Annotated in this window: 53 protein-coding genes and 1 pseudogene (2 of these 54 only partly in view); 36 read left to right on the plus strand and 18 right to left on the minus strand. The window is 43.2% G+C overall.

What is annotated here, in order from left to right:
* Positions 1 to 204 carry the final stretch of a LolA-like putative outer membrane lipoprotein chaperone gene (locus tag ACYRYG_RS00965; protein WP_293418430.1) on the plus strand. The gene continues 435 nt to the left of window position 1, outside the view, so only the last 204 of its 639 coding nucleotides appear in the window; its start codon lies beyond the left edge, outside the window; it ends in the stop codon at positions 202 to 204.
* An 87-nt stretch (positions 205 to 291) separates the two neighbouring features.
* Here the strand turns inward: ACYRYG_RS00965 and ACYRYG_RS00970 are convergent, their stop codons facing one another.
* From ACYRYG_RS00970 to uxuA, 5 genes are all read right to left on the minus strand, one after another.
* Entirely contained in the window at positions 292 to 435 is a 144-nt protein-coding gene (locus ACYRYG_RS00970) for a hypothetical protein (protein WP_293418428.1), read from the minus strand.
* A gap of 152 nt (positions 436 to 587) precedes the next feature.
* Positions 588 to 1,229 (minus strand): NanQ anomerase/TabA/YiaL family protein, encoded by a 642-nt coding sequence (locus tag ACYRYG_RS00975; protein ID WP_460197338.1) that lies wholly within the window; start codon positions 1,227 to 1,229, stop codon positions 588 to 590.
* A gap of 75 nt (positions 1,230 to 1,304) precedes the next feature.
* Entirely contained in the window at positions 1,305 to 2,783 is a 1,479-nt protein-coding gene (locus ACYRYG_RS00980) for a tagaturonate reductase (RefSeq protein WP_460197339.1), read from the minus strand.
* 144 nt (positions 2,784 to 2,927) lie between these two features.
* Positions 2,928 to 3,740 carry an SDR family oxidoreductase gene (locus ACYRYG_RS00985; protein WP_293418422.1) on the minus strand — a complete coding sequence of 271 codons (813 nt, stop codon included), beginning with the start codon at positions 3,738 to 3,740 and terminating at the stop codon, positions 2,928 to 2,930.
* Between the two features lie 87 nt (positions 3,741 to 3,827).
* Complete coding sequence (gene uxuA, locus ACYRYG_RS00990) at positions 3,828 to 5,027, minus strand: mannonate dehydratase (RefSeq protein ID WP_293418420.1); 1,200 nt, start codon at positions 5,025 to 5,027, stop codon at positions 3,828 to 3,830.
* A gap of 199 nt (positions 5,028 to 5,226) precedes the next feature.
* Here uxuA and ACYRYG_RS00995 point away from each other — a divergent pair, with 199 nt between their 5' ends.
* From ACYRYG_RS00995 to ACYRYG_RS01010, 4 genes are all read left to right on the plus strand, one after another.
* A complete protein-coding gene (locus ACYRYG_RS00995; protein WP_293418418.1) occupies positions 5,227 to 5,973 on the plus strand; it encodes a hypothetical protein in 747 nt (248 codons plus the stop codon).
* A gap of 213 nt (positions 5,974 to 6,186) precedes the next feature.
* Positions 6,187 to 6,663, plus strand: coding sequence for a helix-turn-helix domain-containing protein (locus ACYRYG_RS01000; RefSeq protein ID WP_460197340.1), 477 nt, complete (start codon positions 6,187 to 6,189; stop codon positions 6,661 to 6,663).
* A gap of 4 nt (positions 6,664 to 6,667) precedes the next feature.
* On the plus strand, positions 6,668 to 8,620 hold the full coding sequence (locus ACYRYG_RS01005) for a dipeptidyl-peptidase 3 family protein (RefSeq protein WP_460197342.1): 1,953 nt from the start codon (positions 6,668 to 6,670) through the stop codon (positions 8,618 to 8,620).
* A gap of 13 nt (positions 8,621 to 8,633) precedes the next feature.
* Positions 8,634 to 9,251 carry a DNA alkylation repair protein gene (locus tag ACYRYG_RS01010; RefSeq protein WP_293422782.1) on the plus strand — a complete coding sequence of 206 codons (618 nt, stop codon included), beginning with the start codon at positions 8,634 to 8,636 and terminating at the stop codon, positions 9,249 to 9,251.
* 144 nt (positions 9,252 to 9,395) lie between these two features.
* Here ACYRYG_RS01010 and ACYRYG_RS01015 read toward each other — a convergent pair whose 3' ends face one another.
* Positions 9,396 to 10,178 carry an SDR family oxidoreductase gene (locus tag ACYRYG_RS01015; RefSeq protein ID WP_460197343.1) on the minus strand — a complete coding sequence of 261 codons (783 nt, stop codon included), beginning with the start codon at positions 10,176 to 10,178 and terminating at the stop codon, positions 9,396 to 9,398.
* A 234-nt stretch (positions 10,179 to 10,412) separates the two neighbouring features.
* Here ACYRYG_RS01015 and ACYRYG_RS01020 point away from each other — a divergent pair, with 234 nt between their 5' ends.
* The 5 genes from ACYRYG_RS01020 (at position 10,413) to ACYRYG_RS01040 (ending at position 17,339) form a co-directional block, all read left to right on the plus strand.
* Complete coding sequence (locus ACYRYG_RS01020) at positions 10,413 to 11,351, plus strand: patatin-like phospholipase family protein (RefSeq protein ID WP_293419667.1); 939 nt, start codon at positions 10,413 to 10,415, stop codon at positions 11,349 to 11,351.
* Positions 11,352 to 11,546: 195 nt separating this feature from the next.
* On the plus strand, positions 11,547 to 12,041 hold the full coding sequence (gene trxA, locus ACYRYG_RS01025) for a thioredoxin (RefSeq protein WP_293419670.1): 495 nt from the start codon (positions 11,547 to 11,549) through the stop codon (positions 12,039 to 12,041).
* Positions 12,042 to 12,113: 72 nt separating this feature from the next.
* The gene (locus tag ACYRYG_RS01030) at positions 12,114 to 12,473 is read left to right on the plus strand and encodes a MarR family winged helix-turn-helix transcriptional regulator (protein WP_293419673.1); all 360 of its coding nucleotides are present in this window, start codon (positions 12,114 to 12,116) and stop codon (positions 12,471 to 12,473) included.
* A gap of 572 nt (positions 12,474 to 13,045) precedes the next feature.
* On the plus strand, positions 13,046 to 15,721 hold the full coding sequence (locus ACYRYG_RS01035; protein WP_460197345.1) for a SusC/RagA family TonB-linked outer membrane protein: 2,676 nt from the start codon (positions 13,046 to 13,048) through the stop codon (positions 15,719 to 15,721).
* A 10-nt stretch (positions 15,722 to 15,731) separates the two neighbouring features.
* The gene (locus tag ACYRYG_RS01040; RefSeq protein WP_460197347.1) at positions 15,732 to 17,339 is read left to right on the plus strand and encodes a RagB/SusD family nutrient uptake outer membrane protein; all 1,608 of its coding nucleotides are present in this window, start codon (positions 15,732 to 15,734) and stop codon (positions 17,337 to 17,339) included.
* An 85-nt stretch (positions 17,340 to 17,424) separates the two neighbouring features.
* On the opposite strand, the gene ACYRYG_RS01045 is transcribed toward ACYRYG_RS01040, so the two are convergent.
* Complete coding sequence (locus ACYRYG_RS01045) at positions 17,425 to 17,877, minus strand: DUF4890 domain-containing protein (protein WP_293430833.1); 453 nt, start codon at positions 17,875 to 17,877, stop codon at positions 17,425 to 17,427.
* Positions 17,878 to 18,234: 357 nt separating this feature from the next.
* Here ACYRYG_RS01045 and ACYRYG_RS01050 point away from each other — a divergent pair, with 357 nt between their 5' ends.
* The 5 genes from ACYRYG_RS01050 to ACYRYG_RS01070 all read left to right on the plus strand — a co-directional run bounded on the left by ACYRYG_RS01050 (position 18,235) and on the right by ACYRYG_RS01070 (position 22,465).
* A complete protein-coding gene (locus tag ACYRYG_RS01050) occupies positions 18,235 to 18,888 on the plus strand; it encodes a DUF4840 domain-containing protein (RefSeq protein ID WP_293419685.1) in 654 nt (217 codons plus the stop codon).
* 142 nt (positions 18,889 to 19,030) lie between these two features.
* Positions 19,031 to 19,699 carry a DUF4476 domain-containing protein gene (locus ACYRYG_RS01055; protein WP_293422794.1) on the plus strand — a complete coding sequence of 223 codons (669 nt, stop codon included), beginning with the start codon at positions 19,031 to 19,033 and terminating at the stop codon, positions 19,697 to 19,699.
* 129 nt (positions 19,700 to 19,828) lie between these two features.
* Positions 19,829 to 21,304 (plus strand): amino acid adenylation domain-containing protein, encoded by a 1,476-nt coding sequence (locus tag ACYRYG_RS01060; RefSeq protein ID WP_293422797.1) that lies wholly within the window; start codon positions 19,829 to 19,831, stop codon positions 21,302 to 21,304.
* Positions 21,305 to 21,308: 4 nt separating this feature from the next.
* On the plus strand, positions 21,309 to 21,779 hold the full coding sequence (locus tag ACYRYG_RS01065; RefSeq protein ID WP_460197348.1) for a GNAT family N-acetyltransferase: 471 nt from the start codon (positions 21,309 to 21,311) through the stop codon (positions 21,777 to 21,779).
* Positions 21,776 to 22,465, plus strand: a complete 690-nt coding sequence (locus ACYRYG_RS01070) for an alpha/beta hydrolase-fold protein (protein WP_293425631.1) — start codon at positions 21,776 to 21,778, stop codon at positions 22,463 to 22,465. The genes ACYRYG_RS01065 and ACYRYG_RS01070 overlap by 4 nt, the downstream gene beginning before the upstream one ends.
* Positions 22,466 to 22,740: 275 nt before the next feature.
* On the opposite strand, the gene ACYRYG_RS01075 is transcribed toward ACYRYG_RS01070, so the two are convergent.
* The 5 genes from ACYRYG_RS01075 to ACYRYG_RS01095 form a co-directional block, all read right to left on the minus strand.
* Positions 22,741 to 23,088: a VOC family protein gene (locus ACYRYG_RS01075; protein WP_293422806.1), complete on the minus strand. Its 348-nt coding sequence runs from the start codon at positions 23,086 to 23,088 to the stop codon at positions 22,741 to 22,743.
* Positions 23,089 to 23,094: 6 nt separating this feature from the next.
* The gene (locus ACYRYG_RS01080; RefSeq protein ID WP_293422809.1) at positions 23,095 to 23,352 is read right to left on the minus strand and encodes a GNAT family N-acetyltransferase; all 258 of its coding nucleotides are present in this window, start codon (positions 23,350 to 23,352) and stop codon (positions 23,095 to 23,097) included.
* A gap of 13 nt (positions 23,353 to 23,365) precedes the next feature.
* Positions 23,366 to 24,127, minus strand: coding sequence for a YaaA family protein (locus ACYRYG_RS01085; protein ID WP_293425639.1), 762 nt, complete (start codon positions 24,125 to 24,127; stop codon positions 23,366 to 23,368).
* Positions 24,128 to 24,240: 113 nt separating this feature from the next.
* Positions 24,241 to 25,095 (minus strand): cation diffusion facilitator family transporter, encoded by an 855-nt coding sequence (locus tag ACYRYG_RS01090; protein ID WP_293425629.1) that lies wholly within the window; start codon positions 25,093 to 25,095, stop codon positions 24,241 to 24,243.
* A 118-nt stretch (positions 25,096 to 25,213) separates the two neighbouring features.
* Positions 25,214 to 26,434, minus strand: a complete 1,221-nt coding sequence (locus ACYRYG_RS01095; RefSeq protein ID WP_460197349.1) for an MFS transporter — start codon at positions 26,432 to 26,434, stop codon at positions 25,214 to 25,216.
* 525 nt (positions 26,435 to 26,959) lie between these two features.
* Here ACYRYG_RS01095 and ACYRYG_RS01100 point away from each other — a divergent pair.
* Both ACYRYG_RS01100 and ACYRYG_RS01105 read left to right on the plus strand, forming a co-directional pair.
* Positions 26,960 to 28,462 carry an ABC transporter substrate-binding protein/permease gene (locus ACYRYG_RS01100; RefSeq protein WP_293422817.1) on the plus strand — a complete coding sequence of 501 codons (1,503 nt, stop codon included), beginning with the start codon at positions 26,960 to 26,962 and terminating at the stop codon, positions 28,460 to 28,462.
* Positions 28,452 to 29,189 carry an amino acid ABC transporter ATP-binding protein gene (locus tag ACYRYG_RS01105; RefSeq protein ID WP_287759028.1) on the plus strand — a complete coding sequence of 246 codons (738 nt, stop codon included), beginning with the start codon at positions 28,452 to 28,454 and terminating at the stop codon, positions 29,187 to 29,189. Before ACYRYG_RS01100 ends, ACYRYG_RS01105 begins: the two co-directional genes overlap by 11 nt.
* Positions 29,190 to 29,197: 8 nt before the next feature.
* On the opposite strand, the gene ACYRYG_RS01110 is transcribed toward ACYRYG_RS01105, so the two are convergent.
* The 4 genes from ACYRYG_RS01110 to ACYRYG_RS01125 are packed head-to-tail and all read right to left on the minus strand — an operon-like array spanning position 29,198 to position 32,445.
* Complete coding sequence (locus ACYRYG_RS01110) at positions 29,198 to 29,908, minus strand: sulfite exporter TauE/SafE family protein (protein WP_460197351.1); 711 nt, start codon at positions 29,906 to 29,908, stop codon at positions 29,198 to 29,200.
* Positions 29,908 to 30,954: a sensor histidine kinase gene (locus tag ACYRYG_RS01115; RefSeq protein WP_460197352.1), complete on the minus strand. Its 1,047-nt coding sequence runs from the start codon at positions 30,952 to 30,954 to the stop codon at positions 29,908 to 29,910. Before ACYRYG_RS01115 ends, ACYRYG_RS01110 begins: the two co-directional genes overlap by 1 nt.
* Positions 30,939 to 31,616: a response regulator transcription factor gene (locus ACYRYG_RS01120; protein ID WP_252760265.1), complete on the minus strand. Its 678-nt coding sequence runs from the start codon at positions 31,614 to 31,616 to the stop codon at positions 30,939 to 30,941. Before ACYRYG_RS01120 ends, ACYRYG_RS01115 begins: the two co-directional genes overlap by 16 nt.
* A 37-nt stretch (positions 31,617 to 31,653) precedes the next feature.
* Positions 31,654 to 32,445, minus strand: a complete 792-nt coding sequence (locus ACYRYG_RS01125; protein ID WP_252760264.1) for a phosphatase PAP2 family protein — start codon at positions 32,443 to 32,445, stop codon at positions 31,654 to 31,656.
* A gap of 191 nt (positions 32,446 to 32,636) precedes the next feature.
* Between ACYRYG_RS01125 and ACYRYG_RS01130 the strand changes: the two genes are divergently transcribed.
* Complete coding sequence (locus tag ACYRYG_RS01130) at positions 32,637 to 34,727, plus strand: LTA synthase family protein (RefSeq protein ID WP_460197354.1); 2,091 nt, start codon at positions 32,637 to 32,639, stop codon at positions 34,725 to 34,727.
* A 6-nt stretch (positions 34,728 to 34,733) separates the two neighbouring features.
* Here ACYRYG_RS01130 and ACYRYG_RS01135 read toward each other — a convergent pair whose 3' ends face one another.
* Positions 34,734 to 35,225 carry a 3'-5' exonuclease gene (locus ACYRYG_RS01135; RefSeq protein ID WP_293418848.1) on the minus strand — a complete coding sequence of 164 codons (492 nt, stop codon included), beginning with the start codon at positions 35,223 to 35,225 and terminating at the stop codon, positions 34,734 to 34,736.
* Positions 35,226 to 35,583: 358 nt separating this feature from the next.
* On the opposite strand from ACYRYG_RS01135, the gene ACYRYG_RS01140 reads away from it, so the two are divergent.
* From ACYRYG_RS01140 to ACYRYG_RS01155, 4 genes are all read left to right on the plus strand, one after another.
* On the plus strand, positions 35,584 to 36,876 hold the full coding sequence (locus ACYRYG_RS01140) for a TolC family protein (protein WP_293418851.1): 1,293 nt from the start codon (positions 35,584 to 35,586) through the stop codon (positions 36,874 to 36,876).
* Positions 36,877 to 36,888: 12 nt separating this feature from the next.
* Positions 36,889 to 37,794 carry an efflux RND transporter periplasmic adaptor subunit gene (locus tag ACYRYG_RS01145; RefSeq protein ID WP_294077365.1) on the plus strand — a complete coding sequence of 302 codons (906 nt, stop codon included), beginning with the start codon at positions 36,889 to 36,891 and terminating at the stop codon, positions 37,792 to 37,794.
* A gap of 68 nt (positions 37,795 to 37,862) precedes the next feature.
* Entirely contained in the window at positions 37,863 to 40,982 is a 3,120-nt protein-coding gene (locus tag ACYRYG_RS01150; protein WP_293442573.1) for an efflux RND transporter permease subunit, read from the plus strand.
* Positions 40,983 to 41,632: 650 nt separating this feature from the next.
* Positions 41,633 to 42,988 (plus strand): carbohydrate porin, encoded by a 1,356-nt coding sequence (locus ACYRYG_RS01155; protein ID WP_294077367.1) that lies wholly within the window; start codon positions 41,633 to 41,635, stop codon positions 42,986 to 42,988.
* Between the two features lie 298 nt (positions 42,989 to 43,286).
* Here ACYRYG_RS01155 and ACYRYG_RS01160 read toward each other — a convergent pair whose 3' ends face one another.
* Positions 43,287 to 43,592: a DNA glycosylase AlkZ-like family protein gene (locus tag ACYRYG_RS01160; RefSeq protein WP_294075836.1), complete on the minus strand. Its 306-nt coding sequence runs from the start codon at positions 43,590 to 43,592 to the stop codon at positions 43,287 to 43,289.
* A 551-nt stretch (positions 43,593 to 44,143) separates the two neighbouring features.
* Here ACYRYG_RS01160 and ACYRYG_RS01165 point away from each other — a divergent pair.
* From ACYRYG_RS01165 to ACYRYG_RS01230, 14 genes and pseudogenes are all read left to right on the plus strand, one after another.
* Positions 44,144 to 44,857: a hypothetical protein gene (locus ACYRYG_RS01165; protein ID WP_460197357.1), complete on the plus strand. Its 714-nt coding sequence runs from the start codon at positions 44,144 to 44,146 to the stop codon at positions 44,855 to 44,857.
* 46 nt (positions 44,858 to 44,903) lie between these two features.
* The gene (locus ACYRYG_RS01170; RefSeq protein ID WP_293422841.1) at positions 44,904 to 45,188 is read left to right on the plus strand and encodes a hypothetical protein; all 285 of its coding nucleotides are present in this window, start codon (positions 44,904 to 44,906) and stop codon (positions 45,186 to 45,188) included.
* Between the two features lie 434 nt (positions 45,189 to 45,622).
* Positions 45,623 to 45,919, plus strand: a pseudogene (locus ACYRYG_RS01175) (type II toxin-antitoxin system RelE/ParE family toxin).
* Complete coding sequence (locus tag ACYRYG_RS01180; protein ID WP_294075834.1) at positions 45,891 to 46,196, plus strand: helix-turn-helix domain-containing protein; 306 nt, start codon at positions 45,891 to 45,893, stop codon at positions 46,194 to 46,196. The pseudogene ACYRYG_RS01175 and the gene ACYRYG_RS01180 overlap by 29 nt, the downstream one beginning before the upstream one ends.
* Before the next feature lie 754 nt (positions 46,197 to 46,950).
* Positions 46,951 to 47,298: a hypothetical protein gene (locus ACYRYG_RS01185; protein ID WP_460197359.1), complete on the plus strand. Its 348-nt coding sequence runs from the start codon at positions 46,951 to 46,953 to the stop codon at positions 47,296 to 47,298.
* A gap of 346 nt (positions 47,299 to 47,644) precedes the next feature.
* Entirely contained in the window at positions 47,645 to 48,490 is an 846-nt protein-coding gene (locus ACYRYG_RS01190) for an SDR family NAD(P)-dependent oxidoreductase (protein ID WP_460197361.1), read from the plus strand.
* A gap of 26 nt (positions 48,491 to 48,516) precedes the next feature.
* Positions 48,517 to 49,587, plus strand: a complete 1,071-nt coding sequence (locus ACYRYG_RS01195) for a glycosyltransferase family 2 protein (RefSeq protein ID WP_460197363.1) — start codon at positions 48,517 to 48,519, stop codon at positions 49,585 to 49,587.
* Between the two features lie 20 nt (positions 49,588 to 49,607).
* Positions 49,608 to 50,597, plus strand: coding sequence for a glycosyltransferase family 2 protein (locus ACYRYG_RS01200; protein ID WP_460197364.1), 990 nt, complete (start codon positions 49,608 to 49,610; stop codon positions 50,595 to 50,597).
* A gap of 14 nt (positions 50,598 to 50,611) precedes the next feature.
* Entirely contained in the window at positions 50,612 to 51,709 is a 1,098-nt protein-coding gene (locus tag ACYRYG_RS01205; protein WP_460197365.1) for a polysaccharide pyruvyl transferase family protein, read from the plus strand.
* A 49-nt stretch (positions 51,710 to 51,758) separates the two neighbouring features.
* Positions 51,759 to 52,793: a hypothetical protein gene (locus ACYRYG_RS01210; protein ID WP_460197367.1), complete on the plus strand. Its 1,035-nt coding sequence runs from the start codon at positions 51,759 to 51,761 to the stop codon at positions 52,791 to 52,793.
* A 3-nt stretch (positions 52,794 to 52,796) separates the two neighbouring features.
* Complete coding sequence (locus ACYRYG_RS01215; RefSeq protein WP_460197368.1) at positions 52,797 to 54,245, plus strand: hypothetical protein; 1,449 nt, start codon at positions 52,797 to 52,799, stop codon at positions 54,243 to 54,245.
* A complete protein-coding gene (locus ACYRYG_RS01220; protein WP_460197370.1) occupies positions 54,242 to 55,411 on the plus strand; it encodes a glycosyltransferase in 1,170 nt (389 codons plus the stop codon). The genes ACYRYG_RS01215 and ACYRYG_RS01220 overlap by 4 nt, the downstream gene beginning before the upstream one ends.
* Positions 55,412 to 55,470: 59 nt before the next feature.
* Entirely contained in the window at positions 55,471 to 56,508 is a 1,038-nt protein-coding gene (locus tag ACYRYG_RS01225) for an acyltransferase family protein (protein ID WP_460197372.1), read from the plus strand.
* 127 nt (positions 56,509 to 56,635) lie between these two features.
* On the plus strand, positions 56,636 to 57,671 hold the 5' portion of the coding sequence (locus ACYRYG_RS01230) for a radical SAM protein (RefSeq protein WP_460197373.1). The gene runs 32 nt beyond the window's last position; only the first 1,036 of its 1,068 coding nucleotides appear in the window; the start codon lies at positions 56,636 to 56,638; its stop codon lies beyond the right edge, outside the window.

A 57,671-nucleotide genomic window follows, 5' to 3' on the forward strand; every position in this document is an offset into this window, starting at 1 on the left:
GGTACACGGGGCATTAAACATATCAAAGCGACCATTGACAAACATACCTTAGTCCCTAAATTACTGAAGATCAAGGTCTCTTTTTTCTGGGCAAAGGTGACGATCTATGGATTTCATAAAGGAAATATTGATGATCATATCTTTCATTTCCCGCGCTCTGAGTTTTATGGATACCGCTATATTGATAAGAGATCGGAGGACTGATCAACAGCTTTTCCAGGGACTTGGAATGACTTTCCTGTTTTCTGATCGCTCACGACAATAAGGCAGTTGATCGTGTCACCATGTCAGTTATAGCCTTCGGGCACGTTTCTTGCAATCCAGCATGAAGAATCTGGATCCGGGAAGGTTAAGGTAACCCACCCGGAAGGAATCCGGAGAGACAGGAGGTATGATGATGAAGATTGTAATGTTATTAGCAGGTTTGTTTTTCATAGCAGGATTTATTATTCAGGATACATTCAAGAACGTAGAAAACTAATTAGAGAGTTATAAGTAAAAAATGAAAGGGTCAGATGATGGATACGATCATTCATCATCTGACCCTTTTTATTTTCCCATCCGGTAACCTGTACCGTTTCCTCTTTTCAGTGAACATCCACTTTGATGACGACAACCCGCAGATGCTGGTCTGGCTCATCCGTCAGGACTTTCGCGATATGCCAGTCGCCCGGGAAGAAAATGTTAAAGTATCCGGGATGACTTTTGATGAATTTAGCCCGTTCCTTGACATAGTCATAATGGATAACATCCCGTGACAAGTCATATTTACAATTAGCCTTACTCGTATAGTGGTCAATCAGTCCGAAACCTTCAATCCCCTTTACCACATACTGAAAATCAATATGATGGTAATGACTCTCTGATCCCCGTTTTTTCAAAGAATCATTCGTACCGTCTTCCACACTAGCCACCATAGTTGTGCCGGCAATAGGATGCCGTCCGGCAGGCAGAGTCAGCAAGTCTGTATTTTGGAGCCAGTGAAACAGGGCCTTCCATTGCCCGGGGTTCTTATGATACTGCACATAAAAGTCCACATTGTTCACACTGGCATCCGGGGAGGCCTTCGTGAATCCGTTTCTCCATGAACCGGAAGCAACCCATTGTCTCGCTGTTCGGATCAGTTCCTGGTCTTGTACATAATGGGTGTAATAACCTTTGTCCCGGGCTTGAACGGAGATGGCCATTAGCAGGGACAGGCTGAAAAGGATAGATTTCTTGATGTTCATACTGATAAAGATATTGAAAAGGGGACAGATTCTCACCAACTGTCCCCGTGTATTGCTTTCAAACTTCAGGAAAGATTACAGAATAGTCTTTACTGCTTCCAGCATTCCCTTCTTCTGGATCAGGTCAAGATCTTTCGTGACCAGTGCCGTAAGACCGGGAATCGCATTGAGATCCTCTCCCCAGACATAATCATAGGAGAGAACGCCTTCAGCCACTTTCCGGGTATCTCCTGTTGCCCACAGGTCAGTCAGATGCTGCATGATCTTCGGATCATCCTTTGGCTGTATAGGAGTACCGTCAGCGCGCTGCCCACCTTTATAATAGGTAATGATGGCTGCCAGTCCGAAGACCAGTCCCTGGGGTAATTGCCCTTTACGCTTCAGATAAATTTTCACTCCTGGCAGATCACGTGTATTGTATTTCGGGAATGAGTTCAGCATGATGGAGGTAACCTGGTGGTCTACGTAAGGATTGTCGAAACGCTCAAGGACATCAGCAGCAAACTTTTTCAGTTCGTCCATCGGCAGGTCAAGGGTCTGCATGAGTTCATCAAACTGCACCTTATGGATATATTTGCCGATCACGGGATGCTGGCAGGCATCACGTACAATGTTGAGACCACTCAGGAAGGCAACAGGAGAGAGCACGGTATGAGGACCGTTCAGCAGGGTCACCTTACGGGCATGGTAAGGTTTCTCATCATCAGTGATGAGTACGTGCAGACCGGCTTTCTCAGCCGGGAATTCGGCCTTCAACTTTTCGATGGTCATATTCTCTGGCCGTTCGATCACCCAGAGGTGGAAACTTTCGGCCTGTACGACCATATTGTCCCTGTAGGAAATTCTCTGCTGTATTTCCTTGATCGTCTTACGTGGGAATCCCGGTGTGATGCGGTCTACGAGGGTAGCGCAGACATAACAGTCTTCGGTAAACCATTTCTTGAAACCTGCATAGTCCCTTCCCATATCCTCTTTCCAGAGTTCGATATACTTATAAATGCAGTCTTTCAGATGATGGCCGTTCAGGAAGATTAACTCACAGGGCATGAGGATCATTCCCGTGGCGGGATCGCCGTTGAAGAACTGATAACGATGGAAAAGCAACTGTACCAGTTTGCCGGGATATGAAGCTGCCGGCGCATCTGAGAACTTACAATTTTCATCAAAGGCGATGCCGGCTTCCGTCGTATTTGAAACGATAAAACGCATCTCAGGCTGTTCTGCCAAAGCCAGGAAAGCTTGGTTCTGTGTATAAGGGTTCAGTGCACGGCTCACACAATCTACACGTGTAATCGTATTGACAGGCTGTCCGTTTTCTCTTCCTTGCAGGTTGACGTGATAGAGACAATCCTGACCGTTCAGCATATCTACCATTCCGGAGGGAAGTGGCTCTACAATGACTACACTGCTATTGAAGTCCGTCTTCTGATCCATATTCCAGACGATCCAGTCCACGAATCCACGAAGGAAATTACCTTCACCAAACTGGATGATTCTTTCCGGCATCTCGCTCTTCGGAGCGGTATGCCTATTCAATGACTTTAATTCTGACATAATTGAGATTTGATTTTTATGTTTTAGATTTTACGTTAGTTTTTTCAGTTCTCTTGCAAAGATAGTAAAATATTCGCGATGTCCCCTTGAAAAAAGCCGGAAATCCCACGCAAACCTTTGCGAAGGGATCCCGGCAGGAATATCTTACATGGCAAAAGCATTGAAGCCTCCGTCAACTACAGCCACAGTTCCGGTTACGAAGCTGGCTGCATTGCTCATCAGATAATGGATCGTACCACAGAGTTCCTCCGGCTTGCCCATCCTTCCGAAGGGTGTCTGACGGATCACGTCTTTTCCCCGCTGGGTATAGCTGCCGTCAGGATTGGTGAGCAGGGCACGATTCTGGTTAGTAATGAAAAAGCCGGGGGCTATGGCATTCACGCGGATGCCTTCGCCGAACTTCCGGGCGCATTCCGTAGCCATATAAGCGGTGAAATTACTGATCCCTGCCTTGGCAGCAGCATAGCCGCAGACTCTTGTCATCGGGCGGAAAGCAGCCATCGATGAGAAATTGATGACGCTTCCTTTTCCAGCCTTGACCATTGGTTTGAGAAATACTTGTGTAGGGATGACAGTTCCCACCAGGTTCAGGTTGAGGACCTTTTGGAATTCTTCGGGCTTCAGGTCAAAGAAGGTCTGATCTGGTGCGATGACTGCTCCGGCCTTATTGCCTCCGGCTGCATTGAGAAGGGTATCTACTTTTCCATATTTAGCCAGAATGGCGTTGCAGTTTTGCTCGACGAGCTCCTTGTCCATCACGTCAGCCTTGAAATAGGAAGCCTCACCGCCGGCCTTCCTGATATCCTCGGTGATGGCTTGCCCTACATCTTCACGCCGGCCTAAAATGGCTACCTTCGCACCTTGCAATGCCAGGTATTTACCTATGCACCGTCCCAGTATACCGGTTCCTCCGGTAATAACTACGACATAGTCTTTGATGTCAAACAGTTCATTCATGTTCTTTGTTTTATGGATTAATTTTAAGTTGAATACTTTTTGTTCCTGGCTGCATGGTCCCCCAGGCAACCAGGGAAGGCTCTGGACTTAATCGAAGAACCCCGGTTGGTGGTATTGCAGTCCCAGTTCCCGGTCCACAGTGGCGAGAATTCCCTGCACCTGTCCCATGGCAAACATACGGCCGAGGAAGGAATACCCGGCATTATATCCCCGCTTGTCATCACCCAGCATGGTCATGCCATGATCCACACGCATAGGCAACTTCGGATCGGTCTTTTCGAAAATCCTCACCAGTTCTATGAGGTCTGCCCTTCCACCCAGATGACTGGATTCCGTAAAGTCACCATTGGGGAATACATGGCAGGAACGCAGATGGATGAATCGGGTTCTGCCGGCATATTTCCTGGCCAGTTTTACAACATCGTTCTGGGCTCCTGCCGACAGACTGCCTGCACAGAAGGTGAGTCCGTTATGGGGATCATCTACGGTGCTCAGGAGCCAGTTGATGTCTTCATCGCAGGTCACGATACGGGGAAGGCCCAGTATCTGGAACGGTGGATCATCAGGATGAACACACAAGAACAAATCATATTTGTTACATACTGGCATAATGGCTTCCAGGAAGTATTTCAAATTCTTCCGCAGCGTTTCCCGGTCTATACCTTCATATAGGGCAAGGAGCTTCTTGAAGCGTTCTACGGGATGTTCATCTCCTTCCCTGATATTGCCGGACACAAACCCCTGTGTCTTTACGATAATATTCTCGACAAGTTGGTGATCCTTTTCTGGTGTGCTCGTCTGCTTTATCTTTTCCACTTGCTGCAGGATGTCTGCTGACCAGTCCTTTTCGGCATCCTTGCGTTGCAGGATACAGATGTCAAAGTACGCAAACTCTGCCTGAGAGAAATAGAGATTATAGGTCCCGTTGGGATTGAGGTGCATCAGGTCTGTCCTGGCCCAGTCCAGAACGGGCATGAAATTATAGCAGACCGTATGGATCCCGCACGCTGCAAGGTTCATCAGACTGGTCTTGTAATTTTCTATCAGATGGTCACGATCCGGCCCACCATATTTAATGCTCTCGCTCACCGGCAGACTCTCCACCACACTCCAGCGCAACCCGTAACCTTCGATAAAGGATTTCAGGTCGTTGATTTCTTCCTTTGTCCATATTTCACCGTTCGGCACATCATGCAGGGCCGTGACAATACCTTCGATGCCGATTTCTTTCAGCATAGGTAAGGTGATCTTGTCCTTTTTACCAAACCATCTCCACGTTCTTTCCATAGATTTATTGTCTTAAAGTAACTGTTTCTTCATGTTTTGTTTTAGTCTTAGAGGCTTTTGAAAAAATTGGATCTTTCCTGTGACAATCTTTTCGGCAAACAAAGTTATAAAAAATATTGGTAAGTCGCTTTCTTTTGTGCTTGAAATCTTGCAGATTCCGAAGAAAAATCTTAACTTTGGGCAAAAAGCAGAGATGACTATGAAAAAAATCACACCCGATAATTTTGACAACCTTTATTCCGATCCCGTTGAGCAGCAGCAGATCGACTTGTTCGTGTGCCGGGAGATGGAGCGCCAGGTCCGCCGATATATCAAGGCGATGTCCGGATCCAAAGAAAGTATGGAACGTTTTATTACCAGGCTCTCCGGATTCAGTGTTCCTCAGAAAGAAGAGGCTATCGCCCGATATATTGACTTGAACAGAAAGATCATTGACGGACTGGACTGGAAGATCATCCTGGCCCGGTCCATAGCTAATTATTGTGATACTTTTGCTTATCTTTCCACTCTTATCCAGAATAGGCGTAAGATGGTTTACTATCTTCAGCGTATCAAACATACGTATATCCGCTATCATTCGGTGTTTGAAATCAATGGCAAGTTCGGAATCAAAGACCATGAAGGAAAGGTTATCATCCCGGCCGAGTATGATTTCCTGCGGACTCCTTACGTCTATGTAGATGACCTGTCCATGGTTCCTGTCATTGCAGAGAAAAATGGGAAGATGGGACTGATCCTGCCGGACTATAAGAATACGGTAGTTGCGCAATTCGTGTATGATGATATTGCCCTGAGGGACAAATATCCCTATTTTGAGGCTAAAAAGGGAAAGAAGAAGGGTATTCTTAATACGGACGGCAGTTTCCAGGAATATGGTTCCGGCAAACCGGAAGGTAAAAAGACCGTGACTGCTCAAATCACTCAAGACAAAAAAGACCAGAACTGAATCTTTTCACATTGACCAACTCTCTCAGCAATCAAATAAGGACTAATTACCGGAAAAACGAAGAAGGAAAAAGGAAAATAGACCCTTGTGAATATTTTTTTCGCAAATTAATTAAGAATTTGTCAAAAGATGTTATTTCTATTTGTTTTGTAATAAATTAGTTTGTATATTTGTCCGAGTACTAAAAGGGTGACTTTATAGAAACGTAAAATTATGGCAAAATATAATATCACGGTGAGGAAAGATAGAGAGGTGGCTTACCGTACACTGGTCAGCCCAAACATGATGGAAGAACTCAAACAAAAGATACTTGAGGTCATCCTCATCCAGAAAAAATATAAGGATAAAGATTATTCGGCAAAGAAACTGGCAAAAGACTTAGGAACTAATACACGATACATTTCGGCTGTGGTCAATGTGAAATTCCACATGAATTATACCTCTTTCGTCAATAAGTTTCGTATTGAGGAGGCAATGTCTCTTCTGGTAGATCATCGACATAACGACTTGAATATGGAAGATATATCGGACATGGTCGGCTTCTCTAACAGACAGTCTTTCTACGCCTCATTCTATAAGATTAACGGTTGTACTCCCCGTGAGTATAAGATGCGCAATATTGCATGGCATCCCTCTATAAAAGACAAGAAAAAAAGAGGGGGGAGAAGGACCGTAAAAGCAAATGCATAACGAAATGAAACTGAAAAAATTTGAGTATGCAAACGAGAAGTTTGCAGATCTGCAACTCTTACGTTATCGCCTGAATGGTTTCGATGATCTCTCTCTTTCTCAGAAATGCTATGTCTACTGTTTGTCAAAGGCTGCCCTCTATGGGAGGGACATCACTTTCGACCAACAGGGGGAATATAATCTTCGCATCCGTAAGACGCTTGAAACAGTCGTTGATTCCTATAGCGGGTCTCCTGAAGATCCGGACTTTATAGCTCTTGAAATCTATCTGAAGAGGGTCTGGTTTTCTAACGGGATCTATCATCATTACAACTGTGAGAAATTCATTCCTGAATTTTCACGGGATTTTCTTTGTGACGAGATTCTGAAGATCAATCCTGATGATTTGCCCTTGCGCCACGGTGAAAGTGTAGAGGCTTTCATGAAAGATCTTTTTCCGGTGATCTTTGATCCTGCAGTCCTTCCCAAACGGGTCAACCAGGCTCCTGGCGTTGATTTGGTCAGGACCTCTGCCTGTAATTTCTATGAGGGTGTCACTCAGCAGGAGGTGGAGCAGTATTATGCGCAGAAAAAAACTGATGAGTATGAACAGCCGTCATGGGGGCTTAACTCTAAGCTCATCAGGCATGATGGGGAAATAGAGGAACAGGTATGGAAGGCTGATGGCCTGTATGGACCGGCAATCAGGAAGATCGTGGAATGGTTGCTGAAAGCGCGTGACTTCGCGGAAAATGATGAACAGAAGAAGGTTATCGGCCTTCTGGTGAAATACTACCGTTCTGGAGACCTGCGTGACTTTGACCGTTTCTCGATTGAGTGGGTAGGACAGCACGAAGGGGATGTAGATTTCATCAACGGTTTTATCGAAGTGTATGGTGATCCTCTGGGACTGAAAGGAACCTGGGAGGGTTTCGTTGATTATAAGGATCCCGTAGCTACAAGGCGTACACGGCTCATCTCTGAAAATGCACAGTGGTTTGAAGACCATTCACCGGTGGATCCCCGTTTTCGCAAGCCTCATGTCAAAGGTGTTACGGCAAATGTGGTCTGTGCGGCCATGCTTGGAGGTGATGAGTATCCTTCTTCTGCTATTGGCATCAATCTGCCCAACGCTGACTGGATCAGGGCTGAGAAGGGGAGCAAGAGTGTAACCATCGGAAACCTGACAGATGCCTATAACCAAGCGGCGAAGGGGAACGGATTCATGGAAGAATTTGTGATTGATCAACCTACCGTTGACTCAATCAAGAAATACGGTGACCTGACGGATGACTTGCATACTGATTTGCATGAATGTCTGGGACATGGCAGCGGGCAACTGATGCCGGGAACGGACCCGAATGCACTCAAGGCGTACGGCAATACGGTTGAAGAGGCGAGGGCTGATCTGTTCGGCTTGTATTACATTGCTGATCCGAAACTGGTAGAGTTGGGTCTTCTGCCTGACCATGAGGCTTATAAAAGCCAGTATTATACGTACCTGATGAACGGGGCGCTCACTCAATGCATGCGCATCAGACCGGGACAGGAGATAGAGGAGGCTCACATGAGAAACCGGGCACTGATAGCCAACTGGGTTCTTGAACATGCTGACGGTGCTGCTGAAATCGTGGAACAGGAGGATAAGCATTATCTTAAAGTAAACGATTACAGTGCACTGCGTGATCTCTTTGCCAGACTTCTGGCTGAAATCCAGCGGATCAAGAGTGAGGGGGATTATCAGGCCGCCAGACAACTTGTGGAGCGGTATGGTGTAAAGATCGATCCGACCATTCATAAAGAGATCCGGGAACGCTATGCACAACTCCATATTGCTCCTTACAAAGGTTTTATCAATCCTAAGTTTCAGCCGGTCCGTGATTCTAAGGGAACGGTCACGGATGTGAAGGTCGATTACACCGAAGGTTATGCAGAGCAGATGTTGCGCTATTCCCGTGATTATGCAACATTAGTATGAGAGTATTACCGTTATGAAAGAAGAGACAAAGGAAAAGTTGAATGCCATCAAGCGTTCCTTCCGTTTGCGGATGAACCGGCCTGCCGCTGATTCCATGCGAGAGAAGGGACTGGACTACAAAATCAACTGGGGCGTCAATTTTGTGGAGTTGAAGAAGATGGCGGGGGAGTATGGTAAAGATTACGACCTGGCCATAGAACTCTGGAAGGAAGATATACGAGAATGTAAGATTCTGGCTACGCTGATAATGCCGCCGGAAAAGATGCTTCCGGATATTGTTGATGTATGGATGGAACAGATCCGGGGACAGGAAATGGCAGAGATGATTGCCTTCAACCTGTTGCAGTATGTCGATTATGCCCCGATGCTCGCTTATCAGTATATTGCATCAGACAAGGAGACTTATCAGATTACCGGATATTCTCTGCTTGCACGACTGTTCATGAAAGGGCAGGAACCTAATTCACGTGGTATCAATGAGTATCTTGACCAGACAGTGGCAGCATTACAGAACAAGTCATTGGGTGTACGCCATGCAGCAGCCAACTGTGCCCGTCGTTTCGCTCAGTTGGGTGAAGTTTATTCCCGTATGGCTAAAGCAGCATTGAAAGGTCTCATCGAGATATACTGAATCGACTCAATAAGAGTTACCAATAACGAATTATCCTGAACCCAATAGGACTCAATTTCAATCTTGATATTTGCGTTATTTCGGACTGTCTATTATAAATTGAATGACACCCAGTCTAAGGACTGAATGCCATTCTCTGTTTTTTTAGGACAAGTCTTCCTTACGACTGGGATCACGGTTTATGACAGTACCGTTGGCCTGGTGCGTAGCCAGGACAAGGACCTCAGCGATCTGTACATGCTCAGGAGCACTGGCAGCATAGAAGGCCACATCAGCTATATCATCACCGTTCAAAGGATGGATTCCCTGATATACGTGGTCAGCCTTGCCCTCGTCCCCTTTGAAACGGGTCACGCTGAAATGAGTCTCCACCAGTCCGGGTTTGATGTCCGTCACTCTGACACAGGTATCTGCGACGTCTATACGGAGTCCGTCCGTAAGAGCTTTCACAGCAGCTTTTGTAGCGCAGTATACATTTCCACCGGCGTATGCAGCATCACCGGCTACGCTGCCAATGTTGATGACATGTCCATGATTACGACTGACCATTCCCGGCACGATCAGGCGCGTCATGGTGAGCAAGCCTTTGACATTGGTATCAATCATGACATCCCAATCCTCCGGATTACCCTGGTATTCTTTATCCAGACCCAATGCCAGTCCGGCATTGTTGATGAGCACATCAATTTGCTTCCATTGATCTTCCAGGGATTCTACGGCTTTGCGGGCAGCCTCACGGTCACGGACATCAAAGACCAGTATCTTGGTTTTCACACCTTCCTGCCGGAGCTCTTCAGCCAACGCTTTGAGTTGGTCAGCTTTTCTACCAGTGAGAATGAGATCATATCCACCTTGGGCAAATTTCCTTGCACAAGCTTCCCCGATACCACTTGTCGCACCTGTTACTAAAACAATTTTCTGATTCATTATTATCGTTGTTATTATGATTAAACTTTCATCCGGGGAGGAAAAAATATCTTCCCCGGAGTTCCATCCGCAAAGATAAGTAAATTACTTTAAGGGATGGGCCGAGAACCGTAATTTTAAATTAATTTTTCAGTTGTTTTTCCCTTTCTCGTCTATAAAAGTCCATTTAAGAAGTCGAATGAAATAATTCTGTTTTTTGTGTCCGGATTAAGAAAAAACATATATATTTGTAACATGATATCTGCAAAATTAGAAAATGTGCTTCATCTGTTCAATGATGAAAAGAAAAAAAAGGATGTTGACCTCGTCCTGTCTACAGGCGGGGCACGTGGCCTTGCACATATCGGCGCCATCCTGCAATTGGAAGAAATGGGCTATCATATCCGCTCCATAGCCGGTGCCTCAATGGGTGCTTTAGTCGGAGGATTATATGCTGCAGGAGGTCTTGGAGATTTCAGGGACTGGATGAAAACCATTGACAAGAAAAAGATTCATCAGTTGTATGATTTCTCATTCAGCCTCAATCATATTGTGAAGGGTGACCGTATCATGAAAGCATTGAATCAGGTTGTCCCGGATCGGAATATTGAAGATTTGAGCATTCCTTTCTGTGCCGTTGCGGCAGATGCCGTAAGTGGTAAAGAAATCATTTTCAGGAAGGGAAGTATGTATAAGGCCATCCGGGCCTCCATCTCCATACCTGTTTTTTTCAATCCTGTCCGTCAGGGTGAAAGGATGTATCTGGATGGGGGACTGGTCAATCCTCTTCCTCTGAATCGGGTTAAGAGAGATAAGAAAGCGCTTCTTGTAGCTGTTGATGTAAGTGGTCATGACTATAAGGGCGAAATCATGATGAATCAGTTGATCAAACAGAGAAATATTGATCATTCCTTTGCTTTGGCCGTACTGAACAAGATGCTGCCTCACGGAATGGATCTGGATCTGAATTATGTATCATTACTTAATCGCACTTATTCCATCATGATTCACCAGAATACCAAATTAGCCCTGAAAGTGACTCCTCCGGATATTTATGTGGAAATTCCGATGAGCCGCTATTCCACCTTTGATTTTGACAAATCCGAGCGGCTTATTGCTATTGGAAAGACAAAAACCAGAAAGATGGTTGAGCATTTCTTGGACTCTGGAAAGACTCAGATTGAATCTGCTTAAATGTGAAAATGGCAAATGAACGTTAATAGCCTTCTCGATTTGGTTAACAAGTGTTATAAATCGTAGTCTTTTCCGTTGGAAATTTGTTCTGTATCTATTTTTCCTTTATCTTTGTGTCAGTTTTCCAGTGGAAACTTTTTCCGATTGAGAATTATAACGGACAACACAATAACAAAGAAAGGATGAGTGAATGATATGGAAACAAAACGAATAGCCCTTATGGCCATGGCAATTCTGACCTTTTCAGGTTTTGGTTATGCCAGGGCATCGGCAGAGAAAGAAAATAACATACAGCAAACTGAAAAAAAGAAGGAGAGTGAGAAAATGAAAGTAACAGAATTAACAGCAGATGAATTCAAGGACAAAGTGATGGACTATGAGAAGAACCCCACAGTGTGGAAGTTCAAGGGTGACAAACCCGCCATCATTGATTTTTATGCCACCTGGTGTGGCCCGTGCAAAGCAACAGCTCCGGTAGTAGAGGATATTGCCAATGAGTACGCAGGAAAGATCGATGTATATAAGGTCGATGTTGACCAGCAAGAGAAACTTGCAGCCCTGTTCGGCATTCAGTCCATTCCTACTATTCTCTTCATTCCGAAGGAAGGCGTGCCAAAGAAATCGGTAGGCGCCATGATGAAGAGCCAGTTTGAGGATGTCATCCGTACGGAACTGTTGAAAACTGAATAGATTACGACTTGATTGTAACAAAGCGGGGTGCCGGCAGGTGCCGGTAGTCCGCTTTAATGATAAACAGGGACTATGGATCAAAAGTGCATTTGCAACATCAGAAGGGTATACCGGGCCATTTCAGCCTTTGAAAATGATATGGAAGAGGCATTCGGGTTGAACATCAATGAAGCCATGCTGCTTTGTATGCTGTCAGAAACCGAAGATCCGTCATCAAGTGAGATTGCCGGCAGGATGGGCCTGTCACATTCCAATGCTTCCAAGGTCATTGCCTCGTTGGAGAAAAAAGACTATGTATCAAGGCATATCTGTCAGGAAGATAAGCGGAGCATGCACTTCAACCTGACACAGAAAGGCAAGGACCAACTGGAGAAGTTGAATTGCCAGCAGATCCAGTTACCTGAATGCCTGCAGAAATTAAGTCTGTTTTAAGTAATAAATCAATACCAAACCGTGGTAAGTTTGTCTCCACGGCTTGGTAAGTTCCTTTCCAAGGCCTGGTAAGATTGTCTCCAAGGCCTGGTAAGTTTCTTTCCACGGCCTGGTAATTTTTTCGTCATGATGTCAGTGAATATTGAAATCACAGGAAAGGGTAACCATTTTTTATACCTATAGTTTCTTTTACCGAATATTTCTTGGTTTTGTTATTCATTTTCTGAATAGATGATATTATCTTATAGAAATAGAAATGCCCGTAATAATATTATTTCTATAGTATGAAGTAGAAGGAGAAAATAAGCTCTTGAAATTACGCTCGGATACAAATTCAAGATCTAAATACTACCCATTACTGGATACCTAAGTGATAAAAGGCATGATTATTCCAGAAGCATTCAATCGCATGATTATTTTATGTGATCTGACTGAGAATTTTATAATATTTATCATGAAATAACAAAAATTCCTAAAAAAGTTGTATATTTGTCTTTATCATACCAGAAACCTAATCATCTTTCAAGTCTATGCAGAAAGAATATATGCGACTAATAAGAATATTGAAATGTATGTTGCTCATAATGCTATCCGGTACATCAATGATGGTATATGGGCAGAAAAAGAAAATTAATGTCAAATTGGACACCATCCCTGTTGTCAGTTTTGCACCCCAACTAGACCAGCAACAGATGAACAAGGGACTCATACAGAATGCACTTGATGCCATTTCAGGCAAGGCTGCAGGTGTAAATGTGGAATCCTCAGGAGCTGATAGAGTAGCCATGCTCAACAGTGTCCGTGTGCGTGGTACCACTTCTCTTACAGGAGGAAATGATCCGCTTGTCATCATTGATGGCGTCTATTCAGATCTTGCCACACTTGCAACGGTCTATCCAGCCGATATTGAAAGTTTTACTATTCTTAAGAATGCTTCCGAGACTGCACAGTTTGGATCGCGTGGCGCCTCCGGTGTCATTGAAGTGCGGACCAAGCGAGGCCATGGTGGGAAGTTTCACATCTCCTATGATGGCAACACGGGAGCAGAAGTGAGATACAAATACCTTGACATGCTTGATGCTGCAGGCTATCGGGCTACGGCCAAGAGTCTGGGAACCAACTATAATGATCTCGGCTTTAACACCAATTTCCAGAAGGAGATCAGTCGTACAGGGCTGGTTCAGAATCATCATATAGCCTTCAGTGGCGGCACGGATCAGTCAAATTATCGTGCCTCTCTCGGTATGATGGATAATCAAACCATTATCCGTTCAAAGGATTATAACAATTTTGTCGCCAAGCTCGATATCTCCCAACTGGCCTTTGATGACAAGATGAAGATCGATTTTGGTGTCTTTGGGTCTTCCCAGAAGGACAATAACATCTATGATACCCAGATGCTGTTCTATTCATCAGCTGCCATGAACCCCACTTATCCTTATAAAGCCTACAATGGGAGTTATGTAAAGAATGGCACAGCTTCTCAGATTGCCCCTCCTGGTGCCTTGATTCAGGAATGTAACGACACGAAGGATCTTAATTTCAATACCCATCTCCAATTATCCTATTCCTTGCCATACGGTATGGAATTAACGGCTATTGGAGCCTACTCTTACAGTTCACGAGAAAATGCCAAATTTGCGCCGACATGGGTATGGTCACAAGGCCTTGCCTATCGGAGAGAGACGAAAACAGAAGAGTGGATGGGGCATATTGACCTGAACTGGAATCATACCTGGAACATCCATCATGTCGATGCCACAGTGGAAGGAGAGTACCAGAAGAATAGGACTACCGCTTTCTGGACACAGGTTAAAGGTTTTACCACTAATGCTTTCGGTTACAATAATCTTGCTGCTGCCTCGACGATACCATACGGAGGAACAGGCAGCAGCTACCAGGACCCGAGGCTGGCTTCTGCGATGCTGGTAGCCTCTTATATGCTCCTTGACCGCTATTCGCTGGATGCCTCGCTACGAGCCGATGCCTCTTCGATGGTCGGAAAGAATCATACTTGCGGACTTTTCCCTTCTGTTTCCCTTACCTGGGATATGAAAAAGGAAAAGTTCCTGCGGGACCTTCCTCAGATCTTCATGTTGAAACTTCGCGCAGGTTACGGTCGTACCGGAAACCTGGGGGCCATCAGTTCCTATCTTACGCTGAACAGCCGTGAGCCTGTCGGTATCGTATCCTATAATGGTTCACCTACAGTGACAATGGGGGAGTTGCGTAATAGTAATCCTGACTTGAGGTGGGAAACGAGAAGTACTTTTAATATAGGTATGGATCTCGGACTGCTCAATAATCGGATCCTGATGACGGCAGAATATTATTATTCCAAGACCACTAATATGCTCTATGAGTACGATGTGCCCGTGCCCAACTATGCTTTTGACAAACTATTGGCCAATATCGGTTCAATGTCAAACAGTGGTTTTGAACTCGGCCTTGGTTTTGTGCCGATCTCCCATAAAGATATGGAACTGAATATCAATGTCAATATGTCCTGGCAGAAGAATAAATTAATATCCTTAAGTGGCTATTATAACGGTAACTATATGTCAGCATCGAATATCACGGCCCTCGGAAGTCTGAATGGGGCAGGCCTCCATGGTGGTGATGCCAACATCCTTTACCAGATTGTCGGCCAGTCGCTGGGCGTATTCTATCTGCCTCATTGCACAGGCATCGTAGATGATGGCAACGGGCATAAGAAATATCAGATCGCTGATCTGAATAATGATGGCAAGATCGATTTAAGTGATAATAGTGCGGACAGGCGCATTGCCGGACAGGCTACTCCTAAAATGACCTTGGGCTCCAATATCAGTTTTCGTTACAAGAACTATGACATCACTTTACAGATGAATGGTGCTTTCGGACATAAGATATTTAACGGTACGGCACTCAGTTATATGAACATGTCGAGTTTTCCTGACTATAATGTTTTCAAGAAAGCTCCCGCAGCCGACATTGTTGATCAACGAGTGACCGATTACTGGCTGGAATGTGGCGACTACCTCAATATCGATTATGTCACTTTAGGCTGGAATGTACCTGTCAAAAGCAAATATATCAGTGGTCTGAGGCTCTCCTGTAGTATTAATAATCTGGCAACGTTTACCCACTACAGTGGACTTACGCCAATGATCAATAGTTATATTGTTAACAGCACACTCGGTATTGATGACAAGTGGGGGTACCCCGTCTATCGCACATTCTCAGTCGGCGTGAATATACAATTTTAAATCCTTGACCATGAAACGACTTTCTTACTTGATATTACTATTTCCACTGCTGCTTGCTTCTTGCCTTGATGAAACCGTTAAGGATCGCCTGACGGAAGACAACACCTATTCGTCAGCATCCTCACTCTATGTCAATGCCGTCGCCACTCTGTATAATTATATTGGCGGCAACCAGGACAGCCAGGGGCTGCAGGGTACCTATCGGGGAGTCTATGACTACAATACCTTCAGCAGTGATGAAGCGATCATCCCTGTCCGTGGCGGAGATTGGTATGACGGAGGATTCTGGGAAAACCTCTATACCCATAACTGGTCGGCAAGTGATGGGTCACTTTACGACACCTGGAAATATCTTTATAAGGTAGTAGTACTCTGCAACCAGTCACTGATCATAATAGACAAGAATAAGTCATTGCTTACCGATACTCAATATCAGTCCTTCCGTGCAGAGGTCAGGGCCGTGCGGGCACTCTATTATGCCTATATCATGGATATGTATGGCAATATTCCCATAGCCAGCGACACCATCACGGTAAAGAATGCCAGGCAGTACTCCCGTCCGGAAGTGTTTCGCTATATCTTCAGTGAGCTCCAGGAGGTAGAGCCTCTGTTACCTGATGAACATAGTAACTATGAAGGCAATTATTATGGCCGCGTCACCCGGCCGGTAGTTCATTTCCTTCTTGCCAAACTGGCTTTGAATGCGGAGGTGTATACGGATTCTGTATGGACCGATGATGAGCGGCCGGAGGGCAAGGATATTTTTTTCACGGTGGACGGCAAGCGCCTCAATGCCTGGCAGACATGTATTGCCTATTGTGATAAGATCACCGATGAGGGATATACTCTGGCTGCCAACTATGCCAGTAATTTCTATATCCATAATGAGAACTCTCCGGAGAATATCTTTATTATTCCAATGGATAAAATCCTCTACAGCAACCAGTACCAGTATCTCTTCCGTTCCCGCCATTATGCTCAGGGGAGCGCTATGGGAATGGGAGCGGAAAATGGCTCGTGTGCTACCATTTCCACTGTGCATGCTTATGGTTATGGCACGGACAGTATAGATAGCCGTTACGCCATCAACTTCTTCTCAGATACGGTAAGGATCAATGACAAGGTGGTAAAACTCGACGATGGTGAACCTTTGATATATCGACCTTTGGAGGTGAAGATCAATCTTACCAACAGTCCGTATATGCAGACGGCAGGAGCAAGAGAGAAAAAGTATGAAACTGACCTGACAGCCTATAATGATGGAAAAAATATTGATAATGATATTGTTCTATATCGTTATGCGGATGTCCTGCTCATGAAGGCTGAAGCAGAAGTTCGGAACGGTGCTGATGGAGATAAAGAACTGAATGAAGTACGGAGCCGCGCGGGGATGCCTTATCGCAAGGCTACATTGCAAAATATCCTTACCGAGCGGCTGCTGGAATTGATGTGGGAAGGCTGGCGCCGCCAGGATCTGATCCGTTTTGACCTCTTTCACAGAAGTTATGATCTGAGGACTGCTTCTGCAGGTGAAGCGGATAGGCATACTATTGTTTTCCCTATACCTCAAAAGGTGTTGGATCTGAATACTTCCATCAAGCAAAACACCGGATATTAGGCACAAAAAACATCAGGGGCAAACATGAGATCTGTCTGCCCCTGATTTCTTCTCATAAAGTTAAGAAGAACAACAACCTTTTTACCTATTGATTATCTGGAGACGGACGGTCCTGGCCAGAGGGTCCACCATGACCACGTCCAGGCATCATTTTCTGATAAGTCTGATACTGACTGTCAGAAAGAATACTCTTCAACTGACTTTTATACTCCTGCATCCTGGCCCTATGCTCCTTCATCTTCGTTTTCATCTCTTCGGTCATTTCCGACCGCATATCCATGCCGGAAGAAACAGAGCCATCCATCTTCGAAGGCCTTTTACCAAAACCTTGTCTCTGAAACAAGTCTTTATACTCCATGTTCAAAGCAGCTACTTTAATTTTCTGCTCATCATTTAACCCCAATTTGCCAGTCATCAAAGAGGTCATTTCCTCGGGGGTCATCTGTTTGGGCATTTTTTGTCCATAACCGTTCTCGCCTTGTGCCATAGCCATTGTCATAGACAAGAGGGCTACAAATGTCAAAAGAATTTTCTTCATAATAAAATAGGATTAATAATCAATCATTCTATATTTTCATACTCTTTACTTTTGACGTTGGGAAATCGAGAAAGTTTATTTCAGGAAATGGTATTTTCTGTTAAATAGTCCTCCTACTCAGAACAGCAAAGCCTTGAATGTCATCCCGCAGTTTCCAATATCATGCTGACTTTGTCCTGATGGACTGATCCCTGTCCCTTTCGGTTTTGTCCTTAAAAAACTTTTATAAAGGAAAATAATGACATTGAAATCTTAAATTTGAAGTTTTTTTATGAATTATTAATCTATTCTTTCATTAGTCAAGAAAAAATGACTACCTTTGTAATAAATAATAGAATTTAAACTTAATAAAAATCCATGATGAAGAAAATCCATATCATTATTTTTACTTTTACTGTATTGGCCGGTTTTTCATTGATTTCATGCAATAAAGACGATGATAATGGCCGGAAAGAATTGACCAAAGCGGAAATCGGGGAAGCTCTAATGAATACGACCGGGGAATATACCGGCCCTATGACTTTTGGAATTAATGAACTATATAAACCAAATTCAACCAGGATAAAAATAGACACTGTATTTAATATGAAATGGTCCGTAAAGAAAGATACTACCCTGATCATTGACCATATTCCTATGAAGGCTTTGGCAGACTTTATTACTGATACGGATCTGAAAGAAGCATTGATGAGCGCTCAGCCGCAAGCATTGACTTGCCATATCGACTTCTTCGATAATGATCCTATCCAATTCTACCTGACAAATATCAAACCACAAACTTACTATGTTACTTATGGTGGAAAACAGCACGAGGTAACTATCGATTATGATACAAGGTCTTTTAGTCCTTCATGGGGAGCTTTCGATTATCAAAGATCAAATGACTTCTTTGCAAACATTTTTGCAGATAAGATAAAGGTAGATGGAGTGGTAGAAGACAAAATTGGTTTTACATCTAACTGCATCTGTGTCACTACGAAAAAGGATGGGCGTCCTTTCGATATTCATTAGTTGATCTGGAGACAAATCCGGGTGTTGAAGAAAAAAGATGACTATGGATCTCTTCTCTATATATCTCTTTTCTGAATAAGGGGGGAGCTTTTATGATCTGATTCGTACATGTTATGTTTATCCTATAAAAAAGAATACTAATATGAAAAAGAAAAATGGCCTCATGGTTCTTATTACCTGCATTCTATTCGCTGCATTCAGCATGAATGCTACAGCCAAAAACAAGAGAATGGTTGAACGTGGCATGGATAAACAGGAGGTTATGGAGATTCTTGGAAAACCGAGATCCACGAGTTTCAACCAATATGGAGAACAATGGGTATATATCAAATATGGGAGTTTGCTAGACACTCATAATGATAAGATTATCATTGGTTTCGACCGGAATGACAGGGTCATCAGCTATCAGGATATTCTTGTTCCTGCAAAAGATCCTGTTGACGACATGACAACAAACCCGCTGCCACCTCAGAATATGCTGCCCATTGGCCATATCCCTATGCCCCCTTATCCCTATGATGACTATTGCCTGAATGACCATGATTTCTCTATCTTGTACGATAAGGTCCGGGATGGCAGTTTTGATGATGATAAATATAATCTTATCGAAGTGGCAAGTCTGGGATGTTACTATACCTGCAACCAATGTGCCCGGATCATGGGACTGTTTTCCTTTGCAGATGATAAACTGAAAGCGCTAAGGTATATGGCACGCCACATCGTTGATCCGCAGAATGCGTACAGCATCTATCGGCTATTCGACTTCAGTGATGATAAAGAAAAGGCAGCTCAGATCATTCAAGGCAGATGAATCGTCTCTAGTCTGACTTATAAGACTTTAATCTCTGATGATTTAAAAAAATTACAAAGAAAAAGAATAAATGCGGAATTTATTGTTTAACTTTGTACTGTTTGTGCAGTAAAAAATCAATCAGAAATTATGGAGACTATTTATTCATTATTCAAGTTGCAAGTGAACACTTGTCCTGACACTTTGGCAGTAATGGACGATCACCGGCAGCTCACCTTTGCCCAACTGGATCAACTCATTGATACCATTGCTTCTAAATTCTTGAATAATCACCCGAAGTTTATCGGTATCGTAATGGATCACAGCGTAGAGATGATAGCCTCCATTCTTGCAGTCATCAAGGTAGGAGCAGCATATATTCCTGCCGAACCATCTTTCCCTATCGAGCGGATCCGTTATATGATGAAGGAATGCGATATTGACTTTCTCATCACTCAGCGGAAATATGCAGCAGGCATAGATGACGGATTCCGCAAACTGCTTATAGAACAGGGACAGGAGTGCCGGACAGATATCTATATCGACGACATGTCGGAACCGGAAGGGCTGGCTTATGTCCTGTATACTTCAGGGACATCAGGTGAGCCCAAAGGGGTATGTGTCAGCAACCATAATGTCTGTCATTACGTGCACGCCTTCCAGAATGAATTTCATCCCAAAGAGGGTGACCGTATGCTCCAATATTCGGTGTGCTCATTTGATATCTTCGTAGAAGAGATGTATACGACGCTCCTTTCCGGGGCTGCACTCTGTATCCCGTCGGAGAAGACGAAGGCGGATATTCCTACATTGATGAATTATATTGAAAGTAACGGGATCACGGAGCTGAGCGGATTCCCTTACCTGCTGCTGGAGATGAACAAACTGGAACGTATCCCTGCCAGTCTCAGACTGCTGATCAGTGGAGGTGACGTATTGCGAAAGAAGTATGTCACGCATCTCTTGTCTCAGGTACTAGTATATAATACATACGGTCCTTCGGAAACTACTGTGTGTGCTTCCTATTATAGATGCAACGACGGTTATGCGCTGGATGATGGCACTTATCCCATCGGCAAACCTGTGTCAGGGGTGGAGATCACTATCCAGGACGAAAACGGAAAAGTGGTGAAGGATGGAGAGACTGGTGAAATCTGCATCTACGGTGATGGTGTATCACAGGGATATGTAGGCAATAAACCTGAACAGGAGAATTTTATAGAACTTGGAAAGGGGCAGCGGATGTATAAGAGCGGGGATCTCGGCTATATCCTTCCTGACGGTAATATCGCCTTTCTCCGTCGGAAGGATAAGCAGGTGATGATTCTCGGTAAACGTGTGGAGTGTGATGAGGTCGAGAACCTGCTCAATACCTGTAAAGAGGTAGAGAAGGGGGTTGTCTGTGCTTATACTGACCGCAACCAACTGTCATATCTTGTGGCTTATATCGTACCGCGGGATGAAGATAACTTCGACTATCACGAACTTCGCAGGAAGCTCTCCCGGTATCTTACTCCATTCATGATACCGGAATTTTTTGTCAAGATGTCATCGCTGCCTATAACTGCAAACGGGAAGGTGGACCGTAAGGCATTGCCTGTCGTGTTGAAAGAATGGAAAATATAAGAATATGGAAAAAATCATCATCACCCGTGCCGGGCTGGAAGAGATGAACAGCCTGATGGAATGGCGGATGGAAGTATTGCATCATGTGTTCTCGCTGCCCGATGATCTGGATACGACCCTACTGGAAGCTGAGAACCGTCGTTATTACCAGCAGCAGATTCCCCGCGGAGGGCATATCGCCTGTTTTGCCCGAATCGGCAAGGTGACAGTAGGGTGCGGAGGTGTCTGTATCTATGAAGAAATGCCTTCTCCAGACAATGCCAATGGCAAGTGTGCTTATCTGATGAATATTTATTGCCGGGAACCTTACCGGCATCGCGGGGTAGGACACGCCATTGTCAGCTGGCTTGTAGGACAGGTTCAAGACCAGGAGATCAGGAAAATCTATCTGGAGACATCAGACAGCGGACGCCCGCTTTATCAGTCACTGGGGTTCAAGGATATGAAAGATATGATGCACATAGAAGAGTCATGAAAAATCTGAAAAAAGAAACCACACAGATTGGAAACCGGTTTTGCAGAGTCTACGCCATGGACAGCCCTTCCTTCCTGCTCATTCAGTCAATGGGACAACAGGAGGTTATGGGTATGGACCATGAAGTGAAACTGATCGAACAGGGAAGCCGTAAGGCGTTTGTCATGGCTGCCTTCGAGATTTCCGACTGGGAGAGAGAACTGACACCATGGCCTGATCCGGCTGTATCAAAGGATCCAACGGTGGGGTTGTGTGCCAGGGAGACCTTGTCATACGTTGAACAGCACTTATTACCGTGGTTATACCAGCATTATGGAAATCTACCCTGCATTATCGGCGGTTACTCTCTGGGGGCATTGTTCGCCCTGTGGGCGTCATCAGAATCAGACTCTTTCGAGGGAGTGGCAGCTTCTTCACCTTCTATATGGATCAGGGACTGGCTGGAATATTCGCAGGCACACCCTACAAGGGCAAAACATGTATACATGAGCCTTGGAGACAAGGAGGAGTTTGTGAAGGATAAAGCGATTTCACAAGTAGGCAACAATGTACGGGAGTATCACAAGGCATTGATTTCCCAACTGGGAAAATCCGGTACGGTATTGGAATGGAACAGGGGTGGCCATTACCAGAACGGGGATGTACGGACAGCCAGAGGTTTTGCCTGGAACTTGAACGTGTTATAATTCTTTATTCACAGATACTTGAATAGGTGATAATTTGCCTTGCCATTATTTCTTGGTATGTCTATAGGCATTATCCTATAAGGACAGGTTCCTTAGCAATGGCATACGGTTCATCTCTCTAACCGTTAGCAATAAGGCCCTATGAGGTTAAAATAGTTTAAGCCCAAATAAAAACGGCATATTTAGGATCATTTTATAAAGTTGGATTATTTGTTTGAGGAATAAAGTAGCTCAAATAATATGATTATTTTTTACAGTATATTCTCTTAGAGTCTTTACACCTGATAGTCTGTAATTCCCAGACGGTTTCCTGACGGGTCGTCGAACTCCACAGCCCAGCCTGTCGGTATCCTGAAAGGTTCAGACAAGAAGTGTACACCTTTTGCCTTCATTTCCAGACAGACTTTCCGCACATCTTCCACCTCTATCCATATAGCAGGTCTGGCATCGGGATATTTGTGTTTGTCCTTGATAATAATAGCCGGTTCATCTTTTCCGATACGATAGGCCGTCATGCCTTTTTCAGGAAAGTCAAATTTCACGCGCAGGCCTAAAGTCTGTGAATAAAACTTCCGTGCCTCTTCAAAATCATCCGCAGGAAGAAAATAATTATCAGTTTTCATACACTATTATTTGTCAATATGATGTCTTTTCAGCCAGATTGCGGCATAGGAGCAAGTAGCCGTTATCTGCAACCCCTCTTCCCGGGAATAGTTATAGACATACTCGACCAGTTTTGAGGCAATACCTTGTCCTCCAAGTGGTTCAGGCACATAAGTATGAAAGATGTCCACGGTGCCATCCGTCAGCTCATACCTTACTTCTGCGGTGTAGCCATTCAGTTCCGTCCACACCCTTTGATTCTTTTTGTCGTGATGAATATCCATAATACGAATAAGTTTATGAAATAATAAAATTCGGATGATGATCATCCCCATACCGGTCCGTATAGGCGAACCCTTCATGTTCAAATGAGGTAAGTTCCTGTGGGTTCCGGATCCTGTTTTGGATCAGATACCGCGCCATAGCCCCTCGACAGGTCTTGGTATATACGACGATGGTCTTCGGCCTGCCCTCCTTTATGATAGAGAACTGGGGCTGGATGATGTGTAGTTCGCTTTGGATCCTTTTCCAGTCAAACAGGAGTTTCATCTCTTCAGAGGCAAGATATACCAGGATACCGTCATCGGCCTTAACGCTGTCCAGAAGCAGATCAGTGAGACGACTTCTCCAGAAATCAAACAATGTCTTTCCTCCTGCAGCTTCAAGTGTGACTTTTCCTTCCAGGCGATAGGGGCGAATCAAGTCCATGGGACGGAGCAGGCCATACAAAAAAGAGGTAATCCATACATGAGACTGCGTGTAGCGGAAGTCCTGAATGGTAAAAGTGCAAGGCTTAAGATATTTGAACACCTGACCGTAATAAGCAAAAATGGCAGGGAGCTCGTGTCCTTCGTCAAAGAAATGAAGATAGTGTAATTTGGTTTCTGAAGCGAGATGCGGATTACAGTCTAGAGCCCTTGACAGTTGATCGGCTGGCCATCGTCCCAGTTCCAGGGCAAATCTCCCTGCCTCATTCTTAAAACGGGGCAAGGTGGTAAAGGGCGGCCGGGCAGTCGTAACCTCCCGCATAGTCTTGGCACAGGAAAGGATAATCTGCATAATACTGAACGTCTTTGTTTTTGCGAAGATAATGGATTTACTCTGATTCACCAAATAAATTGGCTTTTTTCTTATTCCCTACGACTTATCTGATAACCATTGGGCGGTGGCATTTATCCATTATCCGGCTCAGCATGCACAACGGTGGTACATCTCGGAATCAAAGATGCTATATCCTTTTCTATTCTACTGCATATACAATGTGCTGTCTCGAGATCTGTATGGGGATGAATATGCACATTTACCTCAACAAACGTATCAGGTCCTGCAACACGTATTTTCAAATCATGATAACACACAATATCCTTATTGGATTTTAGTCTGGACTCAACCTTCTCGGTCAGTCCGTCTGGCACCTTGTCAAGCAATACGTCAATAGCCCTCTTGCCCAGGCGGTAAGAGATTCCCAAGACGATGACGGCCACCCCTAATGCAGAAATGGCATCGGCCTTATGGTAACCGAAGTTGGCACATATCAGTCCCAGCAGGACTACTCCGGAACTGAGAATGTCAGTGGAAAAATGTATGGCATCTGCCTCAAGAGCCTGACTGTTATCGCGCTTTGCAACCTTGAAGAGCATCCGGGAACGACCGATGTCCACGGCCATGGCGGTCAGGACGACAAGATAGCTCCATACGGTTACGCGTATAGCCGTATTACCTGAGATCAAACGGCTGATCGCCTCATAAATAATCCATACGCAGGTGATGACAAGCAGTATGGATTCGAAGAAAGCTGAAAGATTTTCTATCTTTCCATGACCATACTGATGTTCCTTATCTGCTGGTTTGTCTGATATGCTTACGGAGACAAAAGTAATCACGGCAGCTAACAGGTCCAGAAGGGAGTGGAGTGCTTCTGAGATAATTCCCAGACTGGAAGTGAGAATGCCGACAATAAACTTCATAGTAGTCAGGAATACGGCTGCGATGATTGAGGTTAAAGCTGCTTTTTTCTTGCTTGTCATAATCTGTATATTAAAAGATGCCTATAAATGAAGGGAACACAAGGATATATTTCCCTTAATCCTGCTTCCCTCGAATTTAAATTCGTAAAAATATGAACAAAAGTTGATCTGTGCAAATTTACAGGGAAGAATTTACATTATCCATTGTCTTATGTGACTTTGCAAGAGCCATGAGGAAAGGAATGGAAGCCAACTGTGAGATGACGGAGACCGTAACCATTGCAGGAATGGAAGTGTCATAGAGTATCCCCAGAACCCAACTCCCGATGAACCAGCAGACCCCAAAGGATACTCCGAAGACACCGAATCCTGTGGAGCGGTTCTCCTTTGGAACTAAGGCCGTGACCGCCGATTTCAGGATAGATTCCTGAGCACCCATCCCGATTCCCCAGAGCGCAATTCCGATAATAATATAACCAATGGAGTGGGAAGTAAAGATGAACAGTGCGAAAAAGGCCGATAGAAAATCAGAGAAGATCAGAACCTTTATCCCATATTTATCATACATCCAGCCAAAAACAAGTGCAGCTATGGCATCTACCAGCATGGCTCCTGCATAGAGCAGCGGGAGAAAAGAGGAGGGGATGATGGAAAGTCTTGATACATGCATCGTAATCATAGGGAAATCAATGAATCCGAAAGCTAACAAACTGGTAGCCACGAGATACAAGGTGAAATGTGAGTTTAAAGACCCCATCCGGGGTCTGTCGACACTGGTCTCAAAATTCTCGGGATGGGCAAATTTACGCTTCGCTCTCAAAAGAAAGAACAAAGTGAAAAATGCCGGTATGATTAATATCGCAAAGCAGATCCTGTAAGCAGAAAATAAATCACTACTGTCTTTTCTTAAGAGAAGGACGACAAACAAGAGCAGAGGGCCACAGAAAGCACCTATCTGATCCATAAACTCCTGGAGGGCAAAGGCCTTACCTTGTCCTACTTGAGAAGAGGCAAATGATACCAATGTATTCTTGGAGGGTTGCCGTATTGCTTTTCCGAGTCTTTCCAGGATAATCAGCAGGCAGGCCCATTTCCATCCATCCTTGGAGAACAGGGCGATCAACGGGACGGCAGCCATATTGATGGAATAACCTACAATGGTCATGATCCAATAATTGTGCTTCTTGTCGGCAAAGTAACCGGTGACCAGACGAAGGGCATAGCCTATCAACTCTCCCAGCCCCATGACAAATCCGATGGTGGCGGCAGAAGCTCCGGCAAGCGCCAGATAGGCACCGTAAATACTCCGGGCACCCTCATGGGTCATATCCGAAAACATGCTGACCACACCCATCATGATCACAAACGATAGGGCTAATTTCTGTTTCCTATTTTTCATAACAGTAGTGTTAATAATAAATTACTCCTGCATTCTGGCCCGGTGCCCATGCAGGAGAAACTTAAACGGCAGTTGTTTTCAGCAAGAACCGTTTTGTTGTTCGCAAATATACAAACAAAGAAAAACACGCGCAAATCTTTACTGTTAATTTATGCTTTTCTCCACCTGTTTCCCATGACGCCGGGCCCCGGAAACGCAAAGAGTAAACCATATCTTAAAACTCATCCCCCCTATCCTTTCGGACCAGGGATATTCAAGGCAAGCCATACCGATGGGATATAGATGTTAAAAAAGTAAAAGTCATAACTCCTTTATTTTGAAAAGGAAGAAAGACCGCGGAAATTTTCATACTTTTGCAAATAATAAATCATCATGGGTTTCTCCTGATGAAACCGTAAAAAATAATCATTTGAGTAATAGAACAAGAATGATCAAATCGAAGGACGAGAGTTTCGGCACATATATACAGACAAGCCACAACTCACGGAGAATGGGGAAGACTGTCTTTTTAAACAGGCATTCAGGATGAAAAAGAAAATCTTACAAATAGGTATTCCTCTACTGGTTATTATCCTTGTCATTATCGTGATTCTGACACGAGGCGGCCAGAAAAGGCATACCGTCAATTCTCCCCGTGACCTTCCCGGAAGTACCATCGGCGTACAACTGGGGACGACTGGCGACCTGAAGGCTTCTGCTTTTGAAAATGACAAGGCAGGAACACGCATAGAACGGTATACCAAGACGGCCGATGCCATCCAGGCGCTCGGAGAGGGGAAGATCGACTGCGTGATAGATGACGAAGAACCGGCTAAGGCCTTTGTGGCGGAAAACAGTAATCTGAAAATTCTTCCCGGAGAATTTTCCACTGAGGAATATGCCTTCTGCGTAGCCCGGAACAATGTCAAACTGGCGACGCAAATCAATGAGGCTTTGCGGAGACTTCAAAATTCCGGTGCCCTTGATACCATTATCGACAGACACCTTCATGACCATCTCTCTGTGGCCTGGCAGAAAAAAGCGATCGGACGCCGGAACGGAACTCTTTTCGTGGCTACCAATGCCACCTTTCCCCCTTATGAATATTATGACAATGGGCGTATCTGTGGCATCGATATTGATGTCATGCAGGCTGTAGCCGACGATCTGGGGATGAAACTTGATGTGGAGGATATGGACTTCGAAGCCGTAATCACCAGCGTACAGACCGGAAAGGCAGATGTGGGGGCATCAGCTCTCACGGTCACAAAGGACCGGGCAAGAAATGTGCTGTTCACTATACCCTATACTCGTTGCCGGCAGGTCATCATCGTAAGAGATGGTAACCTGGCTGCACATAAACAGAGTCTTTCGGACAAGTTCAAGGCTAACTTTATCACTGAGCACCGTTATATCTATCTTCTGCAAGGTCTTGGAAATACGCTGGTCATCACCTTTTTTGCCATGATCCTCTCCCTGGTCCTGGGCAGCCTGATCGCCATCGTACGAACTTCACATGACCGGAACGGCGGACTGGGAATCCTCAATGCCCTTTGCCGACTCTATCTCACCGTGATCAGAGGTACGCCGACGATGGTCCAACTGCTTATTATCTATTATGTAGTCTTTGCTTCCGCTAACGTGAGTAAGGTCTTTGTAGCTATCATCGCTTTCGGTCTCAACTCTGCAGCCTATCTTGCAGAAGTGGTGCGCTCGGGAATCATGTCCGTGGACAGAGGACAGATGGAAGCGGGCCGCAGTCTGGGACTTTCCTACACACAGACGATGAGATACATCCTTCTTCCACAGGCTTTCAAGAATGTGCTCCCTGCCATGGGCAACGAACTTATCACCCTGTTGAAGGAAACTTCCATCAGCGGTTATATAGGACTGGTAGACCTTACGAAAGGATCTGATATTATCCGGTCCATTACTTATGATGCACTCATGCCCCTTGGCGTGGTAGCACTCATCTATCTGGTCATCGTCATGGCCTTGTCGGCAGGCGTGAACAGACTGGAAAAGAACATGAGAAAAAATGAAAGATAAAGTTCTGATAAGAATCGAGCACCTGAAGAAATCATTCGGTGATCACGAGGTGTTGCATGACATTGACCTGACGATCCGAAAGGGGGAGGTGATCGCTATCATCGGTCCATCGGGTTGTGGAAAATCCACGTTCCTGCGTTCGCTCAATCTTCTGGAACGTCCGACAGGCGGGAGGATTCTCTTCGAAGGTACAGACATTACCTCTCCTGAGATCAATACAGACCGTATGAGGGAACGTATAGGAATGGTCTTCCAACAGTTTAATCTGTTTCCGAATATGACCATTCGCCGTAATATCATGCTGGCTCCCATAGTCCTGGGGAAGATGGGAAAAGAAGAGGCGTCTGAGAAAACAGACCTGCTCCTCAAGCGTATCGGGCTGGAAGATAAGGCTGATACCTATCCTGACGTCCTGTCAGGAGGACAGAAACAACGCATAGCCATCATCCGCTCCCTGATCATGGAACCTGATGTGATGCTGTTTGATGAACCTACTTCAGCCCTGGATCCGGAAATGGTGGGTGAGGTCCTGGAACTGATGCGCCAGTTGGCTGCCTCGGGAATGACGATGATCGTGGTTACCCACGAGATGGCCTTCGCAAGGGAAGTAGCACACAGGGTGCTTTTCTTCAGTGACGGTGGTGTCACGGAAGATGGAAAACCGGAAGAGCTCTTCCTGCATCCGAAGAGCCCGAGGTTGCAGGACTTTCTGAGTAAGATACTCTGAATTATGATTTAGACGGTGAGGAAAAGCCAGATAGACACTGCAATCATCATGATCCCTACGACACGCTGATAGGGCTTCTTATTAACGTTTCGAATAAGCCTGAAAGCTATCCAGTTTCCGGCCATCATCGCGCAACCGATCAAGAGGCCATTCAGGAAGATATGCTCGTTCATGAGATTGAATTTGCCGTAGGTGATAGCCTTCACGATGTGCATGGCAGCGGCGGCAGTAGCCTCACTTGCGATATAAGAGACCGGTGAGGGGTCAAGGGTCAGGAATACCGCGCTGCTTATCGGGCCGGATATTCCAAGCATCCCGTTGAGCAAACCCGTGAGCATGCCACCACCGATAACCGTTTTATGACCTTTCGGCAGATGAATCTTATTGCCCATTTTCATGATTGAGAAAACAATCAGGAAAATGCAGAGAAGCCGTGTCATCAGGGTTTTGTTAACGAGGGAGAAGCCGCAAGCGCCCAGGGCCGTGAAGGGTAAGGCTGGAATGAGAAACCAGAGAACTTGTTTCCACTTGATCTCCTTCCAGCCCATAGCTGCACGGGAAAGGTTGCTCATCATCTGGGCAATGGTAGAGACGGGGACTGCGATTTCCACTCCATAGAAATACGTGATAACCGGCAAGAGAATCATCCCGCCGCCAAAACCGATTGAGCCGGATAAGGTGCCGGCGATCAATCCCACAATAATCAATACGATATACATCAGAATACAACTGTAAAAATATGCTGCCCATCTTGATAATGGTAGCCCACCTTCCATCCATGATAGTCACAGATAGACTTGACAATAGCCAGCCCCAGTCCGTTCCCTTTCTGGTTCTTCTGGGTGCGGTAGAAGCGGGAGAAGATCCGGCTGCCGTCCAGGGGCGCTTCTGCCGACGTATTGGAGACGGAAAGCTGACGATCAGCGACGGTAATGGTGATAGATCCTTCCGGACAATTATGCCGTACGGCATTTACTACCAGATTATTGATCATGCTTACCAGCAAAGTTTCATTACATTGCAGGTCAAGGTCATTCTGGATGAAGTTCTTCTTGATGACAATATCGCCAGAAAGACTCTCCAGTTGGGGAAGGATGGATTCTATCTTATCCGTTAAATTGACATGATTCAGTGTCTTGTATTGATTGTTTTCTATCTTTGAAAGCAAGAGGAGATTTTTGCTGAGACGGCTCATGTGCAGCAGCTCTTGTTGCATTTCCTGGATCTCACTGGCCTGATATGCGGTCAGATGCTCATCCTGCAAGAGATTATCTATCTTGTTGAGCACTATAGACAGCGGAGTCTGGAGTTCGTGAGAAGCATTCTCTGTAAATTCCTTCTGTACCCGATAACTTTTAGCACTGGTAAGCAGGATCTGGTTTAAGGTAGCATTCAACTGATCAAACTCTTTCACTCCCGTATTGGCTGGCAGGGTGACTGGGCCTTCCTCAACCTTGAATTTACTGATCGTAGAGAGCGTCTTCCTGAAAGGCTGCCACAACCGTCTTGGGACAAACTGCAGGACCAGCAGAATGGTCACTGCAAATGCAGCCATAATGCCAAAGAACTGGATGAAAAGTCCCACCAGCACATCCTTATTTAAGTCTGTGCGAGGGCGTATACCATAATCTTTGGCGATACGCACCAGATCCTCCGCATAGAAATGTGTAGTCAGTTCATATAAAAAAGGAGTAGTCAATATCAAGATAATGACCATGCTGATGGCGAATCTCGTCATCATCTTATTCATCAAACTTCTTTCCATCTGTATCCCGTCCCATAAATAGTCTGGATCATCCCCTTGACGCCATTCCTGGAGAGTTTTGCCTTTAAGTTCTTGATGTGAGAATAGATAAAATCATAGTTATCCATCATGTCGGCCATTTCTCCACTGAGATGTTCAGCAATAGCTGCCTTGGAAATCACCTTGTTACGATTACTGATCAAGAAGAGAAGCAGCTCATACTCCGAACGAGTAAGTTCGACCGGATGATTGTTTACGGTGACCGATTTGGTCAGGAGATTGATTTCGACATGATTGGAAGACACGACATTACTGGCCGAGAATTCCTGACGACGGATCAAGGCATAAATACGCATGGAGAGTTCCGGCAGTGCGAAAGGCTTAGGAAGATAATCATCTGCTCCTATCTTCAGGCCGGTCACCCGGTCGTCCAGAGAGTCCTTGGCAGAGATGATGATCACTCCTGTACTCTTATGTTCCTTCCGGATAGTACGCAAGATGTCAAGGCCACTACCTCCGGGGAGCATCAGGTCGAGCAGGATACAATCATATTCGTAAGTGCCCGCCATCATTTTCGCCGTCTTGAAATCAAAAGCTTGCTCGCAAAGATAATTCTGACCTTCCAGATAGTCTTTCATACTGTCTGAAAGCCTGTGCTCATCTTCTATAATTAATATTTTCATACATTCAGACATACTAACGGACTTTGATTGTTATTTATTATGCACTGATCAATAAAATTATCAGGGTAAGGTAAAAAATAGACAACAGGATGTAGGGACGCCTGGTCACCGGTTTGGTCTTGATTTTACGGCTGAGAAACTGGAATGTAAAGTATGCGAAGATAAAGCCTATGAGGGCACCGCAAAGGACATCTCCTGGATAGTGTACCCCCAGATAGATTCTGGAATAGCACAGCATGCCGGAAAACAACACCAGGGAAATCCGGGTCAGTTTGTCTTTATAGATCATTCCCAGCCATGTGATGATCCCTACTGAAACGGTTGCATGACCAGACACGAATCCATGCAGGCCACCTCTGTAGCCGTTGACGTAATGGAGCAGTGGTGCAATAGATGGATCATGTGAAGGGCGTAAGCGACCAACGAGGGGTTTGATCACACCGGAAGAGAGTCGGTCCAGAAAAGCAACTAAGGCGATCGTCACAATAAAAAAAATGAGTTTGTCGAGTTTTTCTTTAGGGTAGTCCCGGACAGAACTCCACAAGGATACAGCTGCCAGTGGTATCCATAACGTTTTCTGCGAATAATGATACCAGAAATTGTCGGTAAAGGTTGATCCCTTGAAATTCAGCATCAGCATCAGTTTCTTATCCATGAGATCCAGTACAGCCACATATTCACTCCACTGACCGATGACGATCAGCAATATACCCAGCAGACTCGTCAGGGTTAAAGCCTTGGCAGCCGCTTTACGGTACATCATGTTAACTGAAATGTACCGGACAGTAGGGGTATATTTCATGTTAGCAGAGATATAGTTTGAGTACATGGTTCTTGCCTTTATATATTTGTGGCGAAAATAATAACTAACTTTGGAGAAATCTTGGCGAATAAAGACAAAAAACAAAAAACACAGATTCTCTACAAAATCTAAGGACTATTTAAATATTTGGTGATCAGAAATATAGAATTTATGCTTATTTTTGCGTTGGAAATTTTAAAATACAGATTTAAGCAGATATGAATACAGACTTATTTCGTCATAAGGCTACCTCGTACAGCAATCCCGCACATCTTATTGCGGTTCAGTTTTTCGAATTATACCTGGTTGCAGGGTTCATTCTTCGTATCATATTGATGCTTACCGGTCCGGCGGCCGGCAATTCCTTTTCCTTTCTTGAAATCGTACGCCTTCTGGGAGTAGGAGTACTGTCTGACAGCAGTATGTGTGTCCTGCTTCTGCTGCCATTGCTCTTGGTTTATTTAGGCCTGAATGAATGGAAGTACAGCAAAGCAGCTGGCTGGGTGATTGAAGGATTGTGGCTGGCAGCGTTCGTCTATGTATGGTTCTTTCATTCTATATTTGCTGACTATGGGGGCGCCGCCTCCAGAATTGCCAGGATATTCCTTACCTGGAAACTGATCAGTTTTTCCCTGCGGTTTTTTATACCGGGCTTACGGAATACCTGGCGTAAAATATCTGTTTATTTTACGTGGATCCTATATGTCTTCTTGTTCTTGATCGTATGCCTGGCGGAATATTTCTTCTGGCAGGAATTCGGCGTGAGATTTAATTTCATTGCCGTCGACTACCTGGTATATACCCATGAAACCATCGGGAACATCATGCAGTCATACGCTGTCATTCCTCTTTTCACCGGAGCATTTATTATTGCTGCCTTGATCGTCTTTCTGTGCGCAAGGACCCATAAACTCAAAATGGACCATCTGTTCAATCCCATACAACTGGCTGCACAGACAGGCCTCTATCTGGTCACTTGCGTCATCGCCTTTATCCTTGTATCCTGGACCTGCAACCTGCAAAGTAATGATGAATATGTTACCCAACTGGAACAAAACGGTCCCTACGATTTTCTGAATGCCTTCAGGAGTAACAAACTTGAATATAACAAGTTCTATGCCATGATTCCGAGGAAAGAGTGTATGGCAATCTACAGGAATGAAGCCGGCCTTGACAAGCATGGCGAGAAACAACTCGGCCAGGGTGGACAAGCCAGAAAACTCAATATCGTACTCGTAACCGTGGAGAGCCTGAGTGGGGAATATCTGACCCGTTATGGAAATCAGGATCATCTGACACCTGAACTGGATAAAATCATGACAAAGAGTCTGGTATTCGATAATCTGTATGCTGCCGGTAACAGAACGGTCCGGGGACTGGAAGCGCTGTCTTTATGTGTTCCGCCAAGTGCCGGTGAAAGTATCATCAAGAGAGCAGATAACAGAATGGGGAGTTACTCCGCAGGCGCCCAACTCAAGCGGCTGGGCTATCATGTGCAGTTTCTCTATGGCGGCGACAGCTACTTCGATAATATGGGGAATTATTTCTCTCACAACGGTTATGAGGTGATCGACCGGAATCAGATTCCCAAGAAAGATATATCCTTCGCGAATATCTGGGGAGTATGTGACGGAGACATGTTCCGCAAAAGCCTTCAGGTGTTTGATCAGGATGCAAGGGACGGAAAACCGTTCTTCGCTCAGATCATGACCACGAGCAACCATCGCCCCTATACCTACCCGGCAGGTAAAATAAAAGTCGTCGGGGATCCGAAATCTCGTGACAATGCCGTAAGATATACGGATTATGCGATCGGGCACTTTATCGCCGAGGCTTCCAGGAAACCGTGGTTCCATCATACGGTATTCGTAATTATTGCCGACCATTGTGCTTCAAGTGCCGGAAAGACTTCGCTGCCAATAGAGAAATATCATATCCCTTGCATTGTTTATTCTCCGGGCAACATCAAGCCTCAATATGTCAAGACACTCTGTTCCCAGATTGATGTCATGCCTACACTGATGTCTATACTGAATTTGCCCTGTAAGGTGAAATATACGGGCAGTAATATCCTGGCCGGGAATTTCAAGCCCCGTGCATTCATGGCTACTTATCAGGATCTGGGATATATGCAAGGACATACCCTGACCGTCCTTTCTCCTGTCAGAAAAATCCAGCAGTATGACCTGAAACCTTTAGGTGATTGGAACTACAATGAGATTCTGAGAAAACAGCCGGATCAGAAAATAGTCAGAAAGGCCCAGGCATACTACCAGTATGTCAACCTTTATTTCAAGGGGAAGAAATAGTTTCCTTTAAAGAATCCCTCTTGCTATCCAGGCGCAGGCCTCAGCGTCCGCAAGAGCGTTATGATGCTTGGTGAGATCATAACCGCAAGCCGCGGCGACGGTCTGCAGCTGGTGATTTTCCAGATCCGGCAGGACTCTGCGGGAAGCACGCAGCGTATCGTAGAATTGATAATCCGGGTAGTCCATCTGATAACAGCGGAAAACGGCTTTCAGACACCCTTCATCAAAAGGACTGTTATGGGCGACCAGGGGCAGCCCTTCAATTTTAGGGGCAATCTGTTTCCAGACAATGGGGAAGACGGGTGCGTCTTCTGTATCTGCACGAGTTAGTCCATGTACCTGGGTGCAGCGATAATTGTAATAGTCTGGCTCTGGCTGAATGAGGGAATAGAAAGAATCGATAAACTGATCCCCACGGACAATAATCACTCCTACACTGCATACACTCGTACGGGAATAGTTGGCTGTTTCAAAATCTATTGCGGCAAAATCCTTCATCGTTTCTCTACAAAATACTTTTCATGTTTTAGGAAAGTCCCTACACGGTTAATTGTCTTTTGGGCAAACCAACTGGCAATTAGTCACAAGGCAAAGGTAGTATTTTATTTTCAAAGTCAAACCGAAATAACCTGAAAATACTGACTTAAGGGAATCTCGTTGACTCTTCAGCATAAATCAACTCTAATGTTAATTAGAGTGAAAACCACCTCTGATAGCTGAAAATAACAAAATATCTTCAAAGTCTGCTGTTACTTTTGACAACAAAATAATCATGCGAACAGTTGATAAGAAGGCTTTCTCCTCGTCTGCCTCCTCTCTGTGAAGCAATAAAACGACACAAATCTTTTATAATCAGATGAACAAGAATAAACTAATCCTTATCGGAATCTTTTTGATCCTTTTCACCTCAGTATCTGCTCAACGCCGTTTACAGGATTACCTTTCCATAGCTGACAGGAATAGTCCGTTGCTCGTCGCTGCACGGAACCGGAAGGCTGTCGGAGATGAAGAAATCCAGCGGCTGAAGGCTGTCTACACACATTCCCGACTGGAATTCTCCGGCGATGCTCTTTTTGTCCCTGTAGTGTCGACCGAAAACGGGAAAAGTGGATTCCGCTGGAATGATCAGGATGGCAAGGATTATTATGGCTATGATCTTGGTGAGAGCAGCGGTCATATCGATGCCGGTCTGACCTGGACGAAGCCTCTGTCAGGGGACCGGAATTTCCAGACGGAAAAACAGTATTGGAATATCCGCAATGATATGGAAGATGATCATATCCGTCTGTCCTCGCATGATTTACACCGGTTAGTGACGGAGCAATATCTCCTCTGTTTGCTCGACGAGGAAAATGAACGGACATATAATTCCCTCGACTCATTGCTCATCTACCAGAGCAGGATCGTGTCAGCACTTGCCAACAAGGGACTGGCAAGCGTGGCTGATCTGCGGCTCATTGACATAGAAAGGCAGAAGAATAAAAGTATTAGGGAACAGGCCCGACAATCTTTCCAGTCTCATCATGCGGAATTAAATATTCTCTGTGGCCTCTCTGAGCCGCTTCCTGACAATGATCTGCAACCGGTTGACCTCTCTATACAACCGGGCAGGGAACCGTCCTCTTCCTTTTTCCTGGAACAATTCCGGCTTGACAGCCTCTTGCAGCATACTGACCTGGCGAGTTATCAGAATCTCTACCGACCCCAACTGTCTCTCTTTGTGACCAACGGAGTTCAGACGGGTGCCTATAAGGACCTTTACCGTCATTTCGGGGTCAGTGCAGGATTGCATCTTACCTGGCTGCTCTCTGACGGCAAACAGATGAAGCATCGCCAGAGAGAGTACCACCTGGCTTTAAGTACAATCCGCGAACAGCGTAATCATGAGATGACTGTAAGGAAAGAACGTCTCAGGTCATTGCTGGAGATCATGAAGACTCAGGACGAACAGATCCGACTTTCACAACAACAACTACAGGACTATCGCAGGCTGCTGGCAGATTATAAACGGGAAATCATGGCGGGCAGGAGGTCTGTCATTGACTATATCAATGTCTTCAGCCATTACCGTGACGAAATAAGAAACCATAACACGCTATGTGTCAACAAGGATATGATCGTCAACACCTATAATTATTGGAACTGGTAAATAAACAGAAACATGGTTACAAATAACAACAAGACACTTGTCTATTCTATCTTATCCCTCATCCTGACCACAAGTTGTTTAGCGGCTTGCCGGCAAAAGGCATCGGAAGAGCCTGCTCCGGTGCCTCATACGCAGGTCACCATTACTCATGTAGAATATGGCAACATCAGCCGGCGGCTGGAGTTCCTCGCGCAGTCTGACTATCTGCGGGAGGTGAAGATGGTGGCTCCTGTATCAGGCTATATTGTCCGCATGCATCTACAACAGGGTGACCGGACGGGACGCCACGGTTTTCTCTTCTCCATGAAAAGTAATGAACAGGCTGCATTGGGCATGCAGGTAGCTCCTGTCACCGTGTCGTCTTCTATCCCGGGTATCATTACAGCCGTTTATCAACAGCAGGGGAGTTACGTGACAGAGGGCACGCCGGTATGTGATGTCGTGGACGCAACAAGTCTGGTGTTTCGTATCCATATCCCTTATGATGAACGGAGACAGGTACACTCAGGGATGCCTTGTACGCTGCTGCTGCCTGAGGGTACCCGACTGAAGACAACCCTGGTCCGTGCCTTGTTAAATATGGATGATGCCGACCAGACTGAAGATTTCATTGCCAGGGTACATGCCGGATTCCTCCCGGCAGGACTGGTAGCAAAGGCCGTCATTTGGGTCAAAAGTACAACCGGTAATCATCAGATCCTGCCTGTCGGAGCCGTGCAGAGTGATGATAATCTAAGCCGGTATTGGATTTTCCGCCTGACAAGTGATTCTACGGTAGAGAAAATTCCTGTCATAACGGGTAACGGCAATGACCGCTACATAGAAATTCTCTCTCCGAAACTCAATCCTTCTGACAGAATTGTCAATAACGGCGCTTATGCCTTGACGGAACAGTCCATTGTGAAAATGGTCAGATAAGGTAACTATAAGTTGATGGATCTCCTTCAAATACGCTGGTTCCATTCCTAAGAAACTCATATTAAATCATGAACAAGATACAGAAGAAGTCGATGTACCAACTCTTTGAGAGACCTATCATTTTTGTAGGTGCTCTCATCCTGCTGGCAGGGATATACAGTTACTTGAATATGCGGAAAAGTCTGTTTCCGGAAGTTCAGTTTCCAAGGATCACGCTTATTGCTGATGCTGGAGAACAACCTGTTGACAGGATGATGATCACGGTTACGAAACCGCTGGAGAGTGCGGTGAAGAAGGTACAAGGAGTGACGACGGTTAAAAGTAGTACGAGTCGTGGCAGTTGTGTCATCGATGTGTATTTCAAATGGGGGATGGATATCTATGCCCTGAAAGCCCAACTGGAAAGTCGTGTCAATGAGATCAAGAACTATCTTCCTGCTGGTACGGTCATCTCGACGGAGGTCATGAACCAGAGTCTGTATCCTGTATATGGCTATACGCTGAAGAGTAAGACTCACGGCAGTATAGAAATGAGAGATGTGGCCAATCTCGTCGTACGGCCGCTGTTCTCCCAGGTGGACGGCATTAGCAATGTGGTCATCCATGGAGGCAAGGCAAAAGAGTTTGTCGTCATCCCGGATGCAACAAAGATGTCCTCTCTCGGCATTACCCCGGAAGACATCATCAAGGCTTTCCAGCATACCAATTTTATCGAGGGTAACGGAATGGTGGGAGGGTATCACCGACTCTATCTGACACTGACCGATACGAGAATACGCAATGTCCGGCAGTTGGAGAACACGGTCATCAAAGGCAACCAGAACAGGATGGTGTATCTCTCGGACATTGCCCGGGTAGAGGTGCAGGAGCAACAGGAATTCCTGAAAATCAATGCAGACGGTGATGATGCGGTGCTTATCGACCTGGTGAAACAGCCTGGAGTGAACCTGCTCACTTTTGCCAAGAATGTAAAAGCAAAGGAAAAGGAAGTGCAGAAGGCCCTTCCTGCTGGTTATGAGCTGAAGACTTATTATGACCAGAGTGCCTTTGTAGGCAGTTCTATCTATGGTGTAGTAAGAACGATTATCGAGGGTCTTTTCCTGGCCATCCTCGTGATGGTTCTCTTCTTGCGTTCCTGGCGTGCCAGCTCTGCCGTGATGCTGACGATACCTGTCACGCTGGCATTGAGTATCCTGCTCGTGAAAATTGCCGGCATATCACTGAACATCATGTCACTGGGAGCCATAGCGGCCTCGGTGGGATTAATCCTCGACGATGCCATCGTCATTATCGAACAGATCTATCGTGAACAGGAAGATCATCCTCAGGAGCCCCGGACCACCGTGGTGCATACTGCCATCCATAATCTCTTTCCCGCTATGGTGGCTTCGTCGCTTTCTACCATTATCATTTATTTCCCGTTCCGTATGATGAGTGGTATGGCAGGAGCATTCTTCAAGGACCTTGCCATAACGATGCAACTCACACTGCTGGCTTCCTTTTTCGTGACCTGGATTCTGCTGCCGACACTTTATATCGTAATCAGCGGTAAGAAAGTGTTCCGTCCGCGGCACCCGGAAAAGACGGGTAACAGTACTGAACAGGATGCTGTCAGAAAGGTGAGATGGCTGACAAGAGCTTACCGGCATCCGGTCATCGTCATCCTCTTTGTCATGGCCTTGGTTGGGGGAGGCTGGCTATCTTATCATCAGATGCAGACGGGATTCCTCCCTGACCTGGATGAGGGGACTATCGTACTTGATTATCACTCTCCATCGGGGACGGACATAGAAGAGACTGACCGTCTCTGCCGGGAGATGGAGAAAATCATCATGTCCCATCCTGCCGTAGAGACTTATTCCCGAAGGACTGCGCTGGGCATGTCCTTCGATGTCAAGCCGTCTAATTTCGGTGATTATCTCATCCAGTTGAAGCCCGGCCGGAAGGAGACTACTCCGGAAGTGATCAATGATCTCAGAAAGGAGATAGCGCAGAAAGTACCTGTAATGACCGTAGATTTCGGGCAGCGTATCTCTGATTTGCTGGGGGATCTGATGAGTACGCCGAATCCAATAGAAATAAAAATCTTCGGTAATAACTACAAGCGACTGGAACAGTTGTCGGCCCAGGCGGAACATATCATGAGACATACTCATGGCGTCGTGGATATTGATAACGGGCTGGTGCCTGCCGGCTCTTCTATAGTCTATACCCCAAATGAACAGTTGTTGGCTCAGTATGGCATCTCCCTTGATGATTTTTCCAGTCAACTGTCATGCTATATAGGGGGAGTGCCGCTCAGCCAACCTGATAATGTCATTGAACCGGCACCACAGCAGGCAGCAATGACGGGGGGACTACAGATAGGCAGCATCCAGGATGGAGAACAACTCAGAAGGGTGTTATTGAGATTCGTTGACTTCAAGGATAATGACCCGGCAAAGATCATGCATGAACCGGTCTTTCTTCCTGACGGCACTACACGTCCTGTAGGTTATTTCTGCAGGATGAGCGTCATTCCTGGTGAGATCGAGCAGAAACGGGAAGACCTGAAGGCGGATATTACGCTGACAGCCCGTCTGGAAGGCCGTGACCTCGGATCAACGGTAAAGGACCTGCAGCAGCAATTCCATAAAAAACTTAATCTGCCGAAAGGATATACCTTACAGTTTGGTGGAGCTTATTCACAGCAGCAACAGTCGTTCAGTGAATTACTTACCATCCTCCTGATGGCAACCTTGCTGGTTTTCTCCGTGCTGCTGTTCCTCTTCCGCAAATGGGGTATCTCCCTTGCCATCCTTTTTATCTCCGTCCTTGGAGTAGGAGGGAGTCTGCTGGCGCTTTATATCACCGGAACGCCTCTTAATGTGAGCAGTTATACGGGGATCATCATGGTGGTGGGTATCATTGCCGAGAATGCTATCTTCACTGTCAACCAATATGACCAGAACAGGCAACGGGGTGGTGCTGTGGCCGAATCTGTCGACTATGCCATAGCCTTACGCATCCGTCCAAAGTTAATGACTGCCATCAGTGCTGTACTGGCTCTGATGCCTCTCGCCTTAGGGATTGGAGTGGGGGCTCAGATGCAGCAGCCGCTTGCCGTAGCGGTCATCGGAGGATTCTGCGTAGCCTTGCCGCTGCTGTTGCTGGTGCTGCCTTGTCTGATGCTGAAAATATTCCGGTAAACGATGACTCCATCCTATAGCGCTGATTTTTCTATAGGATGGATTTCTTGATCCTTGTTAGAACGGTGATCTAACTTCTTCGTTGACTTGGCTCCTTAAATAATAACTAACGGAAAAGAGAACGGACAGATTGAGTACCATACTACTTAATTAATCTAAATAGAGAGAAATAATAAGGACACTGCTACCAAATAATATGAATGATTTTTCAGGTCATAACTTTGTTTTTTTATTAAATAAAGTGAACAATTAAGAAAAAAAGTATATCTTTGCACCGCAAATTTAAAAAATATATGGACAGTAACCCGTCAAATATAATAAAATCATCAACCTGCGCTTAGTGGGGGAGTGGGCCGTTCCCGCCTTCTTTCTGGCGCATAAACAGGGAAGTAATACATGACTTCTTTTACACACTTTGTCTGAATCGATTTCTTGACTCCAATCCTTTGGTCTTGGAAGACCCTTGGAAGTTCTCTGATTATATATATCCGATTTTTTCCTATAAGTAATTATCGATGAGACGATCCTCGTGGCAGGGCTCGCAGTAGTTGCTAAATGGATGAACGGGAATACAGTATATTACGAACATTAATATAGTATATTACGAACATTAATATAGCATTTATGATGCTGTAAAAACAAATATACAAATGATGATAACAAGAAAAATTACTTTAAGATACATTCTTCTTATGAGATTATGTTTCCTGTGTGTATTATTAGCCACAGGAATTTCAAGTACTGTTCTGGCACAGTCTGAAGACACCCTGAAAAATGAACGCTTTTCCATACATGGGCAGGTAACCGTAATATCTCAATATAAACCATCTTTTCATGCGGCCTATTCAGGAACAAACAGCCTGATCTCTAAAGGTGAATCCAAGCGATCACTGACAACAACTTTATTCTTTGGTGTAAGGTTGTGGAAGGGTGGAAGTCTCTTTATTGGACCGGAAATATCAGGTGGCGCGGGCTTGAGCGGTTCTGCTGGAGTAGGAGCATCTACCAACGGTGAGGCGTATAGAGTAGACAGCCCTGCACCATCCTTTGAATTAGGTCGACTATATCTTACTCAAATTATTCCTTTGAGCAGCAATAAGGTTTATCAATGTGACGACATCAATCAATTAGGAGGGATGATCCCGACTGAATATATAGCCTTGACGATTGGGAAAATTTGTGTATCTGATGTTTTTGACACTAATAAATACAGTCATGATCCAAGAACACAATTTATGAGTTGGGGACTTATGGACAATGGTGCATGGGATTTCGCAGCGAACACCAAAGGATACACTCCCAGTATAGTGTTAGAATGGGTTACACCGCATAATGCATTACGTTATGGCATCTCGTTGCTTCCAAAGATCGCAAATGGAATGCAAATGGATTGGCGACTTCAAAGATCCAGCTCCCATTCTTTGGAATACACTCACAATTATTCCCTCGATGGAGAAAAGGGAAGTATCCGGTTGTTCTCATTCATCAACTGGGCAAATATGGGAAACTATGAGGAAAGTTTAAAATTGGATCCTACTTCTCCCGATCTGTCTAGGACAGAGAAAGCCGGTAGGACCAAATATGGCTTTGGAGTCAACCTTGAGCAAGAGATAAATGACTTTATGGGTGTATTTTTCAGAGCGGGATGGAATGACGGTCATAACGAGACATGGGCTTTTACAGAAGTCGATCGTACATTGAGTGCCGGAATTTCTGCTGATGGCAGTAAATGGCATCGTAAAAATGACACGGTGGGACTGGCATACGTAATATCGGCATTGTCAAATTCCCACCGTGATTATCTTAAAGCCGGTGGATATGGATTCGAACTGGGTGACGGACATTTAGATTACGGTTTGGAAAATCTCTCAGAACTGTATTATTCATTTGCCTTGAAAGATAATTTGTTCATTTCGGGGGCATATCAATTTATTATTAACCCAGGATATAATCGAAGCCGTGGCCCTGTAAATGTATTGAGCCTGAGAATCCATGCCGTTTTTTAATATTTGATTTCAGCAGAATGCGTATCCGACTCTGACAAATTCTAAAAATAAATAAGTTGCCCTCAATGTTGCAAATGATATTGGAATAGTTTATATTTGCATAATATAAAAAAGGAGGTAATTATGTTTGGAAGATACACTAAAGATTTGGATGACAAGTATGGTTGGAATGATCCCTTCCTTACTTCAAGAACCCTTTCCCAGCCAGACTGTGTAACATCCAGCAACAGAAAGGGGCATAAGCCTGACTCAGTGTCGCCTGTTTTACACGGCAAGTGAGGAACTCTTTATCATCATATCAGATAATCACAATAACTAAATATCGCAAAGTATTTGTTTTTAATGCTTTGCGATATATTATATATTTATAATCTATAAGAGCATCCTTGTCAAAGAAATCAACTTGAAGCGTATCCTCGTAGGGACTCCAATTGCCATAGATTATACCGTTATGGGCTATCACCGGATAGAAATTGCCACTGTTGTTATGGGTACGATGGCGTTGTCCTGGCGGAAGGACGAGGTCACGACTCTTATAGCCGATCAGATATTCATCATAGGGTGGAAGAAGCTGTGCGGAATCCTTGTGTACGACATCCTTCAAACAGATAGAAATTCCGGCCTCCCCATGGTATTATATACAATCTTTTCCTAATATCTGATCACCGAATATAAAGTCACTGAAATATTTTGTATTACAGATGATTTCTGCAAGTTTTTTTGATGATACCCGTTTTCCGGTACATCAGTGATTGGGTATCAGTGTGAAGTAGGACAAAACGCATTTTTCTGCCATGGACAGGTCATCAACTGCATTTGATCCCGGCATCGTGTCAAGTTGAATCTTTGGGAATGGGCGATACGAATAACCATTCTGACTATCAATACTTTCCGAAATGATCGGCGAAGAATTTTTCTGTTCTTGAAAGAAAAAGGATGAAAAACTATCCGAAATCATAGAAAAATGTATCTTTGTATCGCAATACTCCTTTTACAAAGAGTAAAGAAGTTGTTATGTCCAGGCTATGAGCCTGAAAAATAGTGGATTACGAGTATTAAGAGATACGAGTATGGTAAATAAGACTTCAGCACTTTCGGGTACGCCAGTACCACCGAGAGGGCAGTTGGCAAGGGCATAAAATAATCAAGGGAACTATGAAACCGGATGGTACGGTAACCTCGATTATAGCCGACGAAAACGGTTGTTTTCCAAAGGGCAAACACGTTACTTGGATTGACAGACAGTCAGGTCAAGGAATAGGGAGAATATCTCCGGAGGATGAAAAGATCAGTCAGAAATGGGCTGAGGATCCTGCCTCGTGGGGCTATTTGTTTATCCATAATAAGAAAGTGGACAAGTTTGAAGCCGAGGTGAACAAGGAGGGCCATTGCCGCTGCTTTGTCCACCGGTCCGTTTTCTATGAGAAAGCCAGACATGGCGTCAGGAAGATAGAGAAACCTTCAATCAGTGGTTTTGTCTTCCTGCAGGGCAGTACCAAATTTCTTCAACAATATTTGCATGAGCATTATCCTACCCTTCATCTGGTCAAGGATCACAACACCAATGTTCCGGCTGTGATCCCCGACGTTCAGATGCAACCTTTCATGCAGATCATGAAGGATGACCCTACCCGGATCCGGATCCTGCAAAATTCCATTGATCACTATGCTGAGGGGAATGTCAGGATACGGGTACTTACGGGTGTTCTGAAAGGTCAGGAAGGTTATGTCATCAGGATGGCTCATGACCACAAGTTCGTCATGAAGGTGGGAGATATGGTCGTGGCGGTCGGCAGTATATACAAGGAAGAATTTGAAGAAGTACAGGATCTAGTGGACTCGAGCCGTCAGGCAATGGATAATGGCTAATATTTGCATAGGAATGAGGAACTATATCAAAATAGATCAAGGCTAGGTGAATATCAAAGTATCGGGATTCATTTTCAAAGAAGGAAAATCATGGATAGCTTACTGTCCATCACTTGACTTGTCTGGCTATGATATAACGGAGGATGGAGCAAAGAAAGATTTTGACTGGATCCTTCAAGACTGGTTGAAGATGCAGACCTGCAATAAAACCCTTGATGAAGACCTTAAAAAGCATGGTGGGACTATAGATCAAAGTAAGTGGTCTGAACCAGACTTCAAGGAACTGCTTGAGAAAGATAAATTGATGGATTATATCCCAAACTCATATTGATCCTGTACCTGAATTTATTATTAAATCAAATCTTAGAACGATGGGAGTTGCTCGTAAAGACTTCTTGGAATGGTTAAGGAACAGAGTCACAATCTGACGGTGACCAAAATACACTATTTCGGTAGGGTAAAATGCACCATTTTGGTCCTTGTGTTCTAAAGCCTGAAAACTTTAATAATTGGCTACGACCTTAGGAATAGTTTATCTGACCAGCTGGCCATAGATTAAAATCTCTTCAGTCTTATTCGCAATAAAAAATTAGGGACACTCTGTGGTGACCTGTTTATAGGGTGTGGACATCAATTGGAAACTTACACAAATAGGAGTGTACAAGAATAAAAAGGTTCTGAAATGTTGCTTTATAATGAAACTTTTGCTATCTTTGTGAAGTGAAACGTAAAATAAAAACATACGGAGGATATTTTGAGGCTTTCATGAATACCTTGAAAGAAAAAGAGCAGGAAAAAATCTAATATGGGTTGCTTCTTTTAAAAACGCAGGGTAGGTTATCCAAAAAGTTTGTCAGAATTATTCGTGAAGGACTGTATGAATTACGAACAGAATACAAGGGCAATATTTATCGTGTGTTTTTTATATTTGATGATGGTAATATCGTTGTGTTGTTCAATGGTTTCCAAAAGAAGACACAAAAGACACCAATTTCTGAAATTGATAAGGCATTAAGAATTAAGGAGGTATATTATGGAGATAAACAATCACAAAATCGTTGATTACGATGCCATTTTGGATGCAAAATTTGGGAAGGAAGGGACTTCAGAACGTGTCGAGGCGGAGAATAAGGCTTACACTTTTTATACAAGCCAGATCTTGGTTGATGCGAGAAAAGAAGCAAAAGTGACTCAGTCTGAACTTGCAAAACGTATTCATTCCACGAAGTCCTATATATCACGTATTGAAAATGGTGCCATCGTTCCAAGTGCAGGTGTATTTTATCGTATCATGGATGCTTTAGGATTGCGAGTAGAGATTGTAAAGCCTATCGTTTAGCGGTAAGTGGTAAGCGTCCAAAATAGGCATCTTGCAAGCCCCCTTAATAAATGTTACATTTGTGCTCACATCAGAAATCAGAAATCAGGAATGAGGGTGAGTACGACAGATTTAGAGAAACCACTCTTCCCTACAAGACGGAAGAAAAGAATAGGTCCATCCGGACATTTTGTGTAAAACAACGGTGTCAACTCCACCATATACTGGTCAGCCGGCCAAGGATGAAATTTTTTTTGATAGATTGTTGTTAAATGCGCAAGTTTTCTTTCTTTTTGATTTTACAAACCCTCTCAAAACGGCGATAGAATTCACCAAGTAGTCTTCGGTCCGAAATACGCGATTCTCAGCGAATATCCGCAAAATGCTATGTATCAATGGCTTCCGATTTGTTTACACGCAATTTTACCTTTCCGGCTCGGTAATCAACGTTCGTTTAGGGTCCAATCGCCGTACGCTTGCACCCTGACTCCAATGCTTTTACCACCTGAAAGCATTGGAGTGACCACCTAAACGAACGGCGATTGGAAAACGGGATACTGAAAATGTAAATGGAAATGAAGAATAGTAAAGATTCGAGACATTTTCAATTTCTATTTGAAGGAAATTCCATGATGGCTTTCAAAAAGCAAAGTGTAAGTGAAATGTGGTTTTGGATGACAGAAAGTCATTTGCGGACGGTAACCGTCCATTTCTCCGTCATGCGTTGTAAAAAACAAGTTATACCTTTGTGTGTGAAATAATATTTTATCACACAATGGAAGAAAAAAGAAACCAACCGGACTACGCGGCCATCATCAGGGAATATAGAATGTATGGAGGCAGTGGTTCAATGAAACGGTTCTGCGAGGAAAACGATTATAACTACCCAAATGTCAATCGCTACTATAGAAAACATTTCTGGGACAGATACTCCCTGCCTAAGACAGGCAGCAGCCCGGTCAGGATTGATGTGGTTCCGGACGGGTCCCTGCCCGATGGCGGTCAGCCAGCCATTAAGTCAGATCAAAAAATACAGCGTTTCAGTGTCAGGTTTGATAACGGGACTTTTTTAAAACCGTATGATAAGACGAAATTTTATAGACAGCCTTATAGAGAATCATGAAGGCTCGATGTGGTTCATAGAAGAGTTTAGAAAACTGTTTGGAGTTGAATGCAATCTCACCTGTAGTTTACATCAAGGATCTTCTGGTGAAGTTTGCAGACGAGAATATCTCAAATCAAACACTTTTGCCCTGTTATTACGCAAAAGTTTGTTAATAACAAAAGTTTAACATTTATGAGTAAAATCTGGGGACGTCCATAAACAGGACGTTTCCTGGTAGCTCATGGGATAATAGACGTTTACATATTGTTCAAGTCGATGTTCGTACAAGGTTCAGTACTGAAAACAAAAGTTCTTTGGATGTACATAGATTTATTAGATCAACATCAAATACTATAGTTGAAATATGAGTAAACTAAAAGAAAAGCTTAAGTCGGCATTGTTTATAATGAACGCAATGCTGAAGTGGAAGAAGGAGATACCTATCGTCTACGAAAAGGAAGATGGTAACTTACTCAAAGGGAAGGTTGCTCTGATAACGGGTGGTTCTGGTGGTATCGGTTTGGCAATAGCTAAGAAGTTCATTGAGTGCGGCTGCAAGGTTATTGTAGCTGGTACGAATGAACAGAAGCTGAGAGCTAAGTGCGAAACACTCGGTGGCGGATGCAAGCACATGGTTCTTAATGTAAGTCAAGTATCAAAGTTTGATTTTTATATCAAAGAGGCAGCTGCAATGTTTGGTCGCATAGATATACTTGTTTGTAGTCATGGAAGACATACGGGTCGGAGCCACTTCGACTTTTTAAATGTCACTGAGGAAGAATATGACACTGTTATGAATGTAAACCTCAAAGGCACTTACTTCCTTTGTCAGACTATGGCGAAGTACATGATTGCCAACAATATCAAGGGACATGTTCTCATAATCTCTTCTCATAGAGCTTTGGAGGCATCGTGGTCGCCTTATAGATTGTCCAAGCGCGGTATTGCAGGTATCACCGAAGGTATGGCACAGCGGTTATTACAATACGGAATCGTTGTAAATGCAATAGGCCCTGGACCATCTGCAACGGCAATGCAAGACGAACTTGTGGAAGGCAGTATTTATACACCTAATAATCCGATAGAAAGATATACTTTGCCGGAAGAAGTTGCAGAGTATGCTAAGATGATGGTCAGTGATTTGGGTAATACCATTATCGGACAGACCCTTTATATGTCTGGAGGAGCAGGTGTCGTTGTACGCAAATAGTTTTGACTTATACTAAATCATAAAATATGACGAAAGTATCAATCATTGTACCAATCTATAATGCGGAGCGGTACTTAGGTGAATGTATAGCCTCAATATTGACTCAGAGCTATAAAGACATCGAGGTAATATTGGTAAACGATGGGAGTATAGATGGTTCATTGTCGATATGCGAGTCTTATGCAAAAACAGATGACAGAATAATAATAATCAATAAAGCGAATTCTGGAGTAAGCGAAACACGAAATGTGGGGATTGAAGCTGCAACAGGAGAATACGTATGTTTTTCTGACGCTGATGATTACTTGATGCCTGATTACGTTGAGTATCTTTTGAAACTTTGCAAGCTGTATGATGCTGATATAGCTTATTCATCAGAAATGTTTACTACGTTTCATAAAGAACAGATTGAACAAGATGAAGTAAGAATTCTGACACCAGAGTTAGCCACCGAGGCAATACTTCTTTATAATGCTCCGGTTGGTGTATATAGTAAGATGTTTAGAAGAGATTTTTTACTATTGAAACATATCAGGTTCTATTCAAATATATTCATAGGAGAAGGTTTCAACTTCAATACTTATGCATTTCAACGTGCAAACAAAGTAGTTGCAGGGAAACGTAAGATATACTTCTATAGGCGTGACAACAATGAATCAGCAATGACTCATTTTAATGTGAGAAAGTGCACGATGGCAATAGAAGCAATAACTCAAATTCGTAAGGATCTTATGATTAAGACCAAGAGAGTTAAGCTTGCTCTTGATTATGCTGACTGGCATACACATTGTGACATGTTCATTTGGATGGCAAATGCACATGTTGCTCATCTATATCCTAATGTTTACAAGGAATGCCTGTCTTACGGTAGGGAAAAGGCTATCGTAGCGTTAAGAGTTAAGGGGATAAGGATTATCGAAAGGCTTAAATCACCATTTATGATGTTATGTCCTAAACTATTAGCAAAGATTATGGACAGCAGAAATAGAAAAACAATGCGACTTAGCATTAAAATACACGGGGGTAGTACATTTTCGGATAATATTGCTCATCTTTGTGTTTATCAAACTCTTACACCCTACCGAGTTTGTGCATGAAACTTAACAGCAATACTATTATGAAGAAAGTTTCAATCGTTGTACCACTTTATAAATCAGAGTCATTTCTAAACAAACTGATAGACTCAGTTCTGAATCAAACCTATGAGAACTTTGAATTAATTCTTGTAGATGACGGCTCACCAGATAATAGTGGAAAGATAGGAGATGAATATGCTAAGAAAGATGACAGGGTTATGTCACTCCATAAGAGCAACGGAGGATGTTGTGATGCCCGTAACTATGGATTAGACAGAGCCACAGGAGATTATCTGATGTTCGCTGACGGTGATGATTGGATGGAACCAGATTGTATTGAGTATCTTGTGAGCTTGATGGAGAATAATCATTGTGAGATGGCTACCACAGACAGCGTCTTCACAACAAGAAATCGCGTTCAAAACGAAGTGGATAATATTCTTGTCAGCAGTAGTGCTGATGCGATGGCTGACATCTTATATGTCAAAATCCCATTAGGTCCTTGGAATAAGATATATACTATGAGCGTCATCCGCGAACATAACCTTCGCTTTGACATACCATGGTTTGGTGAAGGGTTGTACTTCTCTGTGATGGCAGCCCAGTTCTCCAATAAGGTCGCCATCGGACACAGAAGAGTCTACAACTATCGATTGAATAATCCAAATAGTGGATTGACAAAGCATGAAGTGCAACATGCTATCAATGCGATGTGGAATATAAGAAATATTAAGGAGAAGTTGGAAATTCGGACTCCTGTAACCATGCATGCTGTGAATTGGCATCTCTGCTTTAATTGCAACTTCTTGATGGAGTATATTATTTGGGCGGGCATGCCGGCAGAATATACAGAACTCTATAAAAGCACTAAGAAGGAATTCAGATCGATAGCATTCAAGTGTATAACTCAGGCTGCAGTACCGATGAAGAAAAAGGTTTACCTTGCAACAGCAACGGTTTGGCCAGTATGGGTTGCAAAGTTCATGGCATGGCGTACAAAACGCAAGTTTAAAGTTGATACCATGTCATAATACTGATTTTGAAGATGAACATAAAAGTAATAACAAGACATGGACCATCAAACTATGGTTCTCTTTTACAGTCAATCGCAACATTAAAGTTGCTGAATCGTCTTGGTGTCGACGCTGAAATTATTGACTATCAGCGTGATGATGAAAGGGGGCTAAAAGCTGTTCTTGCCAACGTAAACCATAAAGAAGGGTATTCAAATCCATTGAAAAAGTTCTTGTATGTCGCCGTTCGGTTTCCTATGGAATGGAGGGCTCAGCATAAGTTTGATGGCATGCGTAAGAAATATCTCAAGATGACCAAACGATGTGAAAATACAAGAGATCTGGAAAATCTTCGTGCTGATATCTTTATGACAGGAAGTGATCAGGTATGGGGACCTGTGCTCACAGATGCTTATGATAAGAATTATTTTCTTGATTTTGTTGATGAAGATACAAAAAAAGTTGCTTATGCAGCAAGTTTTGGAAAGACAGAATTTGTTGATACTACTGTTGCTGCTTATAAAAGGATGCTTGTTCGATATAGTAACATTAGTGTAAGAGAGAATAGTGCGCAGGAATTATTGAGAAAGTGGAATATTCCATGTGCAGGACAAGTCTTGGATCCTACAATGCTTTTAACAGGTGAAGAATGGAGCAAGTTTATTAAGAAAAATAGGCCAAGTGGATATGTACTTGTTTATCAACTTCACAATAATGTCCAACTAAGTTCATACGCAAAATCATTTGCTAAAGAGGTGAATCTTCCTTTATATAGAGTGTCTCCTTCATTGCACCAGTTCTGCCGTGGAGGCAAGTTTATATATTTACCGGATTTAGGTGATTTTCTTTCTGCAATAAAAAATTGTTCATATCTTATAACGGATTCATTTCATGGTACTTGTTTTGCCATTAATTTTAATAAACAATTTGTGGAAGTGCTCCCGAAAAACGGCACTGCATCAAGAAATCAGAGTATTTTAAAATTGACAGGTCTTTTGGATAGAATTGTAACAGTCCCTAACGATCTGTCAGTCATCGATAAAGATATAGACTATAAAAGTGTCAACGCTGTTTTGGATAGAGAGCGCAGAAACTCTATCGATATATTGAAAAAGATAATAGATGAATAAAGAACCCGATCTGATCAATTATGGAATGGACATCAAAATATAAAAACTTATGAAAGAACCTTTTTACAGAATTTTCTCAATCGATAAAGAACATAATCGAGCTACTCTGCAACATTTTGAGTCAGAGGATAGTATATCTGCTTATATCGACCAGATTGTTGAGGAAAACAATAACCACCATGACAGAAATTATGGCTTTACACCTAATGATACATTCTTCCCGAAAGTGATAGAAACACTTCTCCCAAAAGAAGATAACATAGATAACATCTGTCAACTAATAGCCGATCGTTTGCTTGAGAAAGAAATAGAAGCCAACAATAAAATAAAACAGACCAATAAGTCTATACCGGCAAGCTTCCTTATCATTGCGCTAAATGTTAATAAATCGTGTGAATGCCAAATGTTGTTTATAAAGGCCGACAAAACGAGCTTCATCAATACTGTTTCTGGCAGGATGGATGTGGGATTGCCCGCCAAGAAGAAGATATTCAAATCTTGTGTTTTCGATATAATTATTAAAGACGAGAAGATAAAAATAAACCATATCGTCTCCCATGATGCCAACTCGCAAGGAAAATCTGTATATTGGTTTCATAATTTTCTGTGTCTTGATGAGGAAAGAAGTGATGAGGCAAATACCAAAGAAGCCTTCAAAATCGTCAAGAAAAAGATTCTTGATCCTATCAAGAAAGAACATAAGCAGGACTATCTGAATATCCGCAATGCCGTGATTCACTATTTCCGCAGTGATGGTGACTTTGATGTAGAAGACTTTCGGGATAATGTTATTGGCGGCTATCATCCGTTTGATGGTAATCTGGATGTTGAAGACCTTAAAAAGAAAATAGACAAGATATCTGAGCTGGGAACCATAGATAACAGGTTTCAAAAGAAACCAGAGGTAATCAAAGATAAGTTTAAGGAAACAGTAAAACTTTCCGATGATATAGAATTGCATTTGCTTCAAGACATTCAGGATGTTGACAAAGTCATTCAATCTGGTAATGATAATGGCCGCAAATACATCAAGATTTACAGCGACACGGGTTATGAATATGCAAAAGGACTCACAAGAAGATAAGCTATGACAGATTGGGTTAGAAGCATAATAGATATTTTTATAAAGACACAATCTGAGCAGCTTTCAATAGAAGAAACTGAGGACTATGTTTCTTTGGAGTTCTATTTTGAGAATAAAGAGAAACGTCAATTACCATCCTCATTTCCTAATGGTTATGTTTCATCAAGAGATAATATAACCATCAGATGGAAAGACTATGATGATGAAGATTATGAGAATACTGACTTTATTTCTTCCAAAAATAACTGGATTGATTTTTCCAAAGATTTCAATAAAACAAGTGATGAAAATCTGACGGTCAAGGTGCAAATTAGTAAAAATGTCTCCAATCACATTATTTCTGTTTATGACTATAAAATTTTTTCTGACTATTTGGTTAAACTTGATTATAAAGTCTTTATTCGCATCTTTAATGATCTCGATAAGAAAGATTGCTCATATTTTGAGGTACAGAATAAAAATTTCCAGTGTTGGAATACTAACACTTTTGTTTTTATTGGTAAAAAAGCCACTTGTACTAAGCCCAAACTAGTAGAGAATAAATTAGCGAGACTTGAATTATGGAAACATACATGCAAGTCAGACATACAGGATATCAATCTCTTGCCAGATGATTTTTACATCAGAGATTACAGTAGTACAGTCGCTTTACAAACTAAATTTCATAACGCTTGCATAGCATTGTCTTTAGCTTATATAGCTAATGATACTAATTCCGATGATCTGGGTTGTCACATACATCTTTCCGGCTATTCTGTTATCAACAAGAATATAGATTTAGAGAAAACTAAGTTTGATTTTAATAACTGGAATTTATTGAAAATTTACCAATGGATTTATGCCAACGAACAAATTTACGACAAACTGAATATTGCCCGAAACATATTATCGTTGAATGGCCAAACTAATTTACTGGATACAACAGACGAAGTCTTGGGGATAATGGTATCTAATCACAACATCTTTATAAAAGAGAATGTCGATAGATTTATCAAAGTTCGTAATGACATAAGCAATTTTCTTCTTAGTTATAGGAGTAAAGTTGATGAAGCCATAGACAAATATGTAGACAGAATGAGGCAGAACATGCTTGTCGTTGCAAGTTTTATATTGTCAACCATCATATTGAAAGTCATATCCAAGGAAAATGTTAGCGGCTTCTGCTTCTCGGCTTCTATTCTATGGATAATTATGATACTGATAGTAGTTTCTGCGGTACAACTCTGGTTGAATTATAGAAATATTTCTTCTAAGGAACCAAAATACGACAAAATACTAAGTAGTGTTCGTCACGAGTACTCTAGTTTGCTGGACGAAGGAGAGCTGAAGGTTCTCAAAGATGCTGATGAAGATTGGGGAAAAAAGAAAAAACGTATAACAGGAGCTTGGATTTCCACACTTATCATATTGGTTTTGGCTGATATTGTGTTTCTTATCTTCTTACATAGATGAAAATACTTTTAGCGAATAAGTTTTATTACCGTCGGGGTGGTGATTGCATCTATATGATGAACCTCGAACAGCTGTTAAAAAAGCATGGGCATGAGGTAGCTGTATTTTCTCAGCAATATCATCAAAATCTTTCTTCGAAATGGTCAAAATACTTTCCTTCAGAGATGAAGGGTTTGAAAGTTCTGACGAGACCGTTTGGAGATGGAGAGACTAAGCGGAAATTCTGCAAACTCTGTGATGATTTTCATCCTGATGTAGTCCATCTTAATAATATTCATACACAGTTGTCACCAGTCATTGCAGAAATTGCTCATGAAAAAGGTATCCGTTTGGTATGGACATTACATGACTATAAACTGTTGTGTCCTCGTTATGACTGTCTACGTAGTGGAGAAAACTGTGAATTATGCTTTGATCCGAAAAATAAGGGAAACTGCTTTAAGTATTCTTGTATGAAAGGTGGTATGATTGGAAGCTGGATTGGATATAAGGAAGCAAAGAAATGGAATAAGGGGAGATTGGAAAGTTATACCGATACATTCATTTGTCCTTCATATTTTATGCAGGAAGAAATGGAAAAAGGTGGCTTTGACAGGAATAAACTTATCACGCTTTGCAATTTTATAGATGTAGAAAAGTGTAAAAGGCAAGATTATACTAAAGAGAATTATTATTGTTATGTAGGACGTTTGAGCCATGAAAAGGGTGTAATGACTTTGCTGGAAGCCGCCAATCGGTTGCCTTACCGGCTTGTCATAATCGGTGACGGTCCTTTGGCGAGTGAATTAAAAGCTAAGGCACATTCTCAAATTGAGTTTGTCGGTTATAAGGATTGGGATGAGATTAAAGAACTGGTTGGTAAAGCTCATTTTTCTGTAATTCCATCGGAATGGTATGAAAATAGTCCTTTGTCAGCCATTGAAGCGAAATGTCTCGGTACTCCTGTTCTTGGGGCTCGGATTGGTGGTATTCCTGAGTTAATAGATGAAGGAAATAGTGGTATGACGTTTGAATCCAAGAATGTCGAAGATCTTAAAGAAAAAATAGAATTGATGTGGAACGCATCATTTGATTGTAAAAAGATTGCAGAGTCAGCAATGAAGCGGTATAATGCTGAGAAATATTATCAGAATATAATAAACGTTTTTAAGTGCCCAACTGCATAAGGACAATATTTTTTCTTATATTATATGTTTCTTGCTTTTATAATTATTAATATTAAAAAATGATTTTCAGCTATATTCTTACATTACTTGCTCCTTTGTTAGGAAGTGCAAGAGCACTTATAGGAAGTAAATTATCGAACGGCGATTTTTTCTCAAAGGATTATACAACAATATTGAAAGGACTTTGTTGTTTGATAGTTATTTATGTTCACATTTCTGTTAATAATGGTAATCGTTTGCAGGATGCTATCTCTTCTTTTGGATATGTAGCAGTAACAATTTTCTTTCTTATTTCGGCTTATGGTATGCTATTGAGTTCTGAAAAAAAAGAAAATTATCTTAAACACTTTTGGAGAAATCGACTTATATCGTTACTGATACCTGTCCTTTTTGTAAATGTGACAGTTTTCATTTTTGCATCAATTCGGGGGTTACTTCTTTGGCAAAGTTTATACGAGATAAATGGATATGTTTTTGTGCTGTTGCAATTTTGTGTATTGTTCTATATTGTAGAATGGATAAAAAGAAAATGGTTTGTTAATAACTGGAGGCTTGGAGATGGATTGCTTATTGCTGGTGTGGTAATGTCTAGCTTTTGTCTTTATATTTTTGCTTATACTAATATTAGTTCCAAGTCTGGTTGGTGTTTTGAACGAATGGGATTAGTTTGGGGAATCTTATTATATCGATATTTTGATAGAATAAAGAAATGGATGGATAACCATAGATTGGTTAAATCGTTGATATTATGTATTATATGCTCATTAATAGGTGTTGCTTATTTGAAATATAAGTTTGTCTGGTTTTGGGGAGCTTTTATGTTAAAGATTGTCTTGGGATTTATGATTATCATGTTCCTCTTTACAGCTACATCAAACAGACGTTTCAATAATCGTATTAGTTTATGGCTTGGTAATATTTCTTACGAGGTGTACCTTAGTCACGGTCTAGTGATTGATACACTCGCGTATTATTGTGGTGGTCTTAATTCTGGATGGTTTATTTTATTTACTGTAACATTGACTTTAATATTAAGTACTTTGATTCATACAATAGATAAACCAATCGTAAAAAAATTAAGATATAAGTCTCGTTAATTTTCTCATAGCTACTAATATATGTCAATTGGATATATTTCTATGATTATTTTGAAGGAATTTTGATATTTTTTCTACATTTAAAAATGTAGAATGTTACCAATTTTTAAATATATAATATACAATTATGGCAAATAATAATATACCGCGTCCTACGGACGCATCAATCATTTTGACGTATCGCTGTCCTATGCGGTGTGTCATGTGCAATATCTGGAAGAATCCGACAAATAGAAAAGAAGAACTGAAACCTGAAGACTTAAAATGTCTGCCAAGATTGAAATTCATCAACTTGACGGGTGGTGAACCATTCATCCGTGAGGATTTGGATCAAATCGTGGAGGAATGCTACAAGCATGCACCACGTATCGTAATTTCTACTTCTGGTTGGTTTGAGGATCGGGTTATCGCATTGGCAAAGAAGTTTCCAAATATCGGCATCCGTATTTCCATTGAGGGCCTGAGTCAGAAAAATGATGAATTACGTGGTCATGCCGGTGGTTTTGATAAGGGATTGAGAACTCTCCTTAAACTGAAACACATGGGGCTGAAAGACATTGGCTTTGGCTGTACGGTATCAAATAACAATTCCAAGGATATGCTGAGTCTTTATCAGTTGTCTCAGGCTATGGGAATGGAATTTGCTACTGCTGCTTTCCATAATTCCTATTATTTCCATAAGGAGGATAATGTGATTACGAATAAGGATGAGGTTTGCGATGATTTCAGACAGTTGATTAACTGGCAACTTAAAGAGTCCAGTCCAAAGAGTTGGTTCCGTGCCTGGTTTAACATGGGACTGATCAACTATATTGAAGGAGGCAGGAGGATGCTTCCTTGTGAGGCTGGAACGGCTAACTTCTTTATTGATCCTTGGGGTGAGGTGTATCCTTGTAACGGGATGGAAGAGAAGTGCTGGAAAGAGAGCATGGGAAATATCCATGAGAAACCGTTTATGGAAATATGGGAGTCGGAACAGGCGCAGCATGTGCGTCAGATGGTCCGAAAATGCCCGAAGAATTGCTGGATGGTTGGTACTGCCAGTCCTGTAATGCACAAGTATGTTAAATATCCGGCAAAATGGGCTTTGAATAACAAACTCCGCAGTATGCAGGGTAGACCGGCATGCATTGATCCCAAATGGTGTGACGTTGGGCAGGACC

It is taken from the genome of Segatella asaccharophila (genome assembly GCF_054687055.1).

What these genes read in the sequence shown, in the direction of transcription:
- ACYRYG_RS01000 (WP_460197340.1), top strand. Translation starts at nt 6,187, where the DNA reads ATGGCAAAATATAATATCACGGTGAGGAAAGATAGAGAGGTGGCTTAC.
- ACYRYG_RS01070 (WP_293425631.1), top strand. Translation starts at nt 21,776, where the DNA reads ATGAAAAATCTGAAAAAAGAAACCACACAGATTGGAAACCGGTTTTGC.
- uxuA (WP_293418420.1), bottom strand. Translation starts at nt 5,027, where the DNA reads ATGGAAAGAACGTGGAGATGGTTTGGTAAAAAGGACAAGATCACCTTA.
- ACYRYG_RS01050 (WP_293419685.1), top strand. Translation starts at nt 18,235, where the DNA reads ATGATGAAGAAAATCCATATCATTATTTTTACTTTTACTGTATTGGCC.
- ACYRYG_RS01165 (WP_460197357.1), top strand. Translation starts at nt 44,144, where the DNA reads ATGAAACCGGATGGTACGGTAACCTCGATTATAGCCGACGAAAACGGT.
- ACYRYG_RS01030 (WP_293419673.1), top strand. Translation starts at nt 12,114, where the DNA reads ATGGATCAAAAGTGCATTTGCAACATCAGAAGGGTATACCGGGCCATT.
- ACYRYG_RS01215 (WP_460197368.1), top strand. Translation starts at nt 52,797, where the DNA reads ATGACAGATTGGGTTAGAAGCATAATAGATATTTTTATAAAGACACAA.
- ACYRYG_RS00985 (WP_293418422.1), bottom strand. Translation starts at nt 3,740, where the DNA reads ATGAATGAACTGTTTGACATCAAAGACTATGTCGTAGTTATTACCGGA.
- ACYRYG_RS01080 (WP_293422809.1), bottom strand. Translation starts at nt 23,352, where the DNA reads ATGGATATTCATCACGACAAAAAGAATCAAAGGGTGTGGACGGAACTG.
- ACYRYG_RS01225 (WP_460197372.1), top strand. Translation starts at nt 55,471, where the DNA reads ATGATTTTCAGCTATATTCTTACATTACTTGCTCCTTTGTTAGGAAGT.
- ACYRYG_RS01200 (WP_460197364.1), top strand. Translation starts at nt 49,608, where the DNA reads ATGAAGAAAGTTTCAATCGTTGTACCACTTTATAAATCAGAGTCATTT.
- ACYRYG_RS01020 (WP_293419667.1), top strand. Translation starts at nt 10,413, where the DNA reads ATGATATCTGCAAAATTAGAAAATGTGCTTCATCTGTTCAATGATGAA.
- ACYRYG_RS01100 (WP_293422817.1), top strand. Translation starts at nt 26,960, where the DNA reads ATGAAAAAGAAAATCTTACAAATAGGTATTCCTCTACTGGTTATTATC.
- ACYRYG_RS01210 (WP_460197367.1), top strand. Translation starts at nt 51,759, where the DNA reads ATGAAAGAACCTTTTTACAGAATTTTCTCAATCGATAAAGAACATAAT.
- ACYRYG_RS01220 (WP_460197370.1), top strand. Translation starts at nt 54,242, where the DNA reads ATGAAAATACTTTTAGCGAATAAGTTTTATTACCGTCGGGGTGGTGAT.
- ACYRYG_RS01140 (WP_293418851.1), top strand. Translation starts at nt 35,584, where the DNA reads ATGAACAAGAATAAACTAATCCTTATCGGAATCTTTTTGATCCTTTTC.
- ACYRYG_RS01085 (WP_293425639.1), bottom strand. Translation starts at nt 24,127, where the DNA reads ATGCAGATTATCCTTTCCTGTGCCAAGACTATGCGGGAGGTTACGACT.
- ACYRYG_RS01010 (WP_293422782.1), top strand. Translation starts at nt 8,634, where the DNA reads ATGAAAGAAGAGACAAAGGAAAAGTTGAATGCCATCAAGCGTTCCTTC.
- ACYRYG_RS01005 (WP_460197342.1), top strand. Translation starts at nt 6,668, where the DNA reads ATGAAACTGAAAAAATTTGAGTATGCAAACGAGAAGTTTGCAGATCTG.
- ACYRYG_RS00970 (WP_293418428.1), bottom strand. Translation starts at nt 435, where the DNA reads ATGAAAAACAAACCTGCTAATAACATTACAATCTTCATCATCATACCT.
- ACYRYG_RS01195 (WP_460197363.1), top strand. Translation starts at nt 48,517, where the DNA reads ATGACGAAAGTATCAATCATTGTACCAATCTATAATGCGGAGCGGTAC.
- ACYRYG_RS01180 (WP_294075834.1), top strand. Translation starts at nt 45,891, where the DNA reads ATGGAGATAAACAATCACAAAATCGTTGATTACGATGCCATTTTGGAT.
- ACYRYG_RS01115 (WP_460197352.1), bottom strand. Translation starts at nt 30,954, where the DNA reads ATGGAAAGAAGTTTGATGAATAAGATGATGACGAGATTCGCCATCAGC.
- ACYRYG_RS01145 (WP_294077365.1), top strand. Translation starts at nt 36,889, where the DNA reads ATGGTTACAAATAACAACAAGACACTTGTCTATTCTATCTTATCCCTC.
- ACYRYG_RS01135 (WP_293418848.1), bottom strand. Translation starts at nt 35,225, where the DNA reads ATGAAGGATTTTGCCGCAATAGATTTTGAAACAGCCAACTATTCCCGT.
- ACYRYG_RS01205 (WP_460197365.1), top strand. Translation starts at nt 50,612, where the DNA reads ATGAACATAAAAGTAATAACAAGACATGGACCATCAAACTATGGTTCT.
- ACYRYG_RS01150 (WP_293442573.1), top strand. Translation starts at nt 37,863, where the DNA reads ATGAACAAGATACAGAAGAAGTCGATGTACCAACTCTTTGAGAGACCT.
- ACYRYG_RS00980 (WP_460197339.1), bottom strand. Translation starts at nt 2,783, where the DNA reads ATGTCAGAATTAAAGTCATTGAATAGGCATACCGCTCCGAAGAGCGAG.
- ACYRYG_RS01130 (WP_460197354.1), top strand. Translation starts at nt 32,637, where the DNA reads ATGAATACAGACTTATTTCGTCATAAGGCTACCTCGTACAGCAATCCC.
- ACYRYG_RS01065 (WP_460197348.1), top strand. Translation starts at nt 21,309, where the DNA reads ATGGAAAAAATCATCATCACCCGTGCCGGGCTGGAAGAGATGAACAGC.
- ACYRYG_RS01125 (WP_252760264.1), bottom strand. Translation starts at nt 32,445, where the DNA reads ATGTACTCAAACTATATCTCTGCTAACATGAAATATACCCCTACTGTC.
- ACYRYG_RS01090 (WP_293425629.1), bottom strand. Translation starts at nt 25,095, where the DNA reads ATGACAAGCAAGAAAAAAGCAGCTTTAACCTCAATCATCGCAGCCGTA.
- ACYRYG_RS01120 (WP_252760265.1), bottom strand. Translation starts at nt 31,616, where the DNA reads ATGAAAATATTAATTATAGAAGATGAGCACAGGCTTTCAGACAGTATG.
- ACYRYG_RS01190 (WP_460197361.1), top strand. Translation starts at nt 47,645, where the DNA reads ATGAGTAAACTAAAAGAAAAGCTTAAGTCGGCATTGTTTATAATGAAC.
- ACYRYG_RS01040 (WP_460197347.1), top strand. Translation starts at nt 15,732, where the DNA reads ATGAAACGACTTTCTTACTTGATATTACTATTTCCACTGCTGCTTGCT.
- ACYRYG_RS01185 (WP_460197359.1), top strand. Translation starts at nt 46,951, where the DNA reads ATGGAAGAAAAAAGAAACCAACCGGACTACGCGGCCATCATCAGGGAA.
- trxA (WP_293419670.1), top strand. Translation starts at nt 11,547, where the DNA reads ATGGAAACAAAACGAATAGCCCTTATGGCCATGGCAATTCTGACCTTT.
- ACYRYG_RS00975 (WP_460197338.1), bottom strand. Translation starts at nt 1,229, where the DNA reads ATGAACATCAAGAAATCTATCCTTTTCAGCCTGTCCCTGCTAATGGCC.
- ACYRYG_RS01095 (WP_460197349.1), bottom strand. Translation starts at nt 26,434, where the DNA reads ATGAAAAATAGGAAACAGAAATTAGCCCTATCGTTTGTGATCATGATG.
- ACYRYG_RS01015 (WP_460197343.1), bottom strand. Translation starts at nt 10,178, where the DNA reads ATGAATCAGAAAATTGTTTTAGTAACAGGTGCGACAAGTGGTATCGGG.
- ACYRYG_RS01110 (WP_460197351.1), bottom strand. Translation starts at nt 29,908, where the DNA reads ATGTATATCGTATTGATTATTGTGGGATTGATCGCCGGCACCTTATCC.
- ACYRYG_RS01055 (WP_293422794.1), top strand. Translation starts at nt 19,031, where the DNA reads ATGAAAAAGAAAAATGGCCTCATGGTTCTTATTACCTGCATTCTATTC.
- ACYRYG_RS01035 (WP_460197345.1), top strand. Translation starts at nt 13,046, where the DNA reads ATGTTGCTCATAATGCTATCCGGTACATCAATGATGGTATATGGGCAG.
- ACYRYG_RS01155 (WP_294077367.1), top strand. Translation starts at nt 41,633, where the DNA reads ATGATGATAACAAGAAAAATTACTTTAAGATACATTCTTCTTATGAGA.
- ACYRYG_RS01045 (WP_293430833.1), bottom strand. Translation starts at nt 17,877, where the DNA reads ATGAAGAAAATTCTTTTGACATTTGTAGCCCTCTTGTCTATGACAATG.
- ACYRYG_RS01060 (WP_293422797.1), top strand. Translation starts at nt 19,829, where the DNA reads ATGGAGACTATTTATTCATTATTCAAGTTGCAAGTGAACACTTGTCCT.
- ACYRYG_RS01075 (WP_293422806.1), bottom strand. Translation starts at nt 23,088, where the DNA reads ATGAAAACTGATAATTATTTTCTTCCTGCGGATGATTTTGAAGAGGCA.
- ACYRYG_RS01105 (WP_287759028.1), top strand. Translation starts at nt 28,452, where the DNA reads ATGAAAGATAAAGTTCTGATAAGAATCGAGCACCTGAAGAAATCATTC.
- ACYRYG_RS00995 (WP_293418418.1), top strand. Translation starts at nt 5,227, where the DNA reads ATGAAAAAAATCACACCCGATAATTTTGACAACCTTTATTCCGATCCC.